Here is a 55,048-nt window from a genome sequence, read left to right on the forward strand (position 1 = left end):
CCGGTGCGGATCGAGGCGCGGGTCTCGAACGTCACCAGCAGGATCGGGCCTTCATCGGACAGCATCGCGTGGTGACGCTTGCCCAACGGCTCGTAGTATCCGGCCTCTTCGCCGAGTTCCTCGATCCGTTGCAGCCACTCGCCATCTGTCAAATCGCGCATGGGTGAATGCATGTCCAATACCGTCATCCTGCGCGCCTCCCTTGGCCGTTTTGCCAAAGGTGGCGCACCTTCCTTAATCTAACACTATCACGCGTCGGGGCCAGACGAAGAAAATCCTTGTGATCAAGGGGATTGTGCGGGTGGCCTCGGCAATGTCACGCGCCGTCACGCATTGTTTCCCGGCCCCGCTCGTGTCGCACGCCACGCAGGCCCAGGGCGACCATCCGACGCGCTAAAGGTGGCGAAAGCGGCTGTGAGGGGGGGGTGATCAGAAGTCTTCCGAACAGCGCACGGTAGTCTTCGCTCAGTAACAATTCCTCGATCCGGGCCTTGCGCCAGACAACCGCCTGCGCGTGAAGCGCGCCAAGGGCCGGATCGGCCATCAATTTGCGCAGGATCGGGGCCACGCGCGAATCATGGCGAAGGATCGACTCGTCGGTTTCGGCGCAGAAATTGCGCTCCACCCAATAGCCCATGTCGAAGGACGCGCCCTCGCGGTTGGCGCGACCGCGCGCGCATTTGAGCAGATAGCTCTGCATCGCGCCAAGCGCGTAGTGGTTCAACTGGACCAGTTCGTGGTTGTTCTGACCAAGGGGCGTGAAGATGCGCCCGCGCCGGTAGCTGGCGGGCAGCTCGCGCCCCGATCCGTCGAACCAGCGGCTTGCGTCAATGCGCTTCGGGTCGGGCTGGCGGGGGCGATGGACGCCCAGTTTTCCGTAGCTGCCATTGTTGCGAAACAGCGTCTTGAAGAGGCCCGACCGCCAAGGCCAGGCCATGACCGAGGGGGAGGCAAGCCGAAACTGATCGCGCAGCGGGCGATCTTCATAGTCGATCACGCCCGCATTGCCGAAAAGCCGCCACGTCAGCGTGATCGCGGTGGCCTCGGGCAGAGTGTCGGTCAGTGCCGTCAGCGTGCCGTCGCCCGTGTGAATGTTGACGAACTCGTCGATGTCGAGCACCGCGATCCAGTCGGCGGTTTGGCGCAGCGGGTGCTTGTCAGCGGCCTTCAGCGCGGCCCATTGTGGCCCCTCGCGCCAGGGACCGGGATTGCGCACATGCGTCAGCCATCCCAACTGCGCCAGCCGGTCCAGCATGGCATCCGTTCCGTCGTCGCAATCGTTGGAAAACACGAGGAAATCGGTGAACCCCACCGCGCGGTGGTGGGCCAGCCATTCCAGCAGGAAGGCTGCCTCGTTCTTGACGGTCAGGATTGCCAGAAAACGCATGGCACACCCTTGCACCCTTGGACAGGGATTCGCAAATGCGCGGAGACATCAAGCTGTGCTCGCCAAAATGTCGCAGGCACCGCCGCAGCGCAATTGACCTAAGTCAAAGAGAATGGACACGCCCAGTCGTATCAGAAGACTATCAGGTTCCTGATCTCCCTGAACCGCGGCCTAGCCGCACGAACCTGATAAGCGGACCTAGGACGTTCTCCCTCGTCCCGTCCCTAAAATGCGCTGCGGGCCTCCCTCCCGCAGCGCTTTAATTTTTTGCGGTGCCCGCGCAATTTTCACTGCCGGTCCGTGCGCTTGTCCTGAGCCATCAATTGGCTGACAAGCGCATCGGGAAGGGCGTCTTGGGCATAATCGAAGGTGCCAGAGTCGCGCACCTCCTGTGCGGCGCGCATCAGGGCGCCAAGTGCCGCGCGGGCGAAGGAACCGCCGACACTGATCCGCCGAACGCCCGCCTCGGAAAGCTCTTGCACCGTGTAGCTCCGGCCCTTCAGGCCCATCACTACGTTAACGGGTTTGTCCACCGCGCGGCACACGGTTCTGATCGCCTCAATGTCCGGCAGACCCGGAGCGTAAAGCACATCCGCGCCGGCCTCGGAGAAGGCTTGCAGGCGCTTGATCGTGTCGGACAGATCCGGTCGCCCCCAGAGGTAGTTCTCGGCCCGTGCCGTCAGCAGGAACGGCAGGTCGCGCGCGGCCTCAGCAGCGGCCTGAATGCGCTCAACCGCTTGGGAAAGATCATAAATCGGCGCGTCGTCTGCGCCGGTTGCATCCTCGATCGAGCCTCCGACGAGGCCGACCTCGCAAGCCATCCGGATCGTCTCGGCGCAGATCTCGGGCTGTGCGCAGAAACCGTCCTCAAGATCGGCCGACACGGGCAGGTCGGTCGCGGCGACGATCTCGGCCGCGTTCGCGATGATCTCGTCGCGCGTCAGGGCAGAGAAGGAATCCCGCTTGCCTTTTGAGAAGGCATATCCGGCGCTGGTGGTCGCAAGTGCTTCAAAGCCCAAACTGGCCAGCAACCGCGCAGAGCCCGCGTCCCAAGGGTTGGGAATGACGAACGCGGAATCGCGGTGATGCAGTGCTTTCAGGCGTTCGAACTTTGTGCGCTGATCCGGCATGACATACTCCGAGGCTGAATTCCTCAGAGTATAGTCAGTTCAGAACATAACGCGAACAAATTTTCTCGCTCAGGGACAAGCCGCTAGATGATCTTGACCTGCGTGCCTGTCGGGCAAAGGGCGTAGAGCTCTTCGATCTGCTCATTGAAAAGACCGATGCAGCCTGACGAGCTCTTGCGGCCGATCTTGCGGGTGTCGTGGGTGCCGTGGATGATATAAGCGGGCCAGCTTAGATAAAGCGCATGGGTGCCAAGCGGGTTGTCGGGGCCGGGCGGCATGTAGCGCAGGCTCGGGTCGCGTTCGAGCATTGAGGGCGTGGGCGTCCAGTCGGGGCCGACGCGCTTGCGCACGATCTCGGTGTAGCCGCGCTTGGTCAGTTCCTCGCTCATCGGAACCGAGGTCGGGTAGAGGCGGTAATCCAACCCATCCTTGGCCCAATAGTGCAGCGCGCGCGAACTCGTGTCGGCGATCAGGGTGGCGCGGTCGATCTGGTCGAAGTGATCGCGCCAATCGACCAGCCGAAAGGCCGAGATGTTGCGCCGTTCGGACGGGGCCACGATGGCGGGTTGCAGGGCCATGGGCGTGTCTTGCGTTGCCGCGCGGGCCAGGGCGGGGCTGAGCAGGGCGGCCCCGCCGGCAAATATCGCGGCGCGTCGGCTCAGCATCGGTGCGCGTGGGGTGGTCATCGGGTCGGCTCCTGTTTCCTGTTCGAGGCAGAATCCCATCCCGATGCCGCAGGTGCAAATCACGGCTGCTCACGCTTGGGCGAGCGCGCAAGAAAAAACCCTCCCGCAGGGGGAGGGTTTTGAAATCTAGACTGTCGGCCGATTACTTCGGCGCGATCATCATGATCATCTGGCGGCCTTCGAGCTTGGGCATCGACTCGATCTTGCCGGCATCGCCCACGTCATCCTTGACGCGGTTGAGCAGTTCCAGGCCAAGCTGCTGGTGCGCCATCTCGCGGCCGCGGAAGCGCAGGGTGATCTTGACCTTGTCGCCGCCCTCAAGGAACTTCATGACCGAGCGCATCTTGACCTCATAGTCATGTGTGTCGGTGCCGGGGCGGAATTTGACTTCCTTGATCTCGATGATGTGCTGCTTCTTGCGGGCCTCGGCCTCGCGCTTCTGCTGCTCATATTTGAACTTGCCATAGTCCATGATCTTGCAGACCGGCGGTACGGCCGTCGGCGAGATCTCCACGAGGTCCAGCCCGGCCTCATCGGCCATCATCATCGCGCGCGCGGGGGTCACGACTCCGACGTTCTCACCATCCGCGCCGATCAGACGGATCTCGGGGGCACGGATACGGTCATTGACGCGGGGGCCGGTGTCGCGTTGCGGCGGGGCGTTGTGCGGTCTGCGGGCTATGGCTGTGTTCCTTCTGTGGCCATCTCTGATTGGCGCGCAAAATAGTTCCGGGTTTCTCAGCTTTCAACCGGAATCGCGGGGTGCAGGGGCGCATCCGGTGGCAATCTTGCCGATTAGGGGGAAAAGCCGGGCTTTCTACACCTTCCATCTGGCGCAGATCCCTCCCATATGGTGGCCACGAGCACGATCCGTGCCGACATTGGGAGAAAAAGTATGAACAACAAGGTTCTTGGTCTGGTCGTCGCCATCGCTGCCGTTGCGGCCGGGGCGTGGTATTTCACTCGCTCGCCCGAAGTGCAGCCCGAGGCAACCGCCACCACCGAGGCGCCCGCCGCCGAGACGAGCGCCACCGATGCCGCGGCGCAAGCCGCCGCCGAGGCTGCCGCCGCAGCCACCGAGGCTGCGCAGGCTGCCGGTGAAGCCGCGAAGGCCGCGGCCGATGCTGCCGCAGAGGCGGTGAACCAGGCCGCGACCGATGCGGCTGCCGCTGCGGCCGAAGCCGTCAACAACGCGGCCGCCGCCGCGTCCGATGCCGCCAATGCTGCCGTCGAAGGCGCAGGCGAGATGATGGACTCCACCAAGGCGCTGACGGTCGAAAGCTTCGACGCCGACAAGGTGATCGAGATGATCGAGACCTCGACGCTGGCCGAGGAAAGCAAGGCCGCGCTCAAGGCCGTGGTCGAAGGCGCGCGCGCCAATCCGGGCCTGGTCTCGGGTGCGATCGAGCAGGTCAAGGCGGCGCTTGGCCACTGACGCCGGGCCGATCAGCCAAAACGACAAAAGGCCGCGATCGCTCGCGGCCTTTTTCATTTGCTGTGCAGCAGGTCTTAGATGCCGTCGCCGACGAAGGCTTTCTCGACCACGTATTCGCGCGGCTCCGAGTTCGCGCCTTCGCGCAGGCCAAAGCTTTCCAGCACCGCCATCACGTCCTTGTTGAACGCAAGCGAGCCGCAGACCATGGCGCGGTCATGCTCGGCGTCCATCGGCGCGATGCCCAGATCCTCGAACACCTTGCCCGAGCTGAGGTTGTCGGTGATCCGGCCCATGTGGTGGAACTCTTCGCGCGTGGTGGTGGGGTAGTATTTCAGCTTGCCCTCGACCATCTCGCCGATCAGCGGGTCGTTCACCAGATCCTCCACCAGCTTGCGGCCGTATTCGAGTTCCTCGACGGTGCGGCAGGTGTGCATCATGATGACCTCTTCGAATTTCTCGTAGGTCTCGGGTTCGCGCATCAGCGAGGCGAAGGGCGCGATGCCGGTGCCGGTGGCCAGGAACCACACGCGCTTGCCGGGCAGGAGCGCGTCGATCACCAGCGTGCCGACGGGCTTGGGACGCAGGATGATCTCGTCGCCCACCTCGATGTGCTGAAGGCGCGAGGTCAGCGGGCCATCGGGCACCTTGATCGAGTAGAACTCAAGCTCTTCGTCCCAGGCGGGCGAGGCGATCGAATAGGCGCGCAGAAGCGGTTTGCCCCTGTCGTCCAGCAGACCAATCATCACGAACTCACCCGAGCGGAAGCGCAGGGTTTGCGGGCGGGTCACGCGGAACGAAAACAGCCGGTCGGTCCAGTGCTTGACCTCGGTCACGGTCTGCGCGTCGGGCAGGTGCTTGGGGGCAGGGATGGTGGCGGTCTGGGTCACGTCGATCTCGTTTTGTCAAAGGCCCCGGAGAGGGGGGGCGATGCGGGCCCGGCGAAGGGGCGGCGTAAATATGCACCGCAAATACCTCTTCGCCGAGCGCAGGTTCCTTGATTTGGCTCAAGTCGGCTTGAATTTGGGTTCTAAGCCGGTTCGTCCGGGCTGAAAAGCGACAATCAGCCGCGCAGGCGGGCGCGATATTCATGCGCCTGCCAGTCGGCACGGGCTTTCCACTGCGCCTCGGGCTGGCGCGCGGCCAGCTCGTCCGAGATCTCGACCTCGTCGAAGCCCGAGCGGCGCGCCATCGCGTATTGATCCGCGATGACGTGGCCCGCGGCGCGCAGGCGCCCGGTGAAGCCAAGCGCGCGCAGGCGCCGCCCAAGGGTAAAGCCGCGCCCGTCCGAGAAGGCCGGGAAGGCCACGCGCACCAGCTCCGCACCCGCCGTCAGCACGGCCAGCTCGCCCGCATCGGTATCGGGCGCAAGCTCGACCACCGCGCCTGCCCAGTCCTCGGCATGAAAGCCGTCGTCACGCACGATCACGCTCATGCCACTTTCTCCTCGGTCTCGATGTCGGTCTTCACGCGCACCGGCTTGCCGCCGATGAAGTGGATGCCGCATTCGGTCTTGGTCTGGCCGCGCCAGCGGCCCGCGCGGGGGTCCTCGCCGGGTTTCACGGGGCTGGTGCAGGGGGCGCAGCCGATCGACGGATAGCCCTTGGCCACCAGCGGGTGACGGGGCAGGCGGTTCTGGACGATGTATTCCTCCAGATCCTCGCGGCCCCAATGCGCCAGCGGGTTGATCTTCATGCGGGTGGGGGTTTCCACCTCGAAGAAGTCGATGGTCGAGCGGGTGTCGCCCTGATACCGCTTGCGGCCCGTGATCCAGGCGTCATAGCCCGAGAGCGCGGTTTCCAGCGGCACCGTCTTGCGCAGGTTGCAGCAGGCGTCGGTGTTGAACTGGTGCAGCGTCCCGTCCGGGTCGTCGAGCTTCAGCGCAGCCTCGCTGGCGGTGATGTTGCGCACATTGGTCAGGCCCAGCTTGGCGGCCACATCGCGCTGATAGTCCAGCGTTTCCTGGAACAGCATCAGCGTGTCGATGAACAGCACCGGAGTGCCCGGCGCGATGATCGAAACCATGTGCAGCAGCACGACCGATTCCGCCCCGAAGGACGAAACCAGCGCAACCTCGCCCGTATCGGCGTCTTTCAGGGCCTTTTCCATGACCGAGACCGCCGCGTGGTGGCGGTAGCGATCATTCAGCGCGGCAACCCGCAGTTCGATATCAGGCAGCATCACGGGCCTCGCTATAGAGCGCTTCCTTGAACGGCGCGGGGCCGAGGCGGCGGAAGGTCTCGATAAAGGTTTCCTCGCGGTCCGCGCGGATCGCCAGATAGGCGCGCAGGATGCGCTCGATCGCCGGGACGACCTCGTCATAGGCAAAGCCGGGGCCCGCGCGCTCGCCGATGGCGGCCAGCGGACCGGCGTCACCGCCGAGCGTGATCTGGTAGTTCTCGACGCCAGCGCGGTCGAGCCCGAGGATGCCGATATGGCCCACGTGGTGGTGGCCGCAGGCGTTGATGCAGCCCGAGATCTTGATCTTGATCCCGCCGATCTCTTCCTCAAGGCCAAGCGCCTTGAAATGGGTAGCGATCTCCTGCGCGACCGGGATCGCGCGGGCCGTTGCCAGCGCGCAGTAATCCATGCCGGGGCAGGCGATGATGTCCGAGATCAGCCCGACATTCGCGGTGGCAAGGCCGGCGCGCAGCAACTCGGCATGGATCGCGGGCAGATCGGCCTTGGCGACATGCGGCAGCACGACGTTCTGCTCGTGGCTGATGCGCAGCTCGCCATAGCCGTAACGGTCCGCCAGATCGGCCAGCAGGCGCATCTGATCGGCCGAGGCGTCGCCCGGCGTCGCGCCATGCTCCTTGATCGAGACGGTGACGATGGCGTGGTTCTCGACCTTGTGGGCGGCCAGGTTCTGCTTGGCCCAGGTCTTGAACAGGGGATCGACCTCAAGGCTCTTTTCATAGAACTCGACAGGCGTGTTCTTGAAGGCGGGCGGCGCGAATTGCGCCTCAATCCCGGCCAGAACGTCCTGGTCCACACCCGAGAACGCGGGGCGGATGCGGGCGAATTCTTCCTCGACCGCGGCGCGGAAGGTGTCGAGACCGTTCTCGAAGACGGTGATCTTGATGCGCGCCTTGTACTTGTTGTCGCGGCGGCCCATCAGGTTGTAGGTCGAGACGATCGCCTCAAGATAGGGCAGCAGGTCGGCCTTGGGCAGGAACTCGCGGATCACCGGGGCCAGCATGGGCGTGCGGCCAAGACCGCCGCCAACCAGCACCTTGAAGCCGATCTCGTCGCCGCGCTTGACCAGTTCGAGGCCCACGTCATGGGCGCGGATCACCGCGCGATCCTCGGCCGAGCCGGTGATCGCGATCTTGAACTTGCGCGGCAGGAACTGGAACTCGGCATGGTCGGTGGACCACTGACGGATCAGTTCGGCCACCGGGCGCGGGTCGGCGACCTCATCGGCGGCGGCACCGGCGAAAGCGTCGGTGGTCACGTTGCGGATCGTGTTGCCCGAGGTCTGGATCGCGTGCATCTGCACATCGGCCAGCGCGTCGATGATGTCCGGAATATCGGTCAGCTTCGGCCAGTTGAACTGGATGTTCTGGCGCGTGGTGAAGTGGCCGTAGCCCTTGTCATAGGTCTCGGCGATATGGGCGAGCTGGCGCATCTGGTCGGCGCGCAGCGTGCCGTAGGGGATGGCCACGCGCAGCATGTAGGCGTGCAGCTGCAGATAGACGCCGTTCATCAGGCGCAGCGGGCGGAATTCGTCTTCCGTCAGCGAGCCGTCCAGACGGCGCTCGACCTGTGCGCGGAACTGCGCGGCACGGGTGCGGACAAAAGCCTCATCGAAGTCGGAATAGTTATACATTTGCCGCCTCCTGCTTGCCGTGGGCGTAGTTGGACGGGCCGCGGGTGCGGAACACCTCGCGGAAGTGGATGGGTTCAGGGCCTTTGAGGCCGGGCTTTGCATCGGCCAGATAGGCGCCAACGATGCGGTCGCCTTGGCCAAGCGCCTTGAGCAGGCGCAGCTCGGCAATCGCCTCGTCTTCGATCAGCTCGGCCTCATGGTGATGCATCGACCAGGAGCCGGTCTCGGTCATGTAAATCACGCAGCCCTCGCGCAGATCATTCGCGGTAACGACTTTGGGCGTGAACTTGCGGCTCATGGCGGCCTCCGGCAGGTGATTTCTGTTCTGTAATATAGGAAATTTTCCCCTGTTTTCGCCATACACCCTTGCGAATAAGGATCATTGTTCTATCCTGCCCGAGCTTTGGAGCGATTTTCCCGCCAAGAGGAGGAAATGCGGATGGCTGTCCGTCTTGATGATATGGATCGAAAAATCCTCTCCCATCTGCAAGAGGATGCCAGCCAGTCGCTGGACGAGATCGCGCGCAAGGTGGGCTCGTCCAAGACCCCGGTCTGGAACCGAATCCGCAAGATGAAAGACCTTGGCGTGATCGGCCGTCAGACCGTCCTGCTCGATGCAGAATCACTGGGGCTGGAGGCCTGTTTCTTCGTGCTGATCCGCACCTCCGAGCACGAGGCCGAATGGCAGCAGAAATTCCTTGCCACGCTGCGCGCCCGTCCCGAGGTGCTTGAAGCGCACCGGCTGGCCGGCGACATCGACTATATCCTCAAGGTCCGGGTCAAGAACGCCCGCGCCTACGATCAGTTCTACCAGGCGCTGATTTCAGAGGTGAAGATCCACAACGTCACCGCGCTCTTGTCGATGGAAGAGATCAAATCGACGACGCTGCTGCCGCTCTGAGGCGCTCAGTAGCGGACCAGCAGCCGCTCCAACCCGTGGAAATGGTAGAGGTTCGCGTAGCGCGGGGCCTCGGCCAGGCGCAGCTCTGGTAGGCGCTGGAATAGGATCGGCAAGCTGGCGGCCAGTTCCAGCCGCGCAAGCGGTGCGCCGATGCAAAAATGCGCGCCCGCCCCGAAGGCGAAATGCGTCTGCACCGGGCGGGCAGGGTTGAAGCGCGCGGGTTCCTCCCAGGGGCCGGGGTCGCGATTGGCGCCTGCCAGTAGCAGCCCCACGCGATCGCCGCGCTTGAATTCGGTTCCGGCAAGGCTGAGGTCTTCATAGACCCACCGGGTGAACAGGTGCAGCGGCGGGTCGTGGCGCAGGATTTCCTCGACCGTGCCATCGACGCGGCTTTTCGTCAGCCAATAGCCACCGAAGCCGCCTTCGAGCAAGGCCTTGATCCCGTTACCAATCGTATGCACCGTGGCCTCGTGCCCGGCATTGAGCAGCAGGATGCAGGTGGTGATCATCTCGTCGGTGCTCAGATGCTCACCCGCCTCTTCCACCGCGATCAGATGCGAGATGAGATCATCGGCGGGGCGCGAGCGGCGCTCGGCGATATAGAGGCGCAGGAAATCCACGAACTCCTCGGTGGCGCGGACGGCGGCATCCTCGGTCGCGCGGGTGCGGCCCGCCTGATACATGCCGACCATGGCGTTCGACCAGCGCAGCAGGTCCGGTGCGCGGTCCTCGGGCACGCCCAAAAGCCGCGCGATGATGATGACGGGCAGGGGCTTGGCGAAATACTCCAGCAGGTCGCAACCGCCGGGGGGCATGCGGTCTATGAGGGTGTTTGTAAGTTCGGCGATCTCGGGGGCGAGGGCGGTAATCCGGGCAGATGTGAAGGCGCGTAGCACCAGCCGCCGCAGGCGGGTGTGGCGTGGGGCCTCCAGTTCCAGCATCGAGTGTTCCTCGACCGCGTAGAAGGGGGCAAGATGCGGCGGGATCGCGGGGGCGAATTCGGGCGGAGCCTCGCGGCCAAGGCGCCGGTCACGCAGCGCCGCGCCGACAACGGTCGCACGTGCGGTGACGGGGATGCCGTATTCCTCCCACAGGACAAAGGCGCCCTCGGCCCGCACCGCGTCGTAAAACGGGTAGGGGTTCTGTACGAAGCCTGCTTCGGTCGGCGATTGGGAAAGGCGGCGCATCGGGTCACTCCTCCGTCACGCCCAGAAAAGAACGAGAGTTCAGGTGCTTGCAAGCCCCCGCTTGATTTATCCCGCCGATTGCTGTGCTACTGGCTCAAAGGAGTTCGCCGATGAGCATCACAATCCGTCCGGTCGCGCCCTCCGATCGCGCCGCCTGGGAGGCCCTGTTTCGTGGCTATGCCGCCTTCTATCGGACCGATCCGGCCCCGGCGATCGAGAAGGTCTGGGCCTGGATCAACGACGCTAACGAGGACTACTGGGCCGATATCGCCTGGGGGGCGGATGGCATGGCGCTTGGCCTGGTGCAGTATTCGCTGATGCACCGCTCGCTTTCGGGTGCGCAGGTGGTTTACCTCTCCGACCTCTTCACCGTGCCCGAAGCGCGTGGGCAGGGCGTAGGCCGCGCGCTGATAGAGCATGTGCGCGCCTTCGCACGTGCGCGGGGCTATAGTTCCGTGCGCTGGCTCACCGCCGAGACGAACGAGGCCGCGCGCAAGCTGTACGATACTTATACCCCAGCCAGTGGGTTCATCCTTTATGCCATCAGCCCCTGATAACGCGCGCACGTCAGAACCAATCGTCCAGCGCCTGCTCGTCCTAGTGCTGGCGCTTGGTGCGATCCTGTGGGTGGCGGTCGTGGTATGGCAATCGGCCTTGCACACGGGGCTTGCGCAACTGGCCGAGCGCGGGCGGGCAGACCTGCGGTTAGCCTCGGACCGAATGGTATCCTCGATGCTCAGCTTCCGCGAAGCAGCGGTGATGACGGCGGACCATCCCTTTGTCGTTGCGCTCGCGCAGGGTAGCGACGGCGCCGATCCGCCCGCTGTGTCAGAGGTTTTGCGGCGGATTTCGGATCTGACGGGTGTGCAGGAGTTGTCGCTGGTGGATCGTGCAGGCCGCGTTCTGGCCAGCTCGACCGAGCGGCTGGGGGTTCTTGATCCGGCCCCTGATCTGGACCGCGCGGCACGGGGAGCCACGGGGTCGTTTCATCTGATCGACCGGCAGACGGGCGAACGGATGTTCCGCTACGCCGCGCCGGTCTTTGCCTCCGACGGCCCGGTGCTCGGCGCCATCGTACTCAGCTTCGATGCCGAAAAGGTCGAGGCTCCGGGGCGCGGCGATCCGGTCCCGGTCTGGTTCGTCGATGACGATCTCGTCGTTTTTGTCGCCAACCGCTCCGAGATGGTTTTCGAGACCACCACGGGCGCGACACCCGACAGCCGGATCTATCCTGCCGGCACCGACCTGCATCCCGGCCGTATTCGCCCCTCCAATCTGGGGTCCGGGCTTGTGCGCGGCGGCGCCTATCTGCCCGAGATCGGGCTGCCCGTCACGCTCCCTCTGCCGGTGATCGGCATGACCGGTCACGCGCTGGTCGATGCCGGGCCGGTCCTGCGGATCGCGCGCGCACAAGCGGTTTCCGTGGCGCTTGCGCTTATCGGGTTCGGCGCGGTCATCCTGGCGCTGTGGGAGCGGCGGCGCACCCTGGCAGATCAACTCGCCGCCGAAGCGCGTGCCAATGCCGAACTTGAGCACCGCGTGGCCGAGCGCACCACCGAGCTGCGCGAGACCAACGAACAGCTGCGCCGCACGCAGGCCGAACTGGTGCAGGCGGGCAAGATGTCTGCGCTTGGCCAGATGTCGGCGGGCATCAGCCATGAGTTGAACCAGCCGCTGATGGCGATCCGCTCTTTTGCCGATAACGCCGAGTTGCTACTGGAACGCGGCCGGACCGAGGAGGCCGGGCAGACCCTCGGGCGGATCTCGGAGATGGCGCGGCGCATGGGGCGCATCATCAAGAACCTCCGCGCCTTCGCCCGTGCGGAGACCGAACCCGCCAGCCGCGTGGGCCTTGCCTCGGTCGTCGAGCAGGCGCTGGAGCTGCTGGAGGCGCGCATCGCGCAAGAACACGTGACGATCGACTGGCAGCGCCCCGAGGCCCCGGCAATCGTCATGGGCGGCGAGGTGCGACTGGCGCAGGTGGTGGTCAACCTGCTCTCGAACGCGATCGACGCGATGGAGGGGCAGGAACGCAAGCGCATCACCATCCGCATTCACCCCGAGGGCGCGCGCACCGTGCTGACCTTGCAAGACACCGGCCCCGGCATCGCCGAGCCTGACCGGATTTTCGACCCGTTCTACTCGACCAAGGAGGTCGGCAGCGCCGAGGGCATGGGCCTTGGCCTGTCGATTTCCTATGGACTGGTGCAGGGCTTCGGCGGCACCCTGAGTGGCGGCAACGCCCCCGAGGGCGGCGCCATTTTCACCGTCGCGCTGCGCGCGGCGCCCCAGCCCGGAAACGGCGGCAAGGTTTGATCCGCAAGGTGCTCTTGGTCGATGATGATCGCGCGGTGCGCGAGGCTCTGGGGCAGACGCTCGATCTGGCCGGGTTCTCGCCCATTCTGGCCTCAAGCTATATCGAGGCCAAAGATCATGTCGGCTTGGATTTTCCCGGTGTTGTCGTGTCGGATATCCGGATGCCGGGCAAGGATGGTTTTGCCCTTCTGGATCTGGTGCGAAAGCGCGACCCGGAACTGCCGGTGATCTTGCTGACCGGTGAGGGCGATGTGCCCATGGCGGTGCGCGGAATGGCGGGCGGTGCCTTTGATTTTCTAGAGAAACCCTGCGGCCCCAAAGAGTTGCTCGCTGTTGTTGAGAAGGCGTTGCAAACGCGCGCCTGGGTGATGGAGAACCGCGCCCTGCGCCGGGAGGCCAAGCGCGGCGATGCGGCGACACGGCTTCTGGTGGGCGCTTCGCCGGTGGCCGAAGCGCTGCGCGAGTCTGCGCGGGCAGCGGCGCGCTCGGGTGCCGAGGTTCTGATCACCGGGGCGCCGGGTGCGGGCAATTCCAAGGTGGCCGAGGTGATCCACCTTCTGTCGGCCGCCGCACCGCGCGCCTTCGTCAAGCTGCCCGCGGCAGGGCTGACGCCAGAGGCGCTAGAGCAGGGATTCGCGCGCGCTGATGGCGGGACGCTTTATCTCGACGAGGTTGCCGACCTGCCGCAACCGGCGCAGTTTGCGCTGATCGAATTGCTCGAGGCACTCCCCTCGACCCGGCTGATCGCCGGCACCTATCGCGATCTGGCTGCCGAGGCACGCGGGGGCCGCTTCCATCCGGATCTTTACTGGAAGCTTGAAGGTGTCAAGCTGCGCATCCCCTCGCTGTCCGAGCGGCCCGAAGACATTCCGATACTGTTTCGTCACTACGTTCAGCTTGTCTGCGAACAGTCGAACCTTCCGATGCCCGAGATCACCCCCGCCGTCGCTGCACGCCTTATGGCGCGCGAATGGCCGGGCAATGCGCGGGCGCTGATGTCCGAGGCCCTGCGTTTCGCCACCGGGATGGGTGCAGAGCCAGAAGAAGAAAGCCTCGGTCTGGCGGAACGCATGGCGCGGGTCGAGCGGTCGCTTCTGGCCGAGGCGCTCCAGCGCGCCGGGGGCAACGCGACCGAAGCCGCGGCGCAACTCAAGCTGCCGCGCAAGACCTTCTACGACAAGCTCGCGCGCCACGGCCTGCGCCCCGAGGATTTCCGCGACGCCTGAGGCACTGAGTCCATTGCCAACGTGCGACATTTCGCCCGAACGGCGCTAACAGCTGTGCGGATTTTCGCACAGCAAGAACTTATCCGTCCGATCAAGAAATCTATAATGCATTGTAATATAGTAATAAAATAGACATTTTCGCGAGCTATCACGAAATTGTTGATCGGGTATGCGTTAAGCGGTTGGCTTGTTCTGGGCGCCCGAGGGGGGCGCAGATACCGGGAGGACATCCATGAAACGCTTTACCGCCGCTATGACGGCTCTTGCCCTTGTAACCTCGGCCAGCGCCGCGATGGCGCAGTGCGACGAAGGTGAGATGGTCGTCAAGTTCGCGCATGTGACGAACGCCGACAAGCATCCCAAGGGGATTGCCGCCAGCCTCTTCGCCGAGCGCGTCAACACCGAGATGAACGGCAAGGTCTGTGTCGAGGTCTATCCGAACTCGACCCTTTATGATGACGACCAGGTGCTGGAAGCGATGCTTCAGGGCGACGTGCAGATGGCTGCGCCTTCGCTGTCGAAGTTCGAGGCCTTCACCAAGGTCTTCAACATTTTCGACCTTCCGTTCATGTTCAAGAACATGGCCGCGGTCGATGCCTTCCAGAACTCGGACACCGGTCAGGCGATGAAGGGCTCGATGGAGCGCCGCGGCCTGAAAGGGCTGGAGTTCTGGCATTCGGGTATGAAGCAGTTCTCGGCCAAGAAGCCGTTGCTGATGCCGGAAGACGCCAAGGGCCTGAAGTTCCGCGTTCAGCCTTCCGACGTGCTCGTTGCGCAGATGCAGGCGCTCGGCGCCTCGCCGCAGCCGATGGCCTTCTCGGAAGTTTACGGCGCGCTGCAGACCGGCGTTGTCGATGGTCAGGAAAACACCTGGTCGAACTCCTACGGTCAGAAATACTACGAGGTGCAGGACTCGATCACCGAGACCAACCACGGTGTGCTTGACTACCTGGTCGTCACTTCGACCGACTGGTGGGACAGCCTCGACCCGGCAGTCGCCGAGCAACTGGCAACCATCATGCACGAAGTCTCTGTCGAGCGGAACGCCGCCGTCAGCGACGTCGAGATGCAGGCGCGTCAGTCGATCCTCGACGCGGGCGGCAAGATCAACGAGCTGACCCCCGAGCAGCGCGAAGCCTGGGTCACCGCGATGAAGCCGGTCTGGGCACAGTTCGTGGATGGTATTGGCCAAGAGAACATCGACGCGGCGCAGGCGATCAACGCCCAAAACTGATCGTCTGATCCCGTGTGCGCGCGCGGAAGCCCATATCTGCGCGCGCATCCATTCAACCATGTAGAGGGACTGACCATGAGCGCGAAATATGCGCCGAAAACAGCCTTTGGCTGGGCTGTCCATCACGCCGAAGAGACTGCGATTGCAGTGACGCTCGGGGTGATGACGCTGATTACCTTCGTGAACGTGGTGCTGCGCTACGTCTTCGCCCACTCGATGATCTGGGGGCTCGAGGCGACGCTGATCCTGTTCGCGTGGCTTGTGCTGCTTGGCATGTCCTACGCCGTCAAGGTGACCGCCCATCTGGGCGTCGACGCGGTTCTGGGCTTGGTGGGGCCGGGGATGCGCCGCATCCTGGCAATCGCCTCGGCGGTGCTTTGTCTCATCTATGCGTTCCTTCTTCTGAAAGGCGCATGGGATTACTGGGCCCCCTTTGGCGGGTTCGAGCAGACCGGCGGGCGCTGGTTCCCCGAGGGTTTCATCAAGACCCGGGATCAGGCCTGGTATGAGACCGAGACTATCCCGATGCCGGACTGGCTGCGCTTCATCGAAGGCCCGATGAACCAGGGAGAGGCCTACAACAAGCTTCCGCGCTTCATCCCTTACTTCATTCTGCCGTTCGGTACGGCGCTGCTGTTCTTCCGGATTGCTCAGGCAAGCTGGGACATCCTGCGCGGCCGCCGTGAAGCGCTGATCGTCAGCCACGAAGCCGAAGAAGCCGTCGCCGAAGTGCGCCACATGAACGCCGAGGACTGATCCATGGAAACCGTCATTCTCTTCACCATGGTGGTCGGCTTCATGCTGATCGGCGTTCCGATCGCCATCTCGCTCGGCCTCAGCTCGATCCTGTTCCTTCTGTGGTATTCTGATACCTCGCTGGCCTCGGTCGCGCAAACGCTTTACCAGTCGATGGAAGGGCACGCGACGCTGCTGGCAATTCCGTTCTTCATCCTGGCCTCCAGCTTCATGTCCACCGGGGGCGTGGCGAAACGGATCATCCGCTTTGCGATCGCCTGCGTCGGGCACCTGCCGGGCGGCCTGGCCATCGCGGGCGTCTTCGCCTGTATGCTCTTCGCGGCGCTTTCTGGTTCGTCGCCCGCGACCGTGGTTGCCATCGGTTCCATCGTCATCGCGGCGATGCGTCAGGTGGGCTACTCCAAGGACTTCGCGGCAGGCGTGATCTGTAACGCCGGTACGCTCGGCATCCTGATCCCGCCCTCGATCGTGATGGTGGTCTATGCCTCGGCCACTGACGTTTCGGTCGGGCGCATGTTCCTTGCCGGCGTCATTCCGGGCCTTCTCGCAGGCTTCATGCTGATGGCGACGATCCTGATCATCGCGATCCGCAAGAACCTGCCCAAGGGCGAGTGGCAGGGCTGGGGCGAGATATTCGACTCGTTCAAGGATGCCTTCTGGGGTCTGATGCTGATCGTCATCATCATGGTGGGCCTCTACGGCATCCCGGGCATCACCGCGGGTATCTTCACTCCGACCGAGGCCGCCGCCGTCGCCGCCGTCTACGCCTTCTTCGTCGCGAACTTCATCTACCGCGACATGGGGCCGCTGGACGAGGGCGAACAGAAGCTGCCGCTGTGGAGAAAACCGCAGGCGATCATCACCGCCTTCTTCCACCCGGCAACCAAGGCGACCCTGTTCGAGGCCGGCAAGCTGACCGTCACCTTGATGTTCATCATCGCCAACGCCCTGATCCTCAAGCACGTCCTGACCGACGAGCAGATCCCGCAAAAGATCACCGAGGCGCTTCTGGGCGCGGGTCTGGGTAAGATCATGTTCCTCGTGATCGTGAACGTGATCCTGCTGATCGGCGGTCAGTTCATGGAACCCTCGGGGCTGATCCTGATCGTCGCGCCGCTGGTCTTCCCAATTGCGATCGAACTGGGCGTGGACCCGATTCACCTCGGCATCATCATGGTGGTGAACATGGAGATCGGGATGATCACGCCGCCCGTGGGCCTCAACCTCTTCGTGACCTCGGGCGTGGCCGGCATGCCGATCATGCGGGTCGTGAAGGCGGCGCTGCCCTTCCTTGCGGTGCTCTTCGTCTTCCTGATCCTGATCACCTATGTACCCTGGCTCAGCACGGTGCTGCCGACGGCCGTCATGGGACCCGAAGTGATCGTGAAATAAGGCTCCGCACCCGCGAGCTTCAAGAAAAGGAAAGGGCCCCGGCGCGAAACCGGGGCCCTTTCTCCTTGTCCAAATACCTCGGGGGTGAGGCCCGCAGGGCCGAGGGGGCAGCGCCCCCTTTCCCTCAGGCGCGCTCCAGCGCGCCGATGATCGCCCCGAAATCGGCAGCCTTCAGCGAGGCGCCGCCTACCAGTGCCCCATCGACATTCGAGGTCGCAAAAATCTCGGCCGCGTTCGAGGGCTTGACCGAACCGCCATAGAGCAGCCGGATCTGCGCGCCCTCCGACCCGAAACGACCGTTCAACTCCGAGCGCATGAAATCATGCACCTCGGCGATCTGCTCCAGCGTCGGCGTGCGGCCGGTTCCGATCGCCCAGACGGGTTCATAGGCAATGACAGTATTGACCCCGGTCGCCCCGTCGGGGGTCGAGCCGAACAGCTGCCGCCCGATCACTTCAAGCGTGGTTCCCGCGTCGCGCTCGGCCTCGGTCTCGCCAATGCAGATCACGGCTACCAGCCCTTGGGCGCGCGCGGCCTCGGCCTTGGCGCGGATCATCGCGTCGCTCTCGCCATGATCGGCGCGGCGCTCGGAATGGCCAACGATCACATGGCTTGCGCCCGCATCGGCCAGCATCTGGGCCGAGATGTCACCGGTATGCGCGCCCGTGAGTTCCATGTGACAATCCTGCCCACCCACCGAGACACGACCGGCAGCCGTCGCAGCCATCGCCGAAACCAGGGTTGCCGGGGGGCAGAGCAGCACGTCGCAAGCCGGATTGGGATGGGCCGCGATCAGTGCCTCGACCTCGGACAGGCTGGCCGCCAGCCCGTTCATCTTCCAGTTGCCCGCCGCGAGTTTCTTGCGCATGTGCCCCTCCCATCGTTTGCGCCACATTAGGGCAGCGCGCGGGCGGGCGCAAAGGGCAATTGGATCAGCCCGCCTCGGGCATGTCCTTGAACTTGATGGATTCCCCGCACCCGCAGGCCTCGGCCACATTCGGGTTGCGGAACTTGAAGCCGGATTCGAGCAGGCCGACCTCATAGTCGATCTCGGTGCCCAGAAGGAACATCTGCGCCATGGGCGCGATCAGAACGCGCGCCGGGCCTTCCTCGACCACCATATCCATGGGGCCAGCCTCTTGCGCGACTTCCATGGTATATTCCATGCCCGCGCAGCCGCCCTTCTTGACGCCGATGCGGAAGCCCGCAGCGTGCTCGCGCTCCATCAGCCGGGCAATTTGCTGCACGGCGGCCGAGGTGAGCGTAACGGGCGGTTTGCCGGGAATGGCGAACATGGCGGTCTCCTGAGGTCCAGCGCCAAAGATAGGGGCCGGGGTGGGGCGCGGCAAGGTGCGCGCCCGGATGCGCTTACATGAAGCCCAGTTCCAGCCGCGCTTCGTCGGACATCATGTCCATGCCCCATTGCGGGTCGAAGGTCATCTCGACATCGACGGACTTGATACCATCGACACATTCGACCGCATCCTGCACCCAAGTCGGCATCTCGCCGGCCACCGGGCAGCCGGGCGCCGTCAGCGTCATAATGATCTTCACATCGTTCTCGCCGCTGATCTCGATCGTGTAGATCAGCCCGAGGTCATAGATGTTCACCGGAATCTCGGGGTCGAAGACCGAGCGGCAAGCCTCGACCACGCTATCGTGCAGCGGGTGCTCGGTCGTCGAAGGCTTGATCAGAGGAGTGCCTTCAAGGGGGGGCTGGGCATCGGTTGTCATGGAAAAGTCCGGTTCTCGCGAAAGTCGAGAGTTTATATAGGGAATGGCGCGGCCAAGGTAAAGGCAGCGATTGCCGCAGGCTTGACCGCAGCGCACTTCCGCGCCAAACCGCTGGCATGGTTCCGTTCGACAAACTCGCCCAGATCACGCAGCGCTTCGAGTATCTCGAGGCCAGGCTGAACTCATCCGCAGCGCCCGCTGAGATCGCGGCGCTGTCGCGCGAATATTCCGAACTGCGCCCCGTGGTCGAGGAAATCGCCGCCTACCGGCAGGCGCTTGACGACGTGCGCGAGGCCGAGGGCTGGCTGTGCGACCCTGAGATGAAGGATCTGGCCGAGGAAGAACTGCCGCGCCTGCGCGCCCGCATCCCGGAGATGGAGCAGGCCCTGCGCCTGGCCCTTCTGCCCAAGGATGCCGCCGACGCGCGCCCCGCGATCTTGGAAATCCGCCCCGGCACCGGTGGCGAAGAGGCTGCGCTGTTCGCGGGCGACCTGCTGCGGATGTATCAGCGCCACGCCGAAAGCCACGGCTGGCGGTTCGAACTGATGGACTTCACCGAGACCGAACTTGGCGGCGTCAAGGAGGCCGTCGCGCGGATTGAGGGCGAGGGGGTCTTTGCCCGCCTGAAATACGAATCCGGCGTCCACCGCGTACAGCGCGTCCCCGAGACCGAAGCCGGCGGGCGCATCCATACCTCGGCCGCGACTGTCGCCGTGCTGCCCGAGGCCGCCGATGTGGACATCGACATTCCCGCCTCGGACATCCGGATCGACACGATGCGCAGCTCGGGCGCGGGCGGGCAGCACGTCAACACCACCGACTCGGCCGTGCGCATCACCCATATCCCGACCGGGATCGTCGTGACCTCGTCCGAGAAATCCCAACACCAGAACCGTGCCAATGCCATGGCCGTTCTGCGTGCCCGGCTTTATGAGGCCGAGCGCGAACGGTTGGCGACCGAGCGTGCGGCCGACCGCAAGGCGCAGGTCGGCTCGGGCGACCGGTCCGAACGGATCCGCACCTACAACTTCCCGCAGGGCCGGATGACCGATCACCGCATCAACCTGACGCTTTACGCGCTGGCCCAGATCATGAACGGCGACCTCGATGAGGTGATCGACGCGCTGACCGCGCATGATCAGGCCGAGAAGCTGGCGGAGATGGAAGCGTGAAGGCGCAGGCCGCCCTTGTTCATGGCACCCGGCGGCTTGTCGCAGCGGGGATTGAGGGAGCGGCGCTCGATGCGCGCCGCCTGATGGCCCATGCTCTGAATGAGGCACCCGACCGGCTGACGCTGCGCCTTCAGGACGATCTGACCGAGACCGAGCAAGCGGCCTTTGACCGCGCCATCACCGCGCGCGAGGCCCGTCAGCCGGTCGCGCAGATCACCGGGCGCCGGCTTTTCTGGGGGCATGAGTTTCGCGTGACGCGCGACACGCTCGATCCGCGGCCCGAGACCGAGATTCTTGTGGCCGCGGCCATTGAAGAGCCATTCGCCAAGGTGCTCGACCTTGGCACCGGGACCGGCTGCATCCTGATCTCCTGCCTGAAGGGGATGCCCTTCGCCGTCGGCACCGGCACCGATGTCTCGCCCGCCGCACTTGCTGTTGCACAAGACAACGCCACCCGGCTTGGCGTCGAGAAACGCGCGCGTTTCGCGGCGTCCGACTGGTTCGCGGCGATCAACGGGGTCTTCGACCTGATCGTCTCGAACCCGCCCTATATCGCCGAAGACGAGATGGCGGGCCTGTCGGTCGATGTGCGCGAATGGGAGCCCCTTGGCGCGCTGACCCCCGGCGGTGATGGGCTTGATGCCTACCGCGCTATCGCGCGTGGCGCCGCGCCGCGCCTGATGCCGGGCGGGCGGGTCTTGCTGGAGATCGGCCCGACACAGGCGCAGCAGGTCAGCGATCTGCTGGCCGCGCAGGGGCTTGAGCGGGTCGAGGTGCGCCAGGATCTCGATGGCCGCGACCGCGTGGTGATCGCGCGCAAACCGCTCGAGGGCGGGGGCTGCGGCTGCGCCTGATCGGCCGGCTGTGGCACGTCTGCGCATATCGGCGGGAAAAACCCGCCAATTCGCGTCCTCGGTGCAGATTTTTGCTTGCGAGTCCTGCCATCCCATGATTAGTCAAACTTGTGCAGGGCGGATGTCGATCCACCGCACGGCTCAGCTTCACACTGCGGGTCACTTGGTTTCAGGCGGGCACTTGCCCGGTTTCCGAAGGACCAGCCCGCAAGGAACGGCCAGTATCCGCTTTCCGGATCGCAGCCCAGACGTCAGCAGCCCCACGGGGCAAAACGAACGAAAGCTCATGAGATCTTCGAAATCCCGTTCGCGCAACAAGTCGAACCGCCAACGCTCGATCGGCAATATCATCAACCGGGTTTTTGATAGCTCGGGCCCCGAGGGCAAGGTGCGCGGCACGCCGCAGCAGATCATCGACAAGTATCTGATGCTTGCTCGCGATGCGCAGCTGTCGAACGACCGCGTGGCCGAACAGAACTTCCTTCAGCACGCCGAGCATTACACCCGTATGCTGGGCGAGGCGCAGCGCGAAATGGCGCGCGAGCAGGAAGAGCGTCAGCGTCAGAACCAGCAAAACGGCCATGGCCAGCGCGAGCGCGGTGAGAACCGCAGCGACGATCAGCCGCGCGAGGACCAGCCCGAGCCGCAGCCCGCCGCCGCCCCCGAACCGCAGGAGCAACCGGACGAAGGCTCGACCCTGGTCGAAACGCCGGAGATGCGCGCCGAGGCGGTGATTGCTGCGGCGCCTCCTGCCGCCGAGGGCAAACCGGCCAAGCCGCGCAACCGTCGTGCGCCTCGCAAGCCGCGCGAGCCGAAGGGTGAGGATGCGCCCACGCCCGAAGCGCCGAGCGAAGCCCCGATCGAAGAATGAATGCCAGAACCGCGCCCCAACCGGCGCGGTTCGCATTTTCAGGGTGCTCAGCTGCGCGCCGCTGCGACCAGGCGCGCGAGGTGGCAAAATTGCTCAAGGCTGACCCGCTCCGCGCGTTCCGTCGGCGCGATACCTGCCTCTTCCAGCAGGCTCTCGATTTGCGGATGAATACCCTTCAGCGAGGCGCGCAGCATCTTGCGGCGCTGGTTGAAGCCCGCCGCGACCACCCGTTCCAACACCTTCGGATCGGCCGGAAAACGCGGCTCGGGCAGGGCGCGCAGATGCACGACGGCGGAATGCACCTTGGGCGCGGGCGTGAAAGCCTCCGGCGGCAGGATCATCACGATCTTCGCCTCACAGCGCCACTGCGCCAGAAGCGCCAGGCGCCCGTAATGGTTCGAGCCGGGCTTGGCCACGATCCGCTCGGCCACTTCTTTCTGGAACATGAGCGTCAGGCTCTCCCAGAACGGCGGCCATTCCTTGGGCGTGAGCCAGCGCACCAGAAGCTCGGTCCCGACATTATAGGGCAGGTTGGCCGCAATCCGGATCGGCGGGGTCAGATGCGCGCGCACATCGACTTCCAGCGCGTCTCCGTTGATCACCTCCAGCCGCCCGGGATAATGCGCGGCAATCTCGGCCAGCGCAGGCAGGCAGCGCGCATCCTTCTCGACGGCGAGCACCTTGCGCGCCCCTTCCGCGAGCAATCCGCGCGTCAGCCCGCCCGGTCCCGGCCCGACCTCCAGCACATCATGCCCGGTCAGATCCCCAGCCGAGCGCGCGATCTTAGCCGTCAGGTTCAGGTCCAGCAGAAAGTTCTGCCCAAGGCTCTTCTTCGCAACCAGCTCGTGATCGCGAATGACCTCGCGCAGCGGAGGAAGCCCGTCGATCGCCGCCATCTGTGCCTCCTGCCTTCAATGTGGTCCAAATATCCTCGGGGGTCCGGGGGCAGACAGCCCCCGGCCTCATCATTGCGCCGGGGATAGGGCATTCGCGCCGCACGGGCAAGATCAGCCCGCGCGCGCCGCCCCCATCTGCGCCGCCAGCTTCAGCGCGGCAATCAGGCTTGAGGGATTGGCGCGCCCGGTCCCGGCGATATCGTAGGCGGTGCCGTGATCGGGCGAGGTGCGCACGAAGGGCAGGCCAAGGGTGACGTTCACTCCCTCGTCAAAGGCCAGCGTCTTGATCGGGATCAGCGCCTGATCGTGATAGGCGCAAATTGCGGCGTCGTAACGCGCGCGCGCGGCGGCATGAAACATTGTATCGGCAGGCAGGGGGCCGGAGAGCGCAAAGCCCTCGGCGCGCAATGCCCCCACCTCGTCCCGCATCCAGTCGATCTCTTCACGGCCCATTGCACCGCCTTCGCCCGCGTGCGGGTTCAGCCCGGCGATTGCGATGCGCGGATTGTCGATCCCGAAATCGAGCCTCAGCCCCTCGGCGGTGATCCGCACCGTCTCGCGCAAAACGGCCGGAGTGAAGGCGCGCGGCACATCCGACAGCGCGATATGGATCGTTGCGGGCACGACGCGCAGCGCGGGCGCGGCCAGCATCATCACGACCTTGGCGCCCCCGGCCAGATGCGCGAGGTATTCGGTATGGCCGGGAAAGGCAAATCCGGCCCCGTCTTTGAGCGCCTTCTTGTGGATGGGTGCGGTGGTCAGCGCCAGCCCCTCGCCGCGCATCACCAGATCGACACCCTTTGCGATCACGTCGATGACGCCCTTGGCATTGGCAGGATCGGGCTTACCCGGAAGGGCCGCCGCCTCGAACGGATGCGGCAGCACCGGCAGGGCGCTGCCCGCATGTGTCATTGCCTCGGAAAGCTCCGAGACTTCGCGCACACGGGTGCCGCGCGGAAGATGTGCCGGGTCGCCGATCCAGACGAAAGGCAGGCTTGCCCCAAGGGCCTCCCAAGCCTTGGCGGCGATCTCGGGTCCGATGCCCGAGGGGTCGCCGCAGCTCAGGATGACGGGCCGGTCGCTCATGGGCGAACGATCACCGCGCCCGCAAGCAGATCCGCCATGTCGGATTCGGAATAGGCGTTGAGGCGCTCGTTGCTCAGGCGCTGGCCGATCTCTTCACGGCTCGGTGCGGTCTCACCCTCGGCCACGGTCTTCTCACGCTTGCACAGCATCACGAGTTCGGTGTTGGCGCCACGCTGGAGCGCGCGGGTCTCGTTAATATCCATGCTTGCCAGCGCGATGGCGATATCTTGCGGGATGGCGCCCTGCGGTTGGGTTTCCCGGATCAGCCGATCCTCGGGCAGCCCCTTGGCGACTCCGTAAAGGTCATCGCACCGATCGATGCGCGCCTCGATCTCGGCCACCTGACGCGCGCTGTCTGCGATGCCCGCAGGCCCCACGACAAAACGCGCGTATTCCAGCGTCTGCGCGCTCGCAGGCGCTTTGCCGCCCTCATCGATCGAGCGCAGCATGAAGACCGCGACAGCGTTGGGGATCTCCATCGGCGCACTCGCCTGACCGGGCTTGAGGCCCAGGATCACCGAGCGCAGTGCGGGCGGCATGTTCGAGATCTCCATCCAGTCGAGATGGCCGCCGCGCGGCGCAGATTCGGTCGCCGAAAGTTCGCGCGCAAGCGCGCTGAAGCTTGCATCGCCCGAGGCTGTCGAGGCGCGTCGGGCGGCAGCCATCGCTTCGGCTTCCTGGCCGGGCGGGGCGGGAATGATGATCTCCGAGATCAGCACGCGCGTGGTCTGCCCACGCGCGCTTTCGACCAGCATTGCGCGGTCGATATCGGTGGCCGTGATGCGGATGCGGTTGGCGTATTTCGCCCGAATGGTTTCGCGCCACAGCAGGCCCGCGCGCACGAAATCGCGGAATGTCTGTGCCTCGACACCGCCCTTGCCAAGTTCCTGCACGAACTGCTCTGTGGTCATCTTGCCGCGGCTGGCAAACTCGGCCATGCCCTGCTCAAGCCCCTCTTGCGAGAGGGTGATGCCTGCCTGACGCGCGGCGCTTTCGCGCAGGCGATCCTCGATCAGGGCCTTCTCCGCCTCGGCCCGCAGATCGCCGGACTGGCGCAGCAGGGCCATGAACTTCATGCGCTGTTCAATTTCGAAGGCAGTGATGCCGAGATCGTTGACCATGATCACCGGCGCGAAGGGTGAAGTCGACTGCGCATGTGCCGCGCCATGTCCGGGCTCTTGCATCAGAACAGAGCCACAAACCATGGCAAGGATGGGAAGAATTCGCTTCATCGTTCAATCCGTCGTCTGCCTGTTTCGTTCATCGGGCTATGGGGGCGATCAGCGCGTGCAGACCCGGCGCTCGGCCCCCGAGGCCGCTTTCGCGCCGAAACCCGCAAGCTGCACGGACAGCCCGATCCCGGTTTCGGGCTTCACACTAGAGGAGGAAGTGAATCTGCGCGAGAGGGAAAGATCGACCGTCACGCATTCGGTGGCATATTGCAGCCCAAGTGAGGCCCGGCTGGCCCGGTCGGCCGTGAAATCGTAGCGCGCGTCAAACTTGCCCGACCATCCGCGACCCAAGCCCCAACCGCTTTCGAGTTGCAACTCCGAGATTGCGTCATCGCGCCCCTCGTCGGGGTTTTCCTCCATCCAGAGGTAACCGGCGCCGATCTGGTAGCGATCGGCGGCATAAGCCAGCCGCAACTCGTCGCGCGAGAAATTCAGATCGTCGTCGAACAGCGCGCGGTTCGACAGCATCAATCCGTTGGCCCCGCTCAGATGCGCGGCCACAAGCCAGTCCGAGCGCGTGCCCGACAGCCCCGATCCGCTAGAGAATTGCCCGAGATCCTCGGCATGGAACACCCGCCCCGCCGTCACCCCGAGCGACCAGCCCGCCGCGTCGTTGCGCGTCCAGCTTAGGCCCAGGTTGGCGCGCAGCCCGCGTTCACGCATGTCACCGCCCGGAAAGCGCGAGAAGGCGAACAGGTTGCCCTCGTCGAACTCGGTCAGCCAGCTGTCCTCGTTAGGCAACTCGTCAAGCGAGTCGCGGCTCCAGATCAGCTGAGCCACGGGTTCGATGACATGGGCCGCGGCACCCGAGGTCTTGACCCAGGGCCACCGCAATTCAAGCCCAAGCGAGGGCAGGGCGCGCAGGTTGGTCGTCTCGTAGTTAGGGTCCTGGTTGACCACCGCCGCATCAAGGGCAAGCTCCGCCTCGGTCGAGGCCAGGATGCCACCGCTCAGCAGCCAGTTGCGGCGCCAGTCGGCGACCAGCGAGGCGCGCACCCGGTCGCGGCCGTCCGGTATCAGATCGAGATCACCGCCGTCCAACTCGGAATCGGCGGCACGCCGCAGCGCGCCGAGCTGCCATTCAAGCGTCGCTTCGCCCCCGATCAGGCCGGGGCGGAACACCTGTATCCATTGCGCATCGCCCGCCAGCATCGGCTCGGTCGAGTTGCTTTCCCCTTCGCGCAGCGAGTGGGTGTTGCCGATGCGCGCCCAGATCAGCTCATCCCGGCGTACGCGATCGAGCGTGACGCCTGACCAGAGGCGGTCGTCATCGGTGATGTCGTAATCGACCAGATAGGCATCGTCGCTGGTCAGGCGCAGCTGGAGACCCAGGTTGAAATCGTCGGGCAGCGCAAAGCGGCTGTCGATAAACAGGTAGCCGCGGTCTTCGTCTTTCAGAATATCGTCGCGTGAGAAGGCTCCGTTGACCTCAAGCGTGCCGTTGTCGAACGCCCGGCGATACCGCATCCCCAGCGTCACCGTTTCCGAGGTGGACAGATAGGGCTCGACCGTCAGGTCGGCGCTGTCGCCAAGCGTGAAGAAATAGGGAACCTTGATCCCCGTGCCGAGGTTCGAGGTTGTCCGTACGCTCGGCATCAAGAATCCCGACATGCGCTCGACCGTCGGGTCGGGCATCCGCATATGCGGGAAGTAGAAGACGGGCGCCCCCATGACGCGGAACTGCGCCCCGTCGAAAACCAGCTGGCGCGCTTCGGCATCATGGGTGATCTGGCGCGCGCGGATCTCCCACAGTGGGGTCGGATCGGTGACGCAAATCTCGCAAGATGAGGCTACGACCTGGCTGAAGGTGGTGATCCGGCCGTCCTTGCGCTCAATCCGCGCGGCGGCCAGTTGCAACTCGCGCGCCATGACCATGCGCGCGCCCACCATGATGCCGTTTTGCAGATCGCGTGACAGCTCGGCCTGATCGGCCAGAAGCACGTTTCCGGCCTCGCCGGGTTCGATCAGGCGGATCGGGCCTTCGACGGTCAGCCGGTCGGCCTTCTTGTCGTAGATCAGGCGAGAGGCACTGAGCCGGTTCGAGCGATAGTAGATCTCGACCGCGCCCTCGGCGATCAGCTGATCGCTTGCGGTCAGCAGAATGCGGTCGGCCAGCAGCGTCGCGGCCTCATCGACGGCGGTAGCCGCGGTTGCACTCTGCGCGAAGGCGCGCGGCACATAAACGCCGCCAAGCGCGGTGCCAAGCGCAAGCACGGCAAGAAGCGTAACGGGGGCGCTGCGGAAAAAGCCCATCAGCCGTCCTCCAGGTGAAGAATGAGCGCCGTGGACAGCATGAGCGCGATGGCAGGCGGCGCCCAGGCCGAGAGGATCACCGGGATCTGGCCGTTGTCGCCCAGAACCTGCGCGATATTGCGCAGGAAAAACACCGCAAGCCCCGCTGAAAGCGCCAGCAGAACCATCGTTCCGCTCCGCCCGAAACGGACATGCCGCATGGTGAACCCCGCTCCGATCAGAACCATCGCCGCCAGAATCAGCGGCTGCGCCAGCTCCATGTTGAACCAGACCTGATGGCGGCGCGCGGAAAATCCGGCGTTCTCGAGGGAGGCGATGAATTTGGGCAGATCCCAGATTGGTACGGCCGAGGGGGTGCCGAAGCTGTCGCGGATGCGCGCGGCGGTCAGATCGGTGGCGATGCTCAGGCTTTCTGCGCTTGTGGCGTCACGCTCGGGATTGGTCGAGGCACCGATCGGCCAGTCCTTGGCTTGCGTCAGTTGCCATGCGCCGGGGGTCAGCAATGCGCTTGTGGCGTCTATACGCCGGATCGGGCCGCGGTCGGGGGCCACGATCAGGAAGGTCACGTCGTAAAGCTCGGTCGCGTCGAGATTGGCTCGCGCGGCTCGGATCACCGCCTGACCGCCGGGGATCTCCTCGGTGCCCTGGCGCATCCATACGCCTTCGCGCCCGATCGAGACCGTGTCCGCCCCGGTCTGGCGGTAGCGGTTCGCGAGTTCCTCATAGCGTTTGGATGTGGCCGAAACGATGGGGTTTCCGACTGCAACCATCAGCGCGCCGAACAACAGCGCGACGACAACGGGGGTTGCCAGCATCCGCATTGCAGAGAGGCCCGAGGCGCGGATCACCACCAGCTCGGACGAGCGCGCGAGGCCAAGAAACAACACCACCGCGGCAAGGATCACGATGAGCGGCAAGATGGTATAGACCGAGGCCGGGACACTGAGCGCCGAGAGCAGGGCCGCCTCTTTCAGGCCGACCTGCGCGGCGCTGAAGCTGCGGATCTTCTCGACCATCTCGATCAGGAAAAGAATACCCCAGAACGCGCCCAAGACCATCAGCAAGGCGCGCAGGAAACGGCGGGCGAGGTAGATGGACAGCGTCATGCCGAGGCGCCCTCCGCCAGCACCGTGGCCGAACGGGGGCGACGGCGAGGCCGCCCCGACCACCACAGCAAAAGCCCCGTCACGCAAAGGGCCGTGGCCGCGGGCAGGTAGTTCAGCCACCACGCCTCGGGCGCCGATTTGGTGGCGCTGTCAACGGCGTTGGTCAGGAACTGCAACATGATCAAGCCAAAGATGGCCCCGCCGATCTGGCGCCAGAGACCAAAGCGGGAATAGCCGCCAAGCATCAGGAACGCGAAGCCCAGCAATGTCGCCGCCGGAGCCAGCAGGGGTTGCGCAAATCGCTGGTGGACGACGCGCGTCAACCCGGCGGCATCCTGATGGGTTTGCTCCATCACGGCTTCGGGGGTGCGCAGGATCGGGATGGTCATGATCTCATCGATGCTGCGGCGCGTACGCGCGCTGACCGCCATCAAGGCACCGATATCATAGGTAAAATCGGCAAAGCGCATCGTTGCGAGGCTTTGGTCGGATAGCCGAAGCGTCTGCGCCATGCCGTCGAACATCACCAGCTTGGGGCCGCTTTCCGAGGGCACGATCAGCGCCCGCTCGGCGGTGTAGGTGGTGCGGGTGCTGCCTGCGCGTGCATCCGACAGGAAGATGTCCAGCAACTCGCCCAGTTCCGAGATCTGACGGATGTAGATGGTCACGCCGTTTGCCGGGTGCTGGAACGACCCCTCGACCAGGAAACGCGCGGTGACGTTCTCGGTCACCTGTTGCTGGCGCTCGGCCATCTGCGCGCGCGAGGCAGGGACAAGGAAATGCACCAGCAAGGTCATCATCACGGCGACGATCAGCCCGAAGACGGCCACCGGCCAGGCAAGCCGCCAGGGCGAGGCGCCCGTGGCCTGCATCACCACCAACTCACTATCCTGGCTGGCACGGTTGACGGCATAGACCCCGGCTGCGAAAGCCGCGACCGGCAACACCACCCGCACCACATTGGGCAGGGTGAGGGCAGTGAACTCAAGCACCACCCATGCGGTCTGGCCATCGGAAATGAGCCGGTCGAAGAGCCGGACCGCCTGGTTGACCCAGTAAACCGACACCAGAACCAGCGCGAAAAAGCCGAATAATGCCATCAGCTGAGAAAGCAGATATCGGTCCAGACGCGTCAAACTCGCTCATCCCCCGGGATGTTTCACCCTCTCTAGCGCGTCGGGGCGGCGCGCGAAAGGCCCCGGAGCGGGGCGCTTTTCATTTTCGCGCGTGCACCGTAGGCTCGGCGCGGAAACCCGCCGGTGCAATCCGGCCGCAAGAACTCCGAGGACCGCCATGACCCATCCCGTCGCCATCCGCTTCGTCGAAACCGAGCTTGATGATCTTGCCGCGCGCGAGGGGCGCATCGCGGTGCTGATCACGCCCGAAGGCAAGCTGACGGCGGCGTCGCGGCGCCTCGACCGGCTGACGCGCGGGGCGGTGGCGCGGGCAGTGGGCTCGCCCGCCTGGGGCAAGCTCAAACCCGGCGAGGGCATGGTCATCGGCTGGCCCGGCGGGCTGGCCGCTGAGGCGCTCGTGCTGATCTCGCTGCCGCGCAAGGCCTCGCTGGCCGAGGCGCGCAAGGCGGGGGCCACCGTTGGCAAGGCGCTCGACGAAAAAGGCGCGCTGGTGATCGCTGAAAACCACCCTTCGGCCGCCGAGATCGCCTTTGGCCTCGCGCTCCGGGCCTATCGTTTCGACTACCTGAGCGAAGAGAAGAAACCCTTCGGCCCGGTGTCGATGATGGTCGCCCACCCCGAGGAGGTCGCCGCCAAGGCCGCCCCCCATGCCGCCCTGGCCGAGGGCGTGTTCTTCACCCGCGATCTGGTGAACGAACCCGCCAACATCCTGACCACCGACGATTTCGCCGCGCGTCTCGCGGCGATGCACGAGTTGGGGCTGGATGTGCAGATCCTTGAGGAAGACGAGCTGAAAGATCTGGGGATGCGCGCGCTTCTGGGCGTGGGGCAGGGCTCGGAAAGCCCCTCGAAGGTCGTGGTGATGCAGTGGAACGGGCTTTCGAAGCCCGCCAATGGCGACGCCGAGGAAGAACCGCCGCTGGCGCTCGTGGGCAAGGGGGTGTGCTTCGACACCGGCGGTATCTCGATCAAGCCCGCTGCGGGGATGGAAGAGATGACCATGGACATGGGCGGCGCAGCCGTGGTGGCGGGCGTGATGCGCACGCTTGCGCTGCGCAATGCGCCGGTGAACGTCGTGGGCCTTGTCGGGCTGGTCGAGAACATGCCCGATGGCAAGGCACAGCGCCCCGGCGATATCGTCAAGTCGATGAAGGGTGACACGATCGAGGTGATCAATACCGACGCCGAGGGGCGTCTCGTGCTGGCCGACGTGCTCTGGTATGCGCAGCAGAAGTTCCGCCCGCGCGCAGTGATCGATCTTGCAACCCTGACCGGGGCGATCATCGTGGCGCTTGGGCATGAAAATGCGGGTGTATTCGCCAATGACGACGGCTTCGCGCAGGATGTCGTGCAGGCCGCGCGGGCCGAGGGCGAGGGCGCCTGGCATATGCCGCTGCAACCCGCCTATGACAGCCTGATCAAGTCGCGTCTTGCCGATATCAAGAACACCGGAGGGCGTTGGGCGGGGGCGATCACCGCGGCGGCCTTCCTGAACAAATTCGTCAACTCCGAAACGCCCTGGTGCCATATCGACATCGCGGGCGTGGCCCTTCCGCCCGGCGAAACGGCGCTGTCGCCGAAGGGCGCCAGCGGCTGGGGCGTGATGACGCTCGACCGTCTGATCCGCGACAAGTTCGAGGCCTGATCGCGTGCCCGCGCTGTTCTATCATGTCACCCAATCCCCGGTGGAAGAGGTCGTCGCAAACCTTCTCCAGCGCGCCTTGGGGCAGGGCTGGCGGGTGGAGCTGCGCGGCACCGACGCGGCGCGTATGGACTGGTATGACCAGCGGCTCTGGCTCGGCGGCGACGAGGCCTTTTTGCCCCACGGTCTTGCGGGCGGGCCGCATGACGATCTGCAACCCGTCCTGCTGACCACCGCGCCCAAACCCGAGGGGATGCAGGCGATTATGGCGCTCGATGGTGCCGAGGTCAGTCTGGACGAGATCGCGCAGAAGGAACGCGTCTGGATCCTGTTCGACGGCCGCGATCAGCAAGCGCTGGAGCGGGCCCGCGCGCAATGGCGCGACCTGACCGGCGCCGGGGCCAGTGCGCAATACTGGAGCGAGGAAGGCGGCCGGTGGGAGAAGAAGGCCGAGAAGTGACCGGCGCATCCGCCAATCGGTTCTTCCCATCCGCCCCCATACGCGCTACATGCCCGCCCTGATCCAGGGGAGCACCCTCATGACCCAGAAATTCGGCTTCACGCTTCACGCCACCGACGGCAAGGCTCGCACTGGGGTGATCCACACCCCGCGTGGCGAAATCCGCACGCCCGCCTTCATGCCAGTGGGCACCGCCGCGACCGTCAAGGCGATGATGCCCGAAAGCGTGGCCGCGACCGGCGCGGACATCCTTCTGGGCAACACCTACCACCTGATGCTGCGCCCCACGGCCGAACGGATCGACCGCCTCGGCGGGCTGCACAAGTTCATGAACTGGCAAAAGCCGATCCTGACCGACTCGGGCGGGTTCCAGGTCATGAGCCTTGCGAGCCTGCGCAAGTTGACCGAGGAGGGGGTGCGCTTCGCCTCGCATATCGACGGCTCAAAGCACATGCTGACGCCCGAACGCTCTATGGAGATCCAGAAGCTGCTCGGCTCGGATATCGTGATGGCCTTTGACGAATGCCCGGCGCTGCCCGCGACCGATGAGGAGGTCGCGAAATCCATGCGCCTGTCGATGCGGTGGGCGCAGCGGTCACGCGATGCGTTTGGCGACCGGCCGGGCCACGCGCTTTTCGGCATCATGCAGGGCGGCGTCACGCGCGATCTGCGCGAGGAAAGCGCCGAGGCGCTGAAGAAGATCGGCTTCGAGGGCTATGCTGTCGGCGGCCTCGCCGTCGGCGAAGGGCAAGAGGCGATGTTCGGCGTGCTCGATTACGCGCCGGGTTTCCTGCCCGAGGACAAGCCGCGCTATCTGATGGGCGTGGGCAAGCCCGACGATATCGTCGGCGCGGTCGAGCGCGGCATCGACATGATGGATTGCGTGCTGCCCTCACGCTCGGGGCGCACGGGCCAGGCCTGGACCCGCCGCGGGCAGGTCAATATCAAGAACGCCCGCCACATGGACGACCCGCGCCCGCTGGACGAGCATTGCACCTGCCCGGCCTGCCGCAACTACTCGCGCGCATACCTGCACCACGTCTTCAAGGCGAGCGAGATGATCTCGGGGATGCTGCTGACCTGGCACAACCTGCATTACTATCAAGAGCTTATGCAGGGTCTGCGCGACGCGATCGCGGGGCAGCGGCTGGCCGCCTTCGTGGCCGAGTTTCATGCGCAGCGCGCCGAGGGCGATATCGAGCCGCTCTGAGCCTTTGCTCAGGCGCCGAATACCACGAAATCGGCCGCGCGGTTTTCCCTGCGGATCAGGCGGCCGTTGGGCAGATCGTTTTCGTCGATCTTGCGGCGGGCCTCCTCGGCCGGCAGATCCTGCCAGCGGCGGGCAAGGCGGGCGCGCAGTTCGTCCTCGGGCACCTCAAGCCGGATCGACAGGTCGTAAAGCGGGACGAGGTCGCGCCATTCAGGCCGCGTCAAAAGCAGGTAGTTGCCCTCGATCAACACATAACGCGTCGCGGCGGGAACAATGGCGCCGTGCGGGTCGGGCTCGTCAACCTCGCGGTCGAAGGTCGGCACCGTCACATCGGCGCGGGCCGCGCGCAAGGTCGTCAATAGGTCGTTCAGCCCGGCCACATTGAATGTATCGGGCGCGCCTTTGTGGGCCAGCAGGCCAAGCTCGTCGAGTTCGGCATTGCTGCGGTGAAAGCCGTCCATGCCGACCACGGCGGCCGAGCCGGGCGTATGCGCGTTCAGCTGCGCGGCCAGTTCCTCGGCCAGATGCGATTTGCCAGACCCCGGAGCGCCCACGATCGCGATCAGGTTTCGCGCGCCGTCCAACTGGCGGATATGGGCGGCCAAATCGGCGCGGTCCACACGCAACTCGCTGTCCATGAAGGCGCCCACATCGCCCATTGGGCCGTTGGAATCGCCCAGCCAGAACTCGGCCATCAGCCCATCGCCGCGATCAGGCGGCCAAGGGCGGCGGCCGGATCGTCTTGCGACCAGATCTCTTCGCCGACACCGAAAAAGTCGGTGACGGGCGCAAGCTCGCGCACGAGGTCGAGCGTCAGCGCGCCCTCGGCGACGACCGGCACTTCGATCATCTCGGACCACCAGGCGAACAGATCGCGCTCGGCGCGCTCTCCGCTGCCAAGACCGGTTTCGCCCACGGGGCCAAAGCTGACGTAATCGGCACCGGCTTCGCCCGCGTTCATGCCGTCATGGCGCGAGGTGCCGCAGAAGGCGCCCACGATGGCATCCTGCCCAAGCGCCTTGCGCGCCGCGCGAACCGAGCGCGCGCCATCTGTCAGGTGCACACCGTCAAGGCCGTGGCGCTCGACCAGCTGGATGTGGTTCTCGATCACCAGCGCCACGTCATGCTCATGCGCCACCAGACGCACGGCATCCGCCGCGCGCATCACCGCGTCTTCGTCGCGCGTGGCCAGGGCCAGGCGGATACAGGCCACCTCATGCGCGCCCAGAACACTGCCAAGCAGGTTGGGGAACACGTCCAGATCGAAGCTCGGGGGCGTGACGAGGTAAAGCTGCGGGCGGTCCTGATCGGGCATCGGGCATCCTTGCGTTTCGGGGCCCGGCTGCCCGGGCAATGGTTGGATGCGTCATAGCGCATGGGGCGCAGCCTTGCCAGAGGGGCCGTGCACGCGTATGGGGGCGGGGAAAGGACCAGCCATGACAGAAACCCCCGTTTTCATCCTCGTTCGGCCCCAGATGGGCGAGAATATCGGCGCTGCCGCGCGCGCGATGCTGAACTTCGGCCTGACGCGGATGCGGCTGGTGGCACCGCGCGATGGCTGGCCTAACCCCAAGGCGGTGGCCATGGCCTCGGGCGCGGCGGGCGAGGTGCTGGAATATGCGGGTGTCTTTCCGAGCGTTCCTGACGCGATCAGCGATTGCGACTTTGTCTTTGCCACGACCGCGCGCGGGCGCGAGCTGACGAAGCCGATCTACACCCCCGAAACCGCGATGGACGAGGCGCGCAAGCGCATCGCCGCCGGGCAGAAGGTTGGGGTGCTGTTCGGCCCCGAGCGGACCGGGCTTGAGAATGACGATGTCAGCCGGGCAAACGCGATCATCGCCGTTCCGGTTAACCCGGCGTTCCCCTCGCTCAACCTTGCGCAGGCAGTGCTGCTGACGGGCTACGAGTTCATGCGACAAGAGGTCGGGGCCGTCCCGGTCGATCCCGGCCTTGCCGGCGCGGATGTCGCGAGCCGGATCGAGATCGAGAAACTCGGCGATCACTTCGAGGAACGCCTTGAAGAGGTTGGTTTCTTCTTCCCGCCTGCGAAGGCGCCGAACATGAAACTCAACCTGCGCAACCTGTGGTCGCGGATGCCCTTTACCCGTGCCGATGTGCAGACGCTGCACGGGATGCTGCGGCAAATCACCCGCCAGCGCCGCTGAGACTTGCCCGGCCCGCGCGTCCTGACCAGAGTGGGCAAATGATGCGGCCTTTGCGGACAGTCCTGATCGCCTTGCTGAGCGGCGCGGCCCTCGGGCTGCTGGCGCTTATGTGGTTTTTCCCCGTGCTGCGCGGCGCGGCCTGCCCACCCTGCGCGGGGCTTGAGCGCGCAGAGGCGGGCCTTTGGGTCGAGGCGGACATGCCCGAACATGCGCGCGCGGCGCTGGCCGCGCAGATCCGGGCCGCGCGCGGGCGGGTCGCGACCTATTACGGTGCACCGCGGGCGCGGCTGATCGTTCTGGCTTGTATGAGCGAAGCTTGCGACCGGCGCCTTGGCGGGCGCGGGGCTGCGGCGGTGACCTACTCGCTCGGCGCGCGCTCGGTCGTGCGTATCGCGCCAAGCGGGCTGTCGCCGGTCGTGCTGACCCATGAATTCGCCCATACCGAGACCCACGCGCGCCTCGGTATCTTCGCGCAGATCACCGGGCGCATGGCGACCTGGTTCGATGAGGGCCTCTCGGTTCTGATCTCGAACGATCCGCAGTATCTGCACCCCGGTTTCGGGCGGGGCCGCTGCCTTGTTCCTCCAACCGCCGATCTGCCAAGAACCCCACGTTCATGGGCGCGTCAGGCGGCCCGCGACCCGACGCTTTATGCGCAGGCCGCTTGCGCCGTTCTGCTGTGGGCCGAAGCGAATGGCGGGCTTGCGCAGATCCGCTCCGAACTGGCGGCGGGGCGGCGGCTTCCCTGAGGCCGCAAAGCCTGCTTCGGGCGGCCCGCTCCCTCTTGCTCCTGCCCCGGCAGCGGCCTAGGTTCGGCCTGAGCCAGAGGGAGGCACGGATGAGCCAGAAGCGCAGCATTTTCGAAGAGGTGGGGCAGGCCGGTGCCGCGCCCGCGCCACGCGGCGGCATGATCGACCAGCGTCCCAAGGGCGCGCGCGCGGCGATCCGGCTGTGGCTCTTCGTGCTGTTTGCGCTGGTGGTGGTGATGATCGGCGTTGGTGGGGCCACGCGGTTGTCGGATGCCGGGCTGTCGATCACCGAATGGAAGCCCGTGACCGGCGCCATGCCGCCGATGTCCGAGGCTGACTGGCAGGCGGAATTCCAAAAATATCAGCAGATTCCGCAATTTACCCTGCAGAACCCGAATATGACCCTGCCCGAGTTCAAGGGTATCTACTGGTGGGAATGGGGCCATCGTCAGCTTGGTCGCGTGATCGGACTGGTCTGGGCGGTGGGCTTCCTTGGCTTCTGGGTGACCAAACGCATCCCCAAGGGATGGGCACCGCGCCTGCTGGGGCTTGGACTACTGGGCGGGCTGCAAGGTGCGATCGGCTGGTGGATGGTGGCCTCGGGGCTAGAGGGCAAGATGACCTCGGTCGCCTCCTACCGCCTTGCGGTCCATCTGGGGCTTGCCTTCGCCATCCTTGGGCTGATCGCCTCTTACGCCTTCACGCTTGCGCGCAGCGAGTCCGACCTGATGCAATCGCGCCGCGTGGGCGAGCCGGCGCTGGCCGGTCTTGCCACCGGGGTGCGGCATCTTGCCTTCGTTCAGATCCTTCTGGGGGCGCTGACCGCCGGGATCGACGCCGGGCGTGGCTATATCGACTGGCCGCTGATGGGGGGAGAGTTCTTCCCGTCCGAGGCGTTCGCCTATACGCCGCTCTGGACGAATTTCTTTGAAAATCCGGCCCTTGTGCAGTTCATTCACCGCATGGTGGGTTATTTGCTGCTGGCCTTCGGGCTGTTCGTGGCATTTCGCGGGCGCCGCTCGGCTCATGCCGTCACGCAAACCGCCTTCGCCTGGGTCGGCGCGATGCTGCTGTTGCAAGTTGCGCTTGGCATCGTCACGGTGATGCATGCAGCGCCGATGGGGCTGGGGCTGGCGCATCAATTGGGTGCGGTCGTCCTGTGGGTGCTGACCATCCGTGCCCAACACCTTGCCCGCACGCCTGTCGTGCAATCAATCCGGGGGTCGAAATGACAGCTTTTCAGGAACTCATCGCCTATCAACGCGAGACCGAGGCGCTGTCGCATATCTCGGAGCGTCTTGGCTGGGACCAGGAAACCATGATGCCGCGCGGCTCTGTCGAACAGCGCGCCGAAGAAATGGCCGCGCTTGAATCGGTTCTGCATGCGCGCCGCACCAATCCGCGGATCGAGGTATGGCTGACCCGTGCCGAGGCGAAAACCCCCGAAGAGGCGCGCTTCATCGACCTTGTGGCGCGCAGCTACAACCGCGAGACCCGCATCCCCGCGCGACTGGCCAGCGAGCTTGCGCGCCTGACCTCGCTCAGCCAGGGGATCTGGGCCGAGGCCCGCGCCGCCGAAGACCCCTCGGCCTTCCTACCCACGCTCGAAGAGGTCGTGCGCCTCAAGCGCGAGCAAGCCGCCTGCCTTTCCGAAGGCGACCTCTACGACGCGCTGGTCGATGATTACGAGCCGGGCGTGACGCATGGCGAGCTTGGCGAGATGTTCGACCGGATGCGTCCGCGTCTGGTGGCCCTGCGCGAAAAGGTGCTTGGCGCCGATCGCAAGGTGGCCAAGCTTGACCACGTCTTCCCCGAGGCTACACAACTGCGCCTTGCGCGCACGGCGGCGGCGGCTTTTGGTTATGACTGGACGCGCGGGCGCCTTGATATGGCGGTGCATCCGTTCTGCTCCGGCTCGGGCAACGATGTGCGTATCACCACCCGCGTCGTCGAGAGCGACCCGTTCAACTGCATCTACTCGACCATCCACGAAACCGGCCATGCGTGCTACGAGCAGGGCATCGACCGGCAGCACCTGTTCTCGCCGCTCGGGCGGGGGGTGTCGATGGGGGTTCACGAAAGCCAGAGCCGGATTTACGAGAACCAACTGGGCCGCTCTGCCGCGTTCGCGGGTTGGCTGTATACCCGTATGGTCGATGCCTTCGGCGATTTCGGCGTCGATAGCCCCGACGCGTTCTACGCCTGCGTGAACCGGGTCAATCCGGGTTACATCCGCACCGAGGCGGATGAGCTGCACTACAACCTGCACATCATGATGCGCTTCGATCTGGAGCGTGAACTGATCGCCGGAAATCTTGAGGTCGCGGATCTCGAAGAGGCCTGGAATGCCCGGTTCGAGGCCGATTTCGGCGTCAAGGTGGACCGGCCCTCGCACGGGTTCTTGCAGGATGTGCATTGGTCGGTGGGCCTGTTTGGCTATTTCCCGACCTATAGCCTTGGCAATGTCTATGCGGGCTGCCTCAACAAGGCGATGCGCAGCGCGGTTCAGGGGATCGACGCGGCGCTGGCCGAAGGCTCGGCCAAGCCCGCCACCGACTGGCTGCGCGACAATCTGCAGTGCTTCGGCGGCCTGCGCCCGCCGCGCGAGACGATCGAGCACGCCTGCGGCTTCACCCCAAGCGAAGAGCCGCTGCTGGACTACCTCGAAGAGAAGTTCGGCGCGATCTACGGCCTCTGAGAGCGGCGCGGCGTCAGCCGCAGCCAGATCCCGTCCTTGCCGCGCACCGTAAGCTGCGCGACGGGGACGGGGGTGCGTCCCGCGACCGGCTCCAGCACGAAATCCCGCGCGATCATCGACAGTAGCAGCGGCCCCTCGGCCATGGCAAAGCCCGCGCCCGGGCAGACGCGCGGGCCAGTGGAAAACGGCAGATAGGCGCAGCGTGCGGCGGTTCGGGCGTTCTCAGTCTCCCACCGGGCGGGGTCGAAGGCGTCGGGCGCGTCCCAGATGCGTTCATGACGGTGCAGGTGCCAGGGGCTGAGCACGATCTGGTCGCCGGGGCGGATGGGGCGTTCGCGGAAGGTCTCGGGGCAGGTGGCCTCACGCACGAGCATCGGCACGGGCGGGTAGAGGCGCAGCGCCTCGCGAAACACCGCTCGGCTCAGGCGTAGCGCGCCAAGGACGGCGAAGTCGCCCGGCGCGGTGTCGAGCGCGAGTGCTTCCTCGGCGACGCGCTCCTGCCATTCCGGGTAAAGCGCCAGCAAGTAAAGCGCCCAGGCCAGCGCGGAGGCCGAGGTCTCATGCCCCGCCAGGAAGAAAATCGCGACCTGATCGACCATCTCATCGGTGTCGAAGCCGCGCCCGGTCTCGGGGTCGGGCGTTGTCATGATCTTGGTGGCCAGATCGTCAGGAGCGTTGCCTCTTGCGATCTGCTGCGCGCGTTCGGCGGTCAGGTGGGTGATGAGGCGGCGAATGTGCTGCGCGGTGGCCTTGGTCTTGTGCGCGTGAAAGCGCGGAAACCAGCGCGGCAGCGGTAGAAATGCCCCGAGGTTCAGCACCGGCGCGGTGCGCTGATGCGCGCGGAAGGCGTGAAAGACCGCCGCGGCGGTTTCATCCTCGATCGGGATCGAGAACAGAGTGCGAAAGATCACATCTGCCGCGACGTGTGATGTTTCCTCTTCAATATCAATCGCCTGCTTGTCGATCTTAAGGTGCAGTCGCGCGACGCTAGCCCCACCTGCTTGCCACATCGCGGGGAAGCTGTCGCGCAGCTTGCCGCCCTCGAAGGCCGGGTCGATGATGCGGCGCTGGCGCGCCCATGTCTCGCCATTGGTCAGAAAGACGCTGTTGCCCAGAAGCGGGCGCAGCCCCTCACGGATCCGGTTCGACTTGGGGAAGTCCTGCGGGCGGTCCTTGAGGACGCGGGAGACAAGCTCGGGGTCGTTGCACAGGTAGGAGCGGAAGAAGAGGGTGCGGAACTCGGCCATCCATGCGCGGTAAAGGCGCGCGGGCTGTGCCGAGAGGATGTCTTGCCGAAACAGCCGCAGGTAGCGCCAGAGCGAGACGCGATCGGGGCGGGCGGCGGGTTTGGGCGGCAGGGTCATGCGAGGGAGGTGTGGCGATTGACGGGATGCTCGATCCGGCTTTTCGAAGGCGCGCGGCCGGCGAAGCGATCCCCGAGGGTTTCGGGGCCTGCGGTGATACGGAAATAGTCGTAGTCGCGCGGCTGCTCAAAAGCGCAAAGATATTGGAAATGCAGCCGGAAAAAGCGCCAGCGCAGGCGGGCCCATGTCTCGGGCGCAAGCGTCTGCGTGAAGGCCGCCGAAAGGATCAGCGGCCAGCGCTGATCTTCGGGCGCGACCCCCGATACCTTGACCGGATCGCAGAGCGCAAAGGCGCAGCCATCGCCGGGCGCGGTGACGTCGACCCAGGCGATATCCTTGTGTGCTGACAGAAAGGCTAGGTCGCGCCTCAGACGCTGCGCATCGGGCAGGAAGGAAATCATCGGCACGACCTGCCCAAGTGTCAGCAGCGACAGGCCGGGGGCCTTACCGTCCGCGCGCAGAAGGTCGGACAGGATCGATACGGCCAGATGCGCGCCCGAGCTGTGGCCGACCACAAGCACCTCGTCCCAATCCTCAAGCAGGGCGCGGGCGATGGTGTCGCGGAATAGCGCCATCCGGGCCTCAAGCTCGGGCGGGTAGGCCCCGCGCCAACGCGCCGAGAAGGCGAAGTCATGCATCAGGTAATAGGCGAAGACATGGCGATCCATCGCGCGGAACCAGCGCAGGAGAAGCGCCGCAGTCGCTAGGCCAACGAGAGCGGCAGGGATTGTCCCGAGCAGGTCGTGCGCCAGAAACGCCGCACCCCAGCCAAGCGCCATGGCGATCATGGCCTGCAACAGCAGGGCCGCCACCGGATAAAGCGCTGCGATGATCGGCCCCTTGCGCAGCCGCATCAGGCGAAACAGCGCGCCGCTCGTGGTGTAGATCCAAGCGGTGCGCAGCAACTGCCCGTAGGTTGCCGGGATCGAGGCACCCATCGAGCCACGCACGATATCGGACCACAGCAGCACCTCGAACTCGGTCTCGACCGTGTTGCCGTCTTGCGTCGATTGCACCTGCCAGCCATGCGATCCGCCCTCGCGCGCGGGGGAAAGCGCGATCTGGTAGCCCGAGATCGCGGCCTGCCGGGCGCTTTCGCTGCGGTACAGCTCGCGGTAGCGGCGCGGGGGAAAGGGGTCGTAGCCGGGGATGTAGAACACCCGGCGCCGGCGCACGCGTTTGGGGGCGGTTTCACTCATGACGGCCTCGTTTCGCGGGACCGTAGCGGAAGCGCGCGGCGAAGGTAAGCCGTTACGCGGCACCCCACCGCTGCGCATTGGCCTTGATCGCCGCGACGCGTCGGGGGGTCTTGGGGTGGGTCAGCAGCCAGGCGGGGACGCCCTCTCCGGGGTTCTTGGTCAGTGCGTCGAGCTTCTCGAACAGCGAGATCTGCGGCTCGACCCCGATCCCGGCCTTGATCAGCAGGGCCGAGGCGAACTCGTCCGCCTCGAATTCATCGCGCTGGCTAAGGCGCGCGGCTAGCGCTGTCGTCAGCACATTGGCAATCCAGATGCCGATGAAGGGCAGCAAGCGGCCAAGCAGCGTCATCAGCAAGATGCGCAGGGCGTTCTGGCCGGAAAAGTCGATCATTCGCCGCCGCGAATGGCCGCGGGCGACGTGACCCAACTCATGCGCCACGACCGAGCCGATCTCTTCGGGGGTCACCTCGCCTGCGCGGTATTTCTCCATGAAGCCTTCGGTCAGGAAGATCCGCCCGTCGGGCGCGGCAAGCCCGTTCACAGGGGCGATCTGAAAGACGTGGACGGGCAGGTCGGGCACACCAAGCGCCTCGGCCAGCCGGTCGAGCACCGGCTGCAGCCGCGTGTCGCGCAGGCGGCGTGAGTTTTGATCCAGCTGGCGCTTGAGCGACCAAGCCGAGAAGTGCCACAGCGCAAGGCCGTAGGCGATCAGCAGGATGAAGGGAAGAAAGCGGAGCATGGGCAGAATATGGGGCGCGGGGGCGATGCGGTCAACGATGCCGCCAGAGCCACCAGCCAAGCGCCACGGCCAGCGCGCCCGCCGCGAGGAAGCCAAGCGCGTTCGCCGCCAGATCCGCCGCCGCATCCAGATTGGCGCCGAAGACGATCCCAAGCCCCACGTAAAGCGTGACCCAGACGGCCTCGCCCAGGGCGCCAGCAAGGCTGAAGCGGGGATGGGCATAACCCGAGGCCCCGGCTGCCAAATTGACCCAAGGGCCGAGCGCCGAGAACATCCAGCGCGAGAGGAAAACCGCAATGGCACCTTTCTTCTCAAGCTGGTTGAGCGCGCTCGCTACAAGCTTGCCGCGCTTAGTCTCGGGGCTTGGCAGCACCCTCTGCGCGCGCCGCCCGACCCAGAAGCCAGCCTGATCGCCGACGACCGCCCCAACGTAGGCCGCCCCCGCCACGCTAGCCAGTTGCAGATCGCCCGAGGCAACGAAGGCGCCCGAGGTGATCATCATCAGCGAAGACGGAACCGGGATCGCAAGGCAGCTGAGGAAGGTTGTGATGCCAAGCAGCCAAGGCCCATAGACCGGAAGCTGCGCCATCAGCCAGTCGGTGACGCCCACACCTGTCATCGATCCGGCGTCGCCAGTTGGGGCAGGGCCGTGTCGAGCTTTTCAATCAGCTCCGCAACGGGCACGTTCAGCACTTCGGCGATATGCTCCAAGGTGGGCGGACCCGATCCGACAAGCTCGGGGCCATTGCTGATGCCGATGACGGCGTCGACCTGCTCGACATGCAGATGCCAGCTCCGGGCGATGTAGCGAGGTGTCATCCAGGCTTCGGGGTGCTGCTGGCGATGCTCCGGGTCGGCCCAGTAGATCGCACGCGCCACCATCCGGCCACCGAAGAACAGCGTCAGCCCGACCGCGAGCGCGAAAACGATCACAACAAGGCGTTGTTCGTGCCAGAGGCGGCGCAGGCGCCTCATCCCAGCACCTTCATCGCCCGGGTGATCCCCTCAAGGGTCAGCGGATACATGCGGTTTTCGAAGATCTCTCGGATGAGGCCGATTGATTGCGTGTAATTCCACAACCGCTCCGGCTCGGGGTTGAGCCAGACATTGTCGGGCCATTGCTCGCGCGCACGGGTCAGCCACAGATGCCCTGCCTCCTGGTTCCAGTGCTCGTTGGCGCCGCCTGCGTGGGTGATCTCATAGGGGCTCATCGAGGCATCGCCCACGAAGATGCATTTGTAGTCAGGGCCATAGCGATGCAGCACGTCCCAGGTGGGCGTAACCTCATCCCAACGGCGGCGGTTGGATTTCCAGACGCCCTCGTAGAGGCAATTGTGGAAATACCAGTATTCGAGGTGCTTGAACTCGGCCTTGGTGGCCGAAAACAGCTCTTCGACCAGCTTCACATGGGCATCCATCGAGCCGCCGACATCGAGAAACAGCACCACCTTGACGGCATTGTGCCGCTCGGGGCGGGTTTTGACGTCGATGTAACCTGCCTCGGCCGAGGCGCGGATCGTGCCGGGCAGGTCGAGTTCCTCCGCCGCGCCGTGGCGCGCCCATTGGCGCAGCCGCTTGAGCGCGACCTTGATGTTGCGGGTGCCAAGCTCGATGTTGTCGTCGAAATCGCGGAACTCTCTTTTGTCCCAGACCTTTACGGCGCGTTTGTGACGTGACTCGTGCTGCCCGATGCGGATGCCTTCGGGGTTGTAGCCATAGGCACCGAAGGGCGAGGTTCCGGCCGTGCCGATCCACTTGTTGCCGCCCTGATGGCGGCCCTTCTGCTCTTCGAGGCGCTGCTTGAGCGTCTCCATCAACTTGTCGAACCCACCAAGCGCCTCGATCTGCGCTTTTTCTTCCTCGGTCATGTGGCGTTCGGCCAGCTTGCGCAGCCAGTCTTCGGGCAGATCGACGGCATTCAGGACGTCATCTGAGCTTATGGCTTCAAGGCCCTGGAATGACTCGGAAAATGCGCGGTCGAAGCGGTCTAGGTAGCGCTCGTCCTTGACCAGCGCGGCGCGGGCGAAATAGTAGAACTCATCGACGTCATAGGTGCAAAGACCGGCTGCCAACCCTTCGAGAAAGCTGAGATATTCGCGCAGGGAGACCGGCACCCCCGCGCGTCTGAGTGTATCGAAAAACGGCAGGAACATCTCAGATCGCCCGGTCGATCAGGATTGTGACAATAACGCCCAGAGCGCCAAGTGCAATCGCGTGGACGGCAGCATATTGCGCCTTGTCGAACCCGTTTCCGCCCGCGCGGGCCGCCTTGCGGTAGCCCCAGATCGCGCCGATCAGAACCGCTGCGATAACAATCATTCCGCCTCCTAGCGGGCGCCAAGCGCCGCTCAATTCACCTGCGCGCCGGCCTTGGCCAGTAGCGCGATTTCGGTCGCCCGGGCACGCGCCGCAGCATCCGAACCAAAGCCATAGCGCGCCCAGTTGGCCGAGTCGAGCCGCGCCTGCCGCGACGCCTCGGGTTGTCCAAGTCGCGCAAGTGCCTCGGCCCGGATCAGCTGGATGGTGGCGATCAGTGCGCCATTCTGCGCAGCCTGAACCGCCGGAAGGGAACGATCGGCGAGCGTCAGCGCCTGCTCCGCGCGCCCGGTGCCAAGCGCCACGGCGGCAAGCTGCACATCGACATGGGCGATATGGATCGCGGTGCCCGGAATTCCGGCGTAGATCGTGCGGGCGTTCGACAGCGCCTGCACCGCCCCCTGCGGATCATCGCGCATCGCGAGGCGCCCAAGCGCGAACCAGGCGAAGGCCGCGCGCGTGTCGTGCCAGCCCTCGGCCCGGGCGATGCGGAGCGCCTCCTGTGCCGAACCGAGGCGCCGCGAGGGGTTCGACTGAGCACCCAGTGCAGCCTCGATGGCGCTGATATAGGCGCGTGGGGTAGGGCTTGAGTAAGTCTCGAACACCGGCCCGCCGCCGGGGTTGATGCGGGCCAGAACCGTGGGAAGTTGCGCGGCCACCGCGCCTTCGGTCATACCGGAGCGCAGTTCGGGGGCGTTGTAGGCGCGCAGGATCAGCATATCAAAGCGCGTCAGAACAGTGTGGAAGTTGTCGTCATTCCACACCGAATAGGGCAGCCGATAGAGATCGTTCAGCGGGCCGAGGGCCTGGCTGAGTTCTTCATGCAGGCAATCGCGGATCTCTTGCTGCGGCGCGCCGGCGGGGATGAACACGCTGGCGAGGCGCCGCGTCGTAACCTGAGTCCAGTCGGTGCTTCCGCCGCGCCGGTTGCGGCGGAAATCGTCCCAGCCATCGACATTGGGCGCGACGAAACAGGCCGCGTTCGGGACGCTCGATTGCAGCTGGCGCTCCGAGACGAAGGCCACCGTGATGCGGTTGGCCTGACCGGGTGCGGTGGTCACGCTCAGCCCGGCTTCGTTGCGCAGTCGTGCGATCAGACGCTCCAACTCTTCGCGCGCGCCAGAGGGGGCGCCGGGGGCGAGGGTGATCGACACGGGTCCCTCGAAGCGGCTGAAATAGGTCAGATCGCGGCCGGTTTCGAGCGCGAAGGTCAGGTCAAGGAAATCGCGCGCCAGTTGGGCATTGGAAGGCATCGCCGCGCGTGGCGCAGCGGGCGCGGCCATCAGATCCGCTCCGATCTCGGGGATGACATGGCGCGGCTGACTGGCGCGGGTTGAGGGCTGCCTATCGCCCTGCGGCACGCAGGCGGCAAGCGTGATCGCAATTGCTGCGAGCTGCAAGAACCTTGGGAAGCTGCGCTGGATCACTGAACTGCCATGCGATTCAATCCCGCCCGGATCTGAGTTTCGGTTTAATTGCGACCCGTAACGCGCTGATAAATATTGATTGGTGGCGTAATGGGTTGTCTTTGCCCCGATCCTCCCACCATCGTAATGCCATCGTCAAGCCTGACACATCGGATCGGTGCGCACAAAAGCACGACGCCCCGAGGTTATCCTCGGGGCGTCGTGTTCGATTCATAAAGAACGCGTGGGATCAGCCCCGTGCGCGGCGCCGACCGCGGCCACCGCCAGCCGCCGCTGCTGCGGCCGAGGCTTCGGCGAAGCTCGCACCTTCCTTCATGGCTTCAAGCACCTTGGCCAGCTTGATCCAGTCGGTGCCGTTGGCGTCGTGATCCATCAGCAGGTTGGCGGCGCGGATGGCCTCCATCTCCTGGCTGCGGACCGGGTTCATGATGGCCGAGGTCATGCCCGCGCCAATCGCCATGGGCAGGAAGGCCGCGTTGACGCCGTGACGGTTGGGCAAGCCGAACGAGATGTTCGAAGCGCCGCAGGTGGTGTTCACGCCCAGTTCGGTGCGCAGGCGCTGCACCAGCGTGAAGACCTGACGGCCCGCCGTGGCCATCGCGCCCACCGGCATCACCAGCGGATCCACCACGATGTCATGCGCGGGAATGCCGAAATCGGCGGCGCGCTCGACAATCTTCTTGGCGACGGCAAAGCGCACGTCGGGGTCTTCCGAAATGCCGGTATCGTCGTTCGAGATCGCCACGACCGGCACGTTGTATTTCTTGACCAGCGGAAGAACCAGTTCCAGACGCTCTTCCTCGCCGGTAACCGAGTTCAGCAGCGGGCGGCCCTCGGCGGCCTCTAGGCCCGCGGCCAGCGCGGCGGGGACCGAGCTGTCGATGCACAGCGGCACGTCGGTGATCGCCTGAACGCGGGCAATCAGCTCGGCCATCAGCGGCGGCTCGACAAAGTTGTTGTCGGCATAGCGCGGGTCTTCGGCCATCTTGTTCGAGAATACCGCGCCCGAGTTGATGTCGAGCACCGTCGCACCGCAGGCAACCTGCTCCAGCGCGTCCTTTTCGACGGTCGTGAAATCGCCCATTTCCAGTTCTGCGGCCAGCTTCTTGCGGCCGGTGGGGTTGATCCGCTCACCGATGACGCAGAAGGGCTCGTCAAAGCCGATCACGACAGTCTTGGTTTTGGACTCGATTACGGTGCGGGTCATGATCAGCCTTTCGTGTGGTCCGCGATCCAGGTCGCGTTGGTCGTGATACCCCCGAGGGGGAAGAAATGCACGGCCTCAATGCCGAAGTTCGGATTGGCGGCCTTGTGGGCGGCAAGTTCGGCCACCAGTTCGGTCGGCTCGAAGGGCATGAGCAGCTTGGTCACGTCCTTGGCGCGCTTTTGCAGCACGCGCAGCGAGGGGCCGACGCCGCAGGCGATGGCGAATTTGAGCAGCGTTTGCAGCTTGGCCGGGCCCGCGACGCCGATATGGATCGGCATGTGGATGCCATTGGCGGCCAGGTGGTCGGCCCAGGCGATGATCGGCTTGGCCTCGAAGGCGAATTGCGTGACGATCGCCATGTCGGCATCGGTGCGCTCGGAATAGGCCTGCTTCCAGCGCAGGGCCTCCATCACGACGCGATCACCGCCATCGGCGTCGATGTCGCGGTTGCCTTCCGGGTGGCCGGCGATGTGCAGACGCGAGAAGCCGTTGAAGGCGCCGCTCTCGATCAACTGCATCGAGTTGTCGAAACTGCCCGCCGGATGCTTGACGCCGCCGCCCAGCAGAAGCGCCTGATGCACGCCAGCCTCGCCCTTGTAGCGGGTGACCCAGTCGTTCAGCGTGGCCTCGTCCTTGATAATGCGCGCCGGGAAATGCGGCATCGGCTCAAAGCCCTCCTCGCGCAGGCGCTTGGCCGTGGCGAGCATCTCTTCGATCGGCGTGCCTTCGATATGCGCGATATAGACGCGCGTGCCCTTGGGCAGGAGCGGCCGGAAATCGTCGATCTTGGACGCGGTGCGCGGCATTACCTCGATCGAGAAGCCTTCCAGGAAGGCGGTCACGACCCCGTTGGTGGGGGCTTCGGGCTCGCGGCGGAAGTTCAAAAGCGCCATTCCTCTCTCCGTCAGGCAGGCGGGGAAGCTTCCCAGCCGTCGTTGTTGATCAGCGCGGCGATGCGTGCCGCGTCGTAGTCAGAGAGAATCCGGGCGAGTTCGGCCTCTGCGGCCTCTTCGTCCGAGCCTTCGCGCAGCCCCATGACGACCTTGCGCCACTCGGCCAGATAGGCGTCGCTGTCGCGGGCGCCGATCTTCATTGCGCAGCGGTCGATAGCCTGTTCGAAGCGCTCGGGCAGGGGCTTCTTGACCCCGCGCCGCCCTTTCCCGGCGATGATCTGTGCCGGGATGTCGCGCCAGAAGACGATCGTGATCTCTGCCATGATGATTCCCTCTCTCTCAACAGATACGCCCGGATGCGACGCGCCCGATGACGGATTTCGACATTTGACGAGGGGTTGGCGACCTCGCTGCATTTGCTTAGCCAAAGCGCGGCTTTCTTGCCACCGCAGGGGATCGGAAAAATTCGCATCATAAAGATGAGGATGCCTCATGGCGTGAAAGGGCGCCGACACGGATACGACACCTTGAACCGTGACGTGCAAGCCGCTACCTTGAGGGTAACTTGAAATCGGAGGGCGTGAATAATGGCGCCCAGGCGTCCCCGGTCCGCGGGCGCGTTCCCGAAAACGGTTGAGCCGACCGCGACCCAAACCGCCGAGAAGGGCGAGCTTTATGCTGCGCTCGATCTTGGCACCAACAGTTGCCGGATGCTGATCGCCCGACCGAAGGGCAATCAGTTTCAGGTCATCGACAGCTTCTCGAAAGCTGTTCAGCTGGGTCAGGGCCTTGAGGCCTCGGGCCGGCTTTCGCGCAGTTCCATGGCGCGCACGGTACAGGCCCTGCAAATCTGCCGTCGCAAGATCGAGTCACATGGCGTCAAGCGGATGCGCCTTGTCGCGACCGAGGCATGCCGCCGTGCCGGTAACGCGCGTGACTTCATCCGCTTCGTACGGCGTGAAACCAGCCTGCCGCTGGAAATCATCCCGCCTGAAGAAGAGGCGCGGCTTGCGGTGATCTCCTGCGCTTCGCTGGTCAATGCGCGCACCGAGCAGCTTCTGGTCGTGGATATCGGCGGCGGCTCGACCGAACTGGTGTGGATCGACATCTCGCATGTGCCACCGGTCGAGCGCGCGCGGGCCATCATGCGCCTGTCGGGCGGCTTCAATCAGCCCGAGGGCCCCGAGCCTGCCGCCCGCGTGGTCGACTGGATCTCGGTTCCGCTTGGCGTGGCGACACTCAAGGACCAGTTCGGAGATGTCGAGGATGACGCCGCGCGCTTTGCCCTGATGAGCTGGTTCTTCGAGGAGAAGCTTGCCGATTTCTCGCCCTACAGCCTTGGCAGCCCGCATGAGGGCTTTCAGATCATCGGTACCTCGGGAACCGTGACAACGGTGGCCGCCTGCCATCTGGGGCTGAAACGCTACGACCGCACGCGGGTCGATGGTCTGACGATGACCTCGGACCAGATCGACACCGTGATCCGCAGCTTCCTTTCGCTCGGTCCCGAGGGGCGCCGGGCCGACCCGCGCATCGGGCGTGACCGGCACACGCTGATCATGTCGGGCGCGGCAATCTTGCAAGCCCTGATGCGGGTCTGGCCGACCAACCGGATGTCGGTGGCCGACCGCGGACTGCGCGAAGGGCTGCTTTACGCACAAATGGCCGCCGATGGCGTGCTCGAAGAATTGGGACCGATCAAATGACCAAGACCCCCACCGGCAAGAATACCTCTGGCCGTGGCCAGCGCGACCTGCGGGTGCGCGTCAAGACCGCCAAGGGGCGCAAGCTCAGCTCGACGCTCTGGCTGGAGCGGCAGCTGAACGACCCCTATGTGGTGCGCGCCAAGAAAGAGGGCTATCGCGGCCGCGCCGCCTACAAGATCCTTGAACTGGACGAGAAATACCGCTTCCTCGTGCCCGGCGCGCGGGTGGTGGACCTTGGCTGTGCCCCGGGCGGCTGGTGCCAGGTCGCGGTAAAGCGGGTGAATGCTCTGGGCGAGAAGTCGGGCAAGAAGGTCGGGACCGTGCTGGGGGTTGACCTGCAAGAGGTCACGCCGATCGCCGGGGCCGAGATCCATCAGCTCGATTTTCTTGAAGAGGGGGCCGAGCAGCGCGTCAAGGATTGGCTGGGCGGCAAGGCCGATGTGGTTATGTCGGACATGGCGGCCTCGGCCTCGGGTAACCAACAGGTCGATCACCTGCGCATCATCTCGCTCTGCGAGGCCGCCGCCTATTTCGCCTTCGACGTGCTGGAAGAGGGCGGCACCTTCGTCGCCAAGGTTCTGGCGGGCGGGGCCGAGCAGGAGTTGCTGACCGTTCTCAAGAAGAACTTCGACAAGGTCGCCAACGTCAAGCCGCCGGCCTCGCGCAAGGATAGTTCCGAGAAATTCGTCGTTGCGCAGGGTTTCCGTGGCAAGCGCCACGAGGAAGGCGCCCCGAGCGCCGAGGACTAAGGTCTAACACGATCTGCGACCTACGGCGTTGCGCCGTGGCTGGAACTGGCTAATCTCTGGTCCGGGACGGGTCAGAGAGAGGGGAGGCTTTCGCCATGACGTCGCATAATCGGAACGCGGCACGTAATCACGTCGAGATCGTGCGCTCGGTCGTTGCCTCCTCCGCCGCCCTCGGGCGCGCGGGTTTTGCGGCAAGCTGGCGGCGCTCGATGATCCATCACAAGCTCGACCCCGGTCAGCACCGCCCGCTGGAGCGCCTCTCGCAGCCCGAAATGCGCGTGCGGCGAGAGGAGTCGGGCCTGCTGGTGCAGATTGCGGCGCCGGTGCTGGACCGGCTGGCCCGCGCGGCCTGCGATGCGGGGTGCTCGGTGCTGCTGTCGGATGCGGACGGGCTGGTGCTGGATGAACGGGTGCGCGACGGCGACCGCGGGCATTTCCATGCGTCGAACCTCGTGCCCGGGTCGGATTGGTCCGAAGGGGCCGAGGGTACGAACGGTATCGGTACCTGTCTGGCCGAGGGGCGGCCTGTCGTCGTCTGGCGCGACCAGCATTTCCGCTCGACCAACACCGGGTTGACCTGCATGGGTGCGCCGGTCTTCGGGGCCTCGGGCGAGTTGGCTGGCGTGATCGACGTAAGCTCCGCCCGCGCGGATATGACCGAGGGCTATGCACGCCTTGTCGCGCTGACGGTGCAGGACGCGGCGCAGCGCATCGAAGCCGATCTGTTCCGCGCCTCTTACGAGGGGGCGCGAATCCTCTCGACCGGCGCGGGGGAAAGCGCGCCGCAGGGGGTGATGCTCTTGGCGCTGGACCGCGACGATCTGGTGATCGGCGCGACCCGCGCCGCGCGTCGCCATCTGGGGATCGAGGAGAACCAGATCGGTCGCCTTCCCGCGAACGACCTTTTCGACCTAGGACGGCGCGAGACGCTGAGCGGCCTGGACGAGGCGCAGCGCGCCGCGATGGCACGGGCCTTGGCGCGCAATGGCGGCAATGTCTCGGCGGCTGCGCGCGATCTGGGGATTGGCCGCGCGACCTTCTATCGCAAGGCCAAGGCGCTTGGGCTTGAGGTCTAGAGCGCCAGAACCAGGCCGAGCCCCGTCACCGAGACGAAGATCCAAGCCAGCGCACCCAGTGCCAGCGGCCGCAGGCCCTTGAGGCGCAGCTTGCCAATATCGGTTTCCAGCCCCATCGCGGCCAGCGCAGTGGTCAGCAGGAAGGCAGAGGTGCTGGCAATCGGGCCATGGAGCGCGTCGGGCAGGATCGCGGCGGAGTTCAGCGCGACCGCGCCCACGAAGCCCAGAACGAACCACGGCATTGGCGCGCGCCCCGTGGCCTCGCTGCGCCCCGAGCGACGCGCGAGCGCGCCAAGGCTGAGGATCAGGGGCGCAAGCAGCATCAAGCGGCTCAGTTTGGCGACGGTACCCGCCTGACCCGCGGCCTCTCCCTGCGCGAAGGCAGCGCCGACAGCTTGCGCGACCTCGTGGATGCTGGCGCCCGCCCAGAGGCCATAGGGTTCGGCGGCCAGATGCAACACGCCTGCGAGCAGCGGAAAGCCCAACATCGAAAGCGTGCCGAAGACGGTGACACAGGCGATGGCATAGGCCACGTCCTCATCGCGCGCGCGGGTGACGGTGTTCACCGCCAGCACCGCGGAGGCGCCGCAGACGGCGCTGCCCGCGGCGATCAACTCGGATAACTTCCGATCCACGCCAAGCACATGGCCAGCCGCCTTGGTGAACAGGAAAGTGGCGATCAGCGTCAGCGCAATGGCCATCAGCCCCGGAACGCCGACCTCGGCCAGCTGTTCAAGCGTCAGGCGAAAGCCGAGCAGCACGATCCCGGCGCGCAACACGGGCCGCAGCGCGAAGGCGATGCCGGGTGCCGCCGCGCCGGGCACACCGCGCGCATTGCGGATAAGGATGCCCGCCAGCATCGCCAGTACCATCGGGTTCAGCGCCGCGATGCCCGAGGCCTGCTGCGCCAGTGTTGCAACCGCTGCGATTCCGGCAGCAAGCACCAAGCCCGGCGCGAGCCGGGAAAGCAGAGGGGCGGGAAGGGCGGTGGTCTGGGACATGATCGGCTCCGTCAGGGTAGAGCCATCATGGTGCAGGCATGGTCATTCAATCCAATTCATTATTCTTGCTTAATCAATCGGAATTGTGAATGAGTTACGTATGACCCTTGATCAACTTCGCATCTTCCTGGCAGTGGCCGGGCGCGGACATATGACCCGCGCGGCTCAGGCGCTTGGCCTGACGCAGTCCGCCGTCTCTGCGGCTATTGCCGCGCTTGAGGCGCAGCACGGGGTGCGGCTGTTCGACCGGGTCGGGCGCGGGATCGAGTTGACCGAAGAAGGCCGCAGCTTCATTCCCGCCGCGCGTGCGGTGCTCAGTCAGGCGGAATCGGCGCGGCTGATGCTGGACGATCTGGCCAGCCAGACGCGCGGGCATCTGCGCATCTTCGCCAGCCAGTCGGTCGCAAGCTACTGGCTGCCCGCGCGCCTTGTGGCGCTGCGCGAACGCCATCCGGGGATCGAGGTCACGCTGAGCGTCGGCAACACGCATCAGGCCGCGCAGGCCGTGACCGAGGGGGCAGCCGATCTGGGCTTTGTTGAGGGGGATCTTCCGCCAAGCGATCTGCGCCGTCAGGTGGTTGCGCGCGATGAACTGGTGCTGATCATGGCGCAGGACAATCCGCTTGCCACCCGCCCGGCGCCCGGCGCGTCAGATTATCCGGCGCTGCGCTGGATCCTGCGCGAGACGGGCTCGGGCACGCGCTCGGTCTTCGAGGCGCATCTGGCGACCCTTGGGCTGACGGTCGCGCAGCTTGAGGTCGTGCTGGAACTCCCCTCGAACGAGGCCGTTCTGGCCGCCGTCGCCGCAAGCCGCTCGGTCGCTGTTGTCTCGGCGCGGGCGGTGGGGGCCGGGCGCGGGCAGGGGCTGGCGGTGCATCGGCTGGCGGGCGAGGCGCGCCCCGAACGGCCCTTCGTTGTCATTTCGCACCCCGAGCGCCACCGGACCCGCGCGGTCAGCGCGATGCTCACGTTGATCGATGAGATGCGCGAAACCCGCGCCTGATCCCGCGACTAAAGATAAATCCCCCGCAAAATTCCGGGTTTCTGCGGCTGCAACTGTCTCGCCCCTGAGACAGTCGGGCCATGCCGCAGGTGCAGCCCTGCTATTCAGATCGGGCCCGATGCCACAGCCTCACCTCGTCCCGGGCCCATGGAGGGTCCGTCACTGAGGGAGGATAAAACCATGGCCAATGATATGGCTTCCGAATTCCAGGGCGTTCATGTTTCGCCGTTCAAGGCGCGTTACGACAACTTCATCGGCGGCAAGTTCGTGGCGCCGGTCAACGGCCGCTACTTCGACAACGTCACCCCGATCTCGGGCGAGAAGGTCTGCGAAGTCGCCCGTTCCGACGCCGCCGATGTCGAGCTGGCACTCGATGCCGCCCATGCCGCGAAAGAGGGCTGGGGCACCACCTCGGCCGCGCATCGATCGAGCGTCCTGCTGAAGATCGCCGATGTGCTCGAGGCGAACCTCGACCTGCTCGCCGCTGCCGAGACCTGGGACAACGGCAAGCCGATCCGCGAAACCACTTTCGCCGATATTCCGCTGTCGGTTGACCACTTTCGCTACTTCGCGGGCGTGCTGCGCAGCCAGGAAGGCTCGATGTCGGAAATCGACAACGACACCGTCGCCTATCACTATCACGAGCCGCTCGGCGTCGTCGGCCAGATCATTCCGTGGAACTTTTCGATCCTGATGGCGGCGTGGAAACTTGCCCCGGCGCTGGCCGCCGGTAACTGCATCGTGCTGAAGCCCGCCGAGCAGACGCCGGCCGCGATCATGGTTCTGGTCGAGTTGATCGCCGACCTGCTGCCGCCGGGCGTGCTGAACGTCGTCAACGGCTATGGTGCCGAGGTTGGCGCGCCGCTGGCCAAATCGTCGCGCATCGCCAAGATCGCCTTCACCGGCTCGACCGCGACCGGCCGCAAGATCATGCAGGCCGCGACCGAGAACCTGATCCCGGTGACGCTGGAACTTGGCGGCAAGTCGCCGAACATCTTCTTCTCGGACGTGATGGCCAAGGACGATGCGTTCCTTGACAAGGCGGTCGAAGGTTTCGTTCTGTTCGCCTTCAACCAGGGCGAGGTCTGCACCTGCCCGTCGCGTGCCTTGATCCAGGAAGACATCTACGAAGCCTTCATGGAGCGCGCCATTGCCCGCGTGAACGCCATCAAGCAGGGCGATCCGCGCCTGATGGAAACCATGGTCGGCGCGCAGGCCAGCCAGGAGCAGCAAGACAAGATCCTGTCCTACCTGCAGATCGGCAAGGAGGAAGGTGCCGAGGTTCTTTGCGGCGGTGATGCGGCGCGCTTCAACGGCGATCTGGCGAACGGCTTCTACATCCAGCCGACGATCCTCAAGGGCCACAACAAGATGCGCGTGTTCCAGGAAGAGATCTTCGGGCCGGTCGTCTCGGTGACCACCTTCAAGGACGAGGAAGAGGCGCTACACATCGCCAACGACACCATGTATGGCCTGGGCGCCGGTGTGTGGTCGCGCGACATCAATACCTGCTACCGCTTCGGCCGTCATATTCAGGCCGGTCGTGTCTGGGTGAACAACTACCACGCCTATCCGGCCCACGCGGCCTTCGGCGGCTACAAGCAGTCGGGCATCGGTCGTGA

At 65.3% G+C, this 55,048-nt stretch carries 57 protein-coding genes (2 of these 57 only partly in view); 23 read left to right on the forward strand and 34 right to left on the reverse strand.

What is annotated here, in order from left to right:
- The 5 genes from KTQ37_RS06855 to infC all read right to left on the reverse strand — a co-directional run.
- Positions 1-161 carry the beginning of a phosphoadenosine phosphosulfate reductase gene (locus tag KTQ37_RS06855; RefSeq protein ID WP_236021107.1) on the reverse strand. It extends 775 nt beyond the left edge of the window, so only the first 161 of its 936 coding nucleotides appear in the window; its start codon is at positions 159-161; its stop codon lies beyond the left edge, outside the window.
- A gap of 155 nt (positions 162-316) precedes the next feature.
- A complete protein-coding gene (locus tag KTQ37_RS06860; RefSeq protein ID WP_218629755.1) occupies positions 317-1,387 on the reverse strand; it encodes a glycosyltransferase family 2 protein in 1,071 nt (356 codons plus the stop codon).
- Positions 1,388-1,674: 287 nt separating this feature from the next.
- Entirely contained in the window at positions 1,675-2,517 is an 843-nt protein-coding gene (locus KTQ37_RS06865; RefSeq protein WP_218629756.1) for an isocitrate lyase/PEP mutase family protein, read from the reverse strand.
- A gap of 83 nt (positions 2,518-2,600) precedes the next feature.
- The gene (locus KTQ37_RS06870) at positions 2,601-3,203 is read right to left on the reverse strand and encodes a L,D-transpeptidase (protein WP_236021108.1); all 603 of its coding nucleotides are present in this window, start codon (positions 3,201-3,203) and stop codon (positions 2,601-2,603) included.
- Between the two features lie 142 nt (positions 3,204-3,345).
- Positions 3,346-3,945, reverse strand: a complete 600-nt coding sequence (gene infC / locus KTQ37_RS06875; protein WP_459565440.1) for a translation initiation factor IF-3 — start codon at positions 3,943-3,945, stop codon at positions 3,346-3,348.
- Between the two features lie 153 nt (positions 3,946-4,098).
- Between infC and KTQ37_RS06880 the strand changes: the two genes are divergently transcribed.
- Positions 4,099-4,638 (forward strand): hypothetical protein, encoded by a 540-nt coding sequence (locus tag KTQ37_RS06880; protein ID WP_218629757.1) that lies wholly within the window; start codon positions 4,099-4,101, stop codon positions 4,636-4,638.
- A 74-nt stretch (positions 4,639-4,712) separates the two neighbouring features.
- Here the strand turns inward: KTQ37_RS06880 and KTQ37_RS06885 are convergent, their stop codons facing one another.
- The 5 genes from KTQ37_RS06885 to KTQ37_RS06905 form a co-directional block, all read right to left on the reverse strand.
- Positions 4,713-5,525, reverse strand: a complete 813-nt coding sequence (locus tag KTQ37_RS06885) for a ferredoxin--NADP reductase (RefSeq protein WP_311201877.1) — start codon at positions 5,523-5,525, stop codon at positions 4,713-4,715.
- 173 nt (positions 5,526-5,698) lie between these two features.
- Entirely contained in the window at positions 5,699-6,070 is a 372-nt protein-coding gene (locus KTQ37_RS06890; RefSeq protein WP_218629758.1) for a DUF934 domain-containing protein, read from the reverse strand.
- Entirely contained in the window at positions 6,067-6,816 is a 750-nt protein-coding gene (locus tag KTQ37_RS06895; protein WP_218629759.1) for a phosphoadenylyl-sulfate reductase, read from the reverse strand. Before KTQ37_RS06895 ends, KTQ37_RS06890 begins: the two co-directional genes overlap by 4 nt.
- Entirely contained in the window at positions 6,806-8,467 is a 1,662-nt protein-coding gene (locus tag KTQ37_RS06900; protein WP_218629760.1) for a nitrite/sulfite reductase, read from the reverse strand. The genes KTQ37_RS06895 and KTQ37_RS06900 overlap by 11 nt, the downstream gene beginning before the upstream one ends.
- Positions 8,460-8,765 (reverse strand): DUF2849 domain-containing protein, encoded by a 306-nt coding sequence (locus KTQ37_RS06905; protein WP_218629761.1) that lies wholly within the window; start codon positions 8,763-8,765, stop codon positions 8,460-8,462. The genes KTQ37_RS06900 and KTQ37_RS06905 overlap by 8 nt, the downstream gene beginning before the upstream one ends.
- Positions 8,766-8,906: 141 nt before the next feature.
- Here KTQ37_RS06905 and KTQ37_RS06910 point away from each other — a divergent pair, with 141 nt between their 5' ends.
- Complete coding sequence (locus KTQ37_RS06910) at positions 8,907-9,368, forward strand: Lrp/AsnC family transcriptional regulator (protein ID WP_218629762.1); 462 nt, start codon at positions 8,907-8,909, stop codon at positions 9,366-9,368.
- 5 nt (positions 9,369-9,373) lie between these two features.
- Here KTQ37_RS06910 and KTQ37_RS06915 read toward each other — a convergent pair whose 3' ends face one another.
- Positions 9,374-10,555: a cytochrome P450 gene (locus KTQ37_RS06915; RefSeq protein ID WP_218629763.1), complete on the reverse strand. Its 1,182-nt coding sequence runs from the start codon at positions 10,553-10,555 to the stop codon at positions 9,374-9,376.
- A 110-nt stretch (positions 10,556-10,665) separates the two neighbouring features.
- On the opposite strand from KTQ37_RS06915, the gene KTQ37_RS06920 reads away from it, so the two are divergent.
- From KTQ37_RS06920 to KTQ37_RS06945, 6 genes are all read left to right on the forward strand, one after another.
- Positions 10,666-11,109 carry a GNAT family N-acetyltransferase gene (locus KTQ37_RS06920; protein ID WP_218629764.1) on the forward strand — a complete coding sequence of 148 codons (444 nt, stop codon included), beginning with the start codon at positions 10,666-10,668 and terminating at the stop codon, positions 11,107-11,109.
- The gene (locus KTQ37_RS06925; RefSeq protein WP_218629765.1) at positions 11,093-12,871 is read left to right on the forward strand and encodes an ATP-binding protein; all 1,779 of its coding nucleotides are present in this window, start codon (positions 11,093-11,095) and stop codon (positions 12,869-12,871) included. Before KTQ37_RS06920 ends, KTQ37_RS06925 begins: the two co-directional genes overlap by 17 nt.
- Positions 12,868-14,097 carry a sigma-54-dependent transcriptional regulator gene (locus KTQ37_RS06930; RefSeq protein ID WP_218629766.1) on the forward strand — a complete coding sequence of 410 codons (1,230 nt, stop codon included), beginning with the start codon at positions 12,868-12,870 and terminating at the stop codon, positions 14,095-14,097. The genes KTQ37_RS06925 and KTQ37_RS06930 overlap by 4 nt, the downstream gene beginning before the upstream one ends.
- 232 nt (positions 14,098-14,329) lie before the next feature.
- Complete coding sequence (locus KTQ37_RS06935) at positions 14,330-15,331, forward strand: TRAP transporter substrate-binding protein (protein WP_218629767.1); 1,002 nt, start codon at positions 14,330-14,332, stop codon at positions 15,329-15,331.
- A gap of 75 nt (positions 15,332-15,406) precedes the next feature.
- Entirely contained in the window at positions 15,407-16,087 is a 681-nt protein-coding gene (locus tag KTQ37_RS06940; protein WP_218629768.1) for a TRAP transporter small permease, read from the forward strand.
- Between the two features lie 3 nt (positions 16,088-16,090).
- Positions 16,091-17,479 carry a TRAP transporter large permease gene (locus KTQ37_RS06945; RefSeq protein ID WP_218629769.1) on the forward strand — a complete coding sequence of 463 codons (1,389 nt, stop codon included), beginning with the start codon at positions 16,091-16,093 and terminating at the stop codon, positions 17,477-17,479.
- 124 nt (positions 17,480-17,603) lie between these two features.
- Here the strand turns inward: KTQ37_RS06945 and tpiA are convergent, their stop codons facing one another.
- The 3 genes from tpiA to KTQ37_RS06960 all read right to left on the reverse strand — a co-directional run bounded on the left by tpiA (position 17,604) and on the right by KTQ37_RS06960 (position 19,213).
- Positions 17,604-18,347 carry a triose-phosphate isomerase gene (tpiA, locus tag KTQ37_RS06950; RefSeq protein ID WP_218629770.1) on the reverse strand — a complete coding sequence of 248 codons (744 nt, stop codon included), beginning with the start codon at positions 18,345-18,347 and terminating at the stop codon, positions 17,604-17,606.
- Positions 18,348-18,411: 64 nt separating this feature from the next.
- On the reverse strand, positions 18,412-18,774 hold the full coding sequence (locus KTQ37_RS06955) for a HesB/IscA family protein (RefSeq protein ID WP_218629771.1): 363 nt from the start codon (positions 18,772-18,774) through the stop codon (positions 18,412-18,414).
- A 73-nt stretch (positions 18,775-18,847) separates the two neighbouring features.
- On the reverse strand, positions 18,848-19,213 hold the full coding sequence (locus KTQ37_RS06960; RefSeq protein ID WP_218629772.1) for an SUF system Fe-S cluster assembly protein: 366 nt from the start codon (positions 19,211-19,213) through the stop codon (positions 18,848-18,850).
- A 116-nt stretch (positions 19,214-19,329) separates the two neighbouring features.
- Here KTQ37_RS06960 and prfA point away from each other — a divergent pair, with 116 nt between their 5' ends.
- From prfA to KTQ37_RS06975, 3 genes are all read left to right on the forward strand, one after another.
- Entirely contained in the window at positions 19,330-20,385 is a 1,056-nt protein-coding gene (prfA, locus tag KTQ37_RS06965; RefSeq protein ID WP_218629773.1) for a peptide chain release factor 1, read from the forward strand.
- A complete protein-coding gene (gene prmC, locus KTQ37_RS06970) occupies positions 20,382-21,239 on the forward strand; it encodes a peptide chain release factor N(5)-glutamine methyltransferase (protein WP_218629774.1) in 858 nt (285 codons plus the stop codon). The genes prfA and prmC overlap by 4 nt, the downstream gene beginning before the upstream one ends.
- 286 nt (positions 21,240-21,525) lie before the next feature.
- Positions 21,526-22,110 (forward strand): DUF4167 domain-containing protein, encoded by a 585-nt coding sequence (locus tag KTQ37_RS06975; protein WP_218629775.1) that lies wholly within the window; start codon positions 21,526-21,528, stop codon positions 22,108-22,110.
- Between the two features lie 47 nt (positions 22,111-22,157).
- Here KTQ37_RS06975 and rsmA read toward each other — a convergent pair whose 3' ends face one another.
- The 6 genes from rsmA to lptF form a co-directional block, all read right to left on the reverse strand.
- Positions 22,158-23,006, reverse strand: a complete 849-nt coding sequence (gene rsmA / locus KTQ37_RS06980; protein WP_218629776.1) for a 16S rRNA (adenine(1518)-N(6)/adenine(1519)-N(6))-dimethyltransferase RsmA — start codon at positions 23,004-23,006, stop codon at positions 22,158-22,160.
- Positions 23,007-23,117: 111 nt separating this feature from the next.
- Positions 23,118-24,092: a 4-hydroxythreonine-4-phosphate dehydrogenase PdxA gene (gene pdxA, locus KTQ37_RS06985; protein WP_218629777.1), complete on the reverse strand. Its 975-nt coding sequence runs from the start codon at positions 24,090-24,092 to the stop codon at positions 23,118-23,120.
- Positions 24,089-25,324 carry a peptidylprolyl isomerase gene (locus KTQ37_RS06990; protein WP_218629778.1) on the reverse strand — a complete coding sequence of 412 codons (1,236 nt, stop codon included), beginning with the start codon at positions 25,322-25,324 and terminating at the stop codon, positions 24,089-24,091. The genes pdxA and KTQ37_RS06990 overlap by 4 nt, the downstream gene beginning before the upstream one ends.
- Before the next feature lie 48 nt (positions 25,325-25,372).
- Entirely contained in the window at positions 25,373-27,577 is a 2,205-nt protein-coding gene (locus KTQ37_RS06995) for an LPS-assembly protein LptD (RefSeq protein ID WP_218629779.1), read from the reverse strand.
- Complete coding sequence (gene lptG, locus KTQ37_RS07000) at positions 27,577-28,683, reverse strand: LPS export ABC transporter permease LptG (protein WP_218629780.1); 1,107 nt, start codon at positions 28,681-28,683, stop codon at positions 27,577-27,579. The genes KTQ37_RS06995 and lptG overlap by 1 nt, the downstream gene beginning before the upstream one ends.
- The gene (gene lptF, locus KTQ37_RS07005) at positions 28,680-29,819 is read right to left on the reverse strand and encodes an LPS export ABC transporter permease LptF (RefSeq protein WP_218629781.1); all 1,140 of its coding nucleotides are present in this window, start codon (positions 29,817-29,819) and stop codon (positions 28,680-28,682) included. The genes lptG and lptF overlap by 4 nt, the downstream gene beginning before the upstream one ends.
- A 157-nt stretch (positions 29,820-29,976) precedes the next feature.
- On the opposite strand from lptF, the gene KTQ37_RS07010 reads away from it, so the two are divergent.
- From KTQ37_RS07010 to tgt, 3 genes are all read left to right on the forward strand, one after another.
- Positions 29,977-31,464 (forward strand): leucyl aminopeptidase, encoded by a 1,488-nt coding sequence (locus KTQ37_RS07010; protein ID WP_218629782.1) that lies wholly within the window; start codon positions 29,977-29,979, stop codon positions 31,462-31,464.
- A 4-nt stretch (positions 31,465-31,468) separates the two neighbouring features.
- Positions 31,469-31,921: a DNA polymerase III subunit chi gene (locus tag KTQ37_RS07015; protein WP_218629783.1), complete on the forward strand. Its 453-nt coding sequence runs from the start codon at positions 31,469-31,471 to the stop codon at positions 31,919-31,921.
- Positions 31,922-32,000: 79 nt separating this feature from the next.
- Positions 32,001-33,131 carry a tRNA guanosine(34) transglycosylase Tgt gene (tgt, locus tag KTQ37_RS07020; RefSeq protein WP_218629784.1) on the forward strand — a complete coding sequence of 377 codons (1,131 nt, stop codon included), beginning with the start codon at positions 32,001-32,003 and terminating at the stop codon, positions 33,129-33,131.
- An 8-nt stretch (positions 33,132-33,139) separates the two neighbouring features.
- On the opposite strand, the gene KTQ37_RS07025 is transcribed toward tgt, so the two are convergent.
- Positions 33,140-33,826, reverse strand: coding sequence for an AAA family ATPase (locus KTQ37_RS07025; RefSeq protein ID WP_236021109.1), 687 nt, complete (start codon positions 33,824-33,826; stop codon positions 33,140-33,142).
- A complete protein-coding gene (locus KTQ37_RS07030) occupies positions 33,826-34,446 on the reverse strand; it encodes a thiamine phosphate synthase (protein ID WP_218629785.1) in 621 nt (206 codons plus the stop codon). Before KTQ37_RS07030 ends, KTQ37_RS07025 begins: the two co-directional genes overlap by 1 nt.
- A gap of 121 nt (positions 34,447-34,567) precedes the next feature.
- On the opposite strand from KTQ37_RS07030, the gene KTQ37_RS07035 reads away from it, so the two are divergent.
- The 4 genes from KTQ37_RS07035 (at position 34,568) to KTQ37_RS07050 (ending at position 38,746) form a co-directional block, all read left to right on the forward strand.
- Positions 34,568-35,299 (forward strand): RNA methyltransferase, encoded by a 732-nt coding sequence (locus tag KTQ37_RS07035; RefSeq protein WP_218629786.1) that lies wholly within the window; start codon positions 34,568-34,570, stop codon positions 35,297-35,299.
- A 38-nt stretch (positions 35,300-35,337) separates the two neighbouring features.
- Positions 35,338-36,048: a hypothetical protein gene (locus tag KTQ37_RS07040; RefSeq protein ID WP_218629787.1), complete on the forward strand. Its 711-nt coding sequence runs from the start codon at positions 35,338-35,340 to the stop codon at positions 36,046-36,048.
- 89 nt (positions 36,049-36,137) lie between these two features.
- Positions 36,138-37,280: a heme A synthase gene (ctaA, locus tag KTQ37_RS07045; protein ID WP_218629788.1), complete on the forward strand. Its 1,143-nt coding sequence runs from the start codon at positions 36,138-36,140 to the stop codon at positions 37,278-37,280.
- Positions 37,277-38,746, forward strand: coding sequence for a carboxypeptidase M32 (locus KTQ37_RS07050; RefSeq protein WP_218629789.1), 1,470 nt, complete (start codon positions 37,277-37,279; stop codon positions 38,744-38,746). Before ctaA ends, KTQ37_RS07050 begins: the two co-directional genes overlap by 4 nt.
- Here KTQ37_RS07050 and KTQ37_RS07055 read toward each other — a convergent pair.
- The 11 genes from KTQ37_RS07055 to KTQ37_RS07105 form a co-directional block, all read right to left on the reverse strand.
- The gene (locus KTQ37_RS07055) at positions 38,734-40,110 is read right to left on the reverse strand and encodes a cytochrome P450 (RefSeq protein WP_218629790.1); all 1,377 of its coding nucleotides are present in this window, start codon (positions 40,108-40,110) and stop codon (positions 38,734-38,736) included. The genes KTQ37_RS07050 and KTQ37_RS07055 overlap by 13 nt on opposite strands.
- The gene (locus KTQ37_RS07060; protein ID WP_218629791.1) at positions 40,107-41,309 is read right to left on the reverse strand and encodes an alpha/beta hydrolase family protein; all 1,203 of its coding nucleotides are present in this window, start codon (positions 41,307-41,309) and stop codon (positions 40,107-40,109) included. Before KTQ37_RS07060 ends, KTQ37_RS07055 begins: the two co-directional genes overlap by 4 nt.
- 52 nt (positions 41,310-41,361) lie before the next feature.
- Entirely contained in the window at positions 41,362-42,048 is a 687-nt protein-coding gene (locus KTQ37_RS07065; RefSeq protein ID WP_218629792.1) for a M48 family metallopeptidase, read from the reverse strand.
- Positions 42,049-42,079: 31 nt separating this feature from the next.
- On the reverse strand, positions 42,080-42,667 hold the full coding sequence (locus KTQ37_RS07070; protein ID WP_218629793.1) for a DedA family protein: 588 nt from the start codon (positions 42,665-42,667) through the stop codon (positions 42,080-42,082).
- Positions 42,664-43,023: a hypothetical protein gene (locus tag KTQ37_RS07075; protein WP_218629794.1), complete on the reverse strand. Its 360-nt coding sequence runs from the start codon at positions 43,021-43,023 to the stop codon at positions 42,664-42,666. The genes KTQ37_RS07070 and KTQ37_RS07075 overlap by 4 nt, the downstream gene beginning before the upstream one ends.
- Positions 43,020-44,201, reverse strand: a complete 1,182-nt coding sequence (locus KTQ37_RS07080; RefSeq protein ID WP_218629795.1) for a vWA domain-containing protein — start codon at positions 44,199-44,201, stop codon at positions 43,020-43,022. Before KTQ37_RS07080 ends, KTQ37_RS07075 begins: the two co-directional genes overlap by 4 nt.
- A gap of 1 nt (position 44,202) precedes the next feature.
- Positions 44,203-44,367, reverse strand: coding sequence for a hypothetical protein (locus KTQ37_RS07085; RefSeq protein WP_218629796.1), 165 nt, complete (start codon positions 44,365-44,367; stop codon positions 44,203-44,205).
- 29 nt (positions 44,368-44,396) lie between these two features.
- A complete protein-coding gene (locus KTQ37_RS07090; RefSeq protein ID WP_236021110.1) occupies positions 44,397-45,764 on the reverse strand; it encodes a DUF2927 domain-containing protein in 1,368 nt (455 codons plus the stop codon).
- A 256-nt stretch (positions 45,765-46,020) separates the two neighbouring features.
- Complete coding sequence (locus KTQ37_RS07095) at positions 46,021-46,998, reverse strand: methyltetrahydrofolate cobalamin methyltransferase (RefSeq protein ID WP_218629797.1); 978 nt, start codon at positions 46,996-46,998, stop codon at positions 46,021-46,023.
- 2 nt (positions 46,999-47,000) lie between these two features.
- A complete protein-coding gene (locus KTQ37_RS07100; RefSeq protein ID WP_218629798.1) occupies positions 47,001-47,891 on the reverse strand; it encodes a methylenetetrahydrofolate reductase in 891 nt (296 codons plus the stop codon).
- Positions 47,892-47,902: 11 nt separating this feature from the next.
- On the reverse strand, positions 47,903-48,214 hold the full coding sequence (locus KTQ37_RS07105) for a virulence factor (RefSeq protein ID WP_218629799.1): 312 nt from the start codon (positions 48,212-48,214) through the stop codon (positions 47,903-47,905).
- 264 nt (positions 48,215-48,478) lie between these two features.
- Between KTQ37_RS07105 and KTQ37_RS07110 the strand changes: the two genes are divergently transcribed.
- The 3 genes from KTQ37_RS07110 (at position 48,479) to KTQ37_RS07120 (ending at position 51,422) form a co-directional block, all read left to right on the forward strand.
- Positions 48,479-49,597 carry a Ppx/GppA phosphatase family protein gene (locus tag KTQ37_RS07110; RefSeq protein ID WP_218629800.1) on the forward strand — a complete coding sequence of 373 codons (1,119 nt, stop codon included), beginning with the start codon at positions 48,479-48,481 and terminating at the stop codon, positions 49,595-49,597.
- Positions 49,594-50,346: an RlmE family RNA methyltransferase gene (locus tag KTQ37_RS07115; protein WP_218629801.1), complete on the forward strand. Its 753-nt coding sequence runs from the start codon at positions 49,594-49,596 to the stop codon at positions 50,344-50,346. The genes KTQ37_RS07110 and KTQ37_RS07115 overlap by 4 nt, the downstream gene beginning before the upstream one ends.
- Positions 50,347-50,441: 95 nt before the next feature.
- Positions 50,442-51,422, forward strand: coding sequence for a GAF domain-containing protein (locus KTQ37_RS07120; RefSeq protein WP_218629802.1), 981 nt, complete (start codon positions 50,442-50,444; stop codon positions 51,420-51,422).
- Here the strand turns inward: KTQ37_RS07120 and KTQ37_RS07125 are convergent.
- Positions 51,419-52,423 carry a YeiH family protein gene (locus KTQ37_RS07125; RefSeq protein WP_218629803.1) on the reverse strand — a complete coding sequence of 335 codons (1,005 nt, stop codon included), beginning with the start codon at positions 52,421-52,423 and terminating at the stop codon, positions 51,419-51,421. The two genes, KTQ37_RS07120 and KTQ37_RS07125, sit on opposite strands and share 4 nt — an antisense overlap.
- 100 nt (positions 52,424-52,523) lie before the next feature.
- Between KTQ37_RS07125 and KTQ37_RS07130 the strand changes: the two genes are divergently transcribed.
- Positions 52,524-53,426 carry a LysR family transcriptional regulator gene (locus tag KTQ37_RS07130; RefSeq protein ID WP_218629804.1) on the forward strand — a complete coding sequence of 301 codons (903 nt, stop codon included), beginning with the start codon at positions 52,524-52,526 and terminating at the stop codon, positions 53,424-53,426.
- A 180-nt stretch (positions 53,427-53,606) separates the two neighbouring features.
- Positions 53,607-55,048, forward strand: the 5' portion of a protein-coding gene (gene adh / locus KTQ37_RS07135) for an aldehyde dehydrogenase (protein WP_218629805.1). Its footprint extends 85 nt past the window's final position; only the first 1,442 of its 1,527 coding nucleotides appear in the window; it begins with the start codon at positions 53,607-53,609; its stop codon lies off the right edge, out of view.

This window comes from Sedimentimonas flavescens (assembly GCF_019264375.1).
GTDB lineage: Bacteria > Pseudomonadota > Alphaproteobacteria > Rhodobacterales > Rhodobacteraceae > Rhodobacter > Rhodobacter flavescens.

Bases quoted from the DNA above. Each gene is read 5' to 3' on its own strand.
- KTQ37_RS06860 (WP_218629755.1), bottom strand. From the start codon at position 1,387: ATGCGTTTTCTGGCAATCCTGACCGTCAAGAACGAGGCAGCCTTCCTG.
- KTQ37_RS06865 (WP_218629756.1), bottom strand. From the start codon at position 2,517: ATGCCGGATCAGCGCACAAAGTTCGAACGCCTGAAAGCACTGCATCAC.
- KTQ37_RS06870 (WP_236021108.1), bottom strand. From the start codon at position 3,203: ATGACCACCCCACGCGCACCGATGCTGAGCCGACGCGCCGCGATATTT.
- KTQ37_RS06880 (WP_218629757.1), top strand. From the start codon at position 4,099: ATGAACAACAAGGTTCTTGGTCTGGTCGTCGCCATCGCTGCCGTTGCG.
- KTQ37_RS06890 (WP_218629758.1), bottom strand. From the start codon at position 6,070: ATGAGCGTGATCGTGCGTGACGACGGCTTTCATGCCGAGGACTGGGCA.
- KTQ37_RS06895 (WP_218629759.1), bottom strand. From the start codon at position 6,816: ATGCTGCCTGATATCGAACTGCGGGTTGCCGCGCTGAATGATCGCTAC.
- KTQ37_RS06900 (WP_218629760.1), bottom strand. From the start codon at position 8,467: ATGTATAACTATTCCGACTTCGATGAGGCTTTTGTCCGCACCCGTGCC.
- KTQ37_RS06905 (WP_218629761.1), bottom strand. From the start codon at position 8,765: ATGAGCCGCAAGTTCACGCCCAAAGTCGTTACCGCGAATGATCTGCGC.
- KTQ37_RS06910 (WP_218629762.1), top strand. From the start codon at position 8,907: ATGGCTGTCCGTCTTGATGATATGGATCGAAAAATCCTCTCCCATCTG.
- KTQ37_RS06915 (WP_218629763.1), bottom strand. From the start codon at position 10,555: ATGCGCCGCCTTTCCCAATCGCCGACCGAAGCAGGCTTCGTACAGAAC.
- KTQ37_RS06920 (WP_218629764.1), top strand. From the start codon at position 10,666: ATGAGCATCACAATCCGTCCGGTCGCGCCCTCCGATCGCGCCGCCTGG.
- KTQ37_RS06925 (WP_218629765.1), top strand. From the start codon at position 11,093: ATGCCATCAGCCCCTGATAACGCGCGCACGTCAGAACCAATCGTCCAG.
- KTQ37_RS06935 (WP_218629767.1), top strand. From the start codon at position 14,330: ATGAAACGCTTTACCGCCGCTATGACGGCTCTTGCCCTTGTAACCTCG.
- KTQ37_RS06940 (WP_218629768.1), top strand. From the start codon at position 15,407: ATGAGCGCGAAATATGCGCCGAAAACAGCCTTTGGCTGGGCTGTCCAT.
- KTQ37_RS06945 (WP_218629769.1), top strand. From the start codon at position 16,091: ATGGAAACCGTCATTCTCTTCACCATGGTGGTCGGCTTCATGCTGATC.
- tpiA (WP_218629770.1), bottom strand. From the start codon at position 18,347: ATGCGCAAGAAACTCGCGGCGGGCAACTGGAAGATGAACGGGCTGGCG.
- KTQ37_RS06955 (WP_218629771.1), bottom strand. From the start codon at position 18,774: ATGTTCGCCATTCCCGGCAAACCGCCCGTTACGCTCACCTCGGCCGCC.
- KTQ37_RS06960 (WP_218629772.1), bottom strand. From the start codon at position 19,213: ATGACAACCGATGCCCAGCCCCCCCTTGAAGGCACTCCTCTGATCAAG.
- prfA (WP_218629773.1), top strand. From the start codon at position 19,330: ATGGTTCCGTTCGACAAACTCGCCCAGATCACGCAGCGCTTCGAGTAT.
- KTQ37_RS06975 (WP_218629775.1), top strand. From the start codon at position 21,526: ATGAGATCTTCGAAATCCCGTTCGCGCAACAAGTCGAACCGCCAACGC.
- rsmA (WP_218629776.1), bottom strand. From the start codon at position 23,006: ATGGCGGCGATCGACGGGCTTCCTCCGCTGCGCGAGGTCATTCGCGAT.
- pdxA (WP_218629777.1), bottom strand. From the start codon at position 24,092: ATGAGCGACCGGCCCGTCATCCTGAGCTGCGGCGACCCCTCGGGCATC.
- KTQ37_RS06990 (WP_218629778.1), bottom strand. From the start codon at position 25,324: ATGAAGCGAATTCTTCCCATCCTTGCCATGGTTTGTGGCTCTGTTCTG.
- KTQ37_RS06995 (WP_218629779.1), bottom strand. From the start codon at position 27,577: ATGGGCTTTTTCCGCAGCGCCCCCGTTACGCTTCTTGCCGTGCTTGCG.
- lptG (WP_218629780.1), bottom strand. From the start codon at position 28,683: ATGACGCTGTCCATCTACCTCGCCCGCCGTTTCCTGCGCGCCTTGCTG.
- KTQ37_RS07010 (WP_218629782.1), top strand. From the start codon at position 29,977: ATGACCCATCCCGTCGCCATCCGCTTCGTCGAAACCGAGCTTGATGAT.
- tgt (WP_218629784.1), top strand. From the start codon at position 32,001: ATGACCCAGAAATTCGGCTTCACGCTTCACGCCACCGACGGCAAGGCT.
- KTQ37_RS07025 (WP_236021109.1), bottom strand. From the start codon at position 33,826: ATGGCCGAGTTCTGGCTGGGCGATTCCAACGGCCCAATGGGCGATGTG.
- KTQ37_RS07030 (WP_218629785.1), bottom strand. From the start codon at position 34,446: ATGCCCGATCAGGACCGCCCGCAGCTTTACCTCGTCACGCCCCCGAGC.
- KTQ37_RS07035 (WP_218629786.1), top strand. From the start codon at position 34,568: ATGACAGAAACCCCCGTTTTCATCCTCGTTCGGCCCCAGATGGGCGAG.
- KTQ37_RS07040 (WP_218629787.1), top strand. From the start codon at position 35,338: ATGATGCGGCCTTTGCGGACAGTCCTGATCGCCTTGCTGAGCGGCGCG.
- ctaA (WP_218629788.1), top strand. From the start codon at position 36,138: ATGAGCCAGAAGCGCAGCATTTTCGAAGAGGTGGGGCAGGCCGGTGCC.
- KTQ37_RS07050 (WP_218629789.1), top strand. From the start codon at position 37,277: ATGACAGCTTTTCAGGAACTCATCGCCTATCAACGCGAGACCGAGGCG.
- KTQ37_RS07055 (WP_218629790.1), bottom strand. From the start codon at position 40,110: ATGACCCTGCCGCCCAAACCCGCCGCCCGCCCCGATCGCGTCTCGCTC.
- KTQ37_RS07060 (WP_218629791.1), bottom strand. From the start codon at position 41,309: ATGAGTGAAACCGCCCCCAAACGCGTGCGCCGGCGCCGGGTGTTCTAC.
- KTQ37_RS07065 (WP_218629792.1), bottom strand. From the start codon at position 42,048: ATGCTCCGCTTTCTTCCCTTCATCCTGCTGATCGCCTACGGCCTTGCG.
- KTQ37_RS07070 (WP_218629793.1), bottom strand. From the start codon at position 42,667: ATGACAGGTGTGGGCGTCACCGACTGGCTGATGGCGCAGCTTCCGGTC.
- KTQ37_RS07075 (WP_218629794.1), bottom strand. From the start codon at position 43,023: ATGAGGCGCCTGCGCCGCCTCTGGCACGAACAACGCCTTGTTGTGATC.
- KTQ37_RS07080 (WP_218629795.1), bottom strand. From the start codon at position 44,201: ATGTTCCTGCCGTTTTTCGATACACTCAGACGCGCGGGGGTGCCGGTC.
- KTQ37_RS07085 (WP_218629796.1), bottom strand. From the start codon at position 44,367: ATGATTGTTATCGCAGCGGTTCTGATCGGCGCGATCTGGGGCTACCGC.
- KTQ37_RS07095 (WP_218629797.1), bottom strand. From the start codon at position 46,998: ATGACCCGCACCGTAATCGAGTCCAAAACCAAGACTGTCGTGATCGGC.
- KTQ37_RS07100 (WP_218629798.1), bottom strand. From the start codon at position 47,891: ATGGCGCTTTTGAACTTCCGCCGCGAGCCCGAAGCCCCCACCAACGGG.
- KTQ37_RS07105 (WP_218629799.1), bottom strand. From the start codon at position 48,214: ATGGCAGAGATCACGATCGTCTTCTGGCGCGACATCCCGGCACAGATC.
- KTQ37_RS07110 (WP_218629800.1), top strand. From the start codon at position 48,479: ATGGCGCCCAGGCGTCCCCGGTCCGCGGGCGCGTTCCCGAAAACGGTT.
- KTQ37_RS07115 (WP_218629801.1), top strand. From the start codon at position 49,594: ATGACCAAGACCCCCACCGGCAAGAATACCTCTGGCCGTGGCCAGCGC.
- KTQ37_RS07120 (WP_218629802.1), top strand. From the start codon at position 50,442: ATGACGTCGCATAATCGGAACGCGGCACGTAATCACGTCGAGATCGTG.
- KTQ37_RS07125 (WP_218629803.1), bottom strand. From the start codon at position 52,423: ATGTCCCAGACCACCGCCCTTCCCGCCCCTCTGCTTTCCCGGCTCGCG.
- KTQ37_RS07130 (WP_218629804.1), top strand. From the start codon at position 52,524: ATGACCCTTGATCAACTTCGCATCTTCCTGGCAGTGGCCGGGCGCGGA.